Annotated in this window: 40 protein-coding genes and 2 pseudogenes (2 of these 42 cut by a window edge); 21 read left to right on the forward strand and 21 right to left on the reverse strand. The window is 36.3% G+C overall.

Annotated features, from left to right (window positions below; all coding sequences use genetic code 11):
* Window positions 1–2,816: the 5' portion of a translocation/assembly module TamB domain-containing protein gene (locus tag IPI65_07930; protein ID MBK7441445.1), read on the reverse strand. The gene continues 1,783 nt to the left of window position 1, outside the view; 2,816 of the gene's 4,599 nt are visible here — the first part of the coding sequence; the start codon lies at window positions 2,814–2,816; the stop codon falls past the left edge of the window.
* 146 nt (window positions 2,817–2,962) lie between these two features.
* On the opposite strand from IPI65_07930, the gene tsaD reads away from it, so the two are divergent.
* The 4 genes from tsaD (at window position 2,963) to IPI65_07950 (ending at window position 9,097) form a co-directional block, all read left to right on the forward strand.
* Window positions 2,963–3,976 (forward strand): tRNA (adenosine(37)-N6)-threonylcarbamoyltransferase complex transferase subunit TsaD, encoded by a 1,014-nt coding sequence (gene tsaD, locus IPI65_07935; GenBank protein MBK7441446.1) that lies wholly within the window; start codon window positions 2,963–2,965, stop codon window positions 3,974–3,976.
* Window positions 3,977–4,001: 25 nt separating this feature from the next.
* Entirely contained in the window at window positions 4,002–4,427 is a 426-nt protein-coding gene (locus IPI65_07940) for a thioesterase family protein (protein MBK7441447.1), read from the forward strand.
* 246 nt (window positions 4,428–4,673) lie between these two features.
* Window positions 4,674–8,435: a T9SS type A sorting domain-containing protein gene (locus IPI65_07945; GenBank protein MBK7441448.1), complete on the forward strand. Its 3,762-nt coding sequence runs from the start codon at window positions 4,674–4,676 to the stop codon at window positions 8,433–8,435.
* Between the two features lie 179 nt (window positions 8,436–8,614).
* Window positions 8,615–9,097 carry a hypothetical protein gene (locus tag IPI65_07950; GenBank protein ID MBK7441449.1) on the forward strand — a complete coding sequence of 161 codons (483 nt, stop codon included), beginning with the start codon at window positions 8,615–8,617 and terminating at the stop codon, window positions 9,095–9,097.
* Between the two features lie 67 nt (window positions 9,098–9,164).
* Here IPI65_07950 and IPI65_07955 read toward each other — a convergent pair whose 3' ends face one another.
* The gene (locus tag IPI65_07955) at window positions 9,165–10,712 is read right to left on the reverse strand and encodes a CotH kinase family protein (GenBank protein MBK7441450.1); all 1,548 of its coding nucleotides are present in this window, start codon (window positions 10,710–10,712) and stop codon (window positions 9,165–9,167) included.
* Window positions 10,713–10,862: 150 nt separating this feature from the next.
* Here IPI65_07955 and IPI65_07960 point away from each other — a divergent pair, with 150 nt between their 5' ends.
* Window positions 10,863–12,965 (forward strand): lamin tail domain-containing protein, encoded by a 2,103-nt coding sequence (locus IPI65_07960; GenBank protein MBK7441451.1) that lies wholly within the window; start codon window positions 10,863–10,865, stop codon window positions 12,963–12,965.
* 70 nt (window positions 12,966–13,035) lie between these two features.
* Here the strand turns inward: IPI65_07960 and IPI65_07965 are convergent, their stop codons facing one another.
* The 6 genes and pseudogenes from IPI65_07965 to IPI65_07990 all read right to left on the reverse strand — a co-directional run bounded on the left by IPI65_07965 (window position 13,036) and on the right by IPI65_07990 (window position 18,846).
* Window positions 13,036–13,785 (reverse strand): pirin family protein, encoded by a 750-nt coding sequence (locus IPI65_07965; GenBank protein MBK7441452.1) that lies wholly within the window; start codon window positions 13,783–13,785, stop codon window positions 13,036–13,038.
* Window positions 13,786–13,827: 42 nt separating this feature from the next.
* A complete protein-coding gene (locus tag IPI65_07970; protein ID MBK7441453.1) occupies window positions 13,828–14,196 on the reverse strand; it encodes a hypothetical protein in 369 nt (122 codons plus the stop codon).
* 22 nt (window positions 14,197–14,218) lie between these two features.
* Window positions 14,219–15,447 (reverse strand): annotated as a pseudogene (locus IPI65_07975) (NAD(P)/FAD-dependent oxidoreductase).
* 409 nt (window positions 15,448–15,856) lie between these two features.
* Entirely contained in the window at window positions 15,857–17,248 is a 1,392-nt protein-coding gene (locus IPI65_07980; GenBank protein ID MBK7441454.1) for an NAD(P)(+) transhydrogenase (Re/Si-specific) subunit beta, read from the reverse strand.
* A 112-nt stretch (window positions 17,249–17,360) separates the two neighbouring features.
* Window positions 17,361–17,678 carry an NAD(P) transhydrogenase subunit alpha gene (locus IPI65_07985; GenBank protein ID MBK7441455.1) on the reverse strand — a complete coding sequence of 106 codons (318 nt, stop codon included), beginning with the start codon at window positions 17,676–17,678 and terminating at the stop codon, window positions 17,361–17,363.
* A 40-nt stretch (window positions 17,679–17,718) separates the two neighbouring features.
* On the reverse strand, window positions 17,719–18,846 hold the full coding sequence (locus tag IPI65_07990) for an NAD(P) transhydrogenase subunit alpha (GenBank protein ID MBK7441456.1): 1,128 nt from the start codon (window positions 18,844–18,846) through the stop codon (window positions 17,719–17,721).
* A 439-nt stretch (window positions 18,847–19,285) separates the two neighbouring features.
* On the opposite strand from IPI65_07990, the gene IPI65_07995 reads away from it, so the two are divergent.
* From IPI65_07995 to IPI65_08010, 4 genes are read left to right on the forward strand one after another with little or no spacing between them, the layout of a single operon-like run.
* On the forward strand, window positions 19,286–20,284 hold the full coding sequence (locus tag IPI65_07995; GenBank protein ID MBK7441457.1) for a hypothetical protein: 999 nt from the start codon (window positions 19,286–19,288) through the stop codon (window positions 20,282–20,284).
* Entirely contained in the window at window positions 20,241–22,547 is a 2,307-nt protein-coding gene (locus tag IPI65_08000) for a hypothetical protein (protein ID MBK7441458.1), read from the forward strand. Before IPI65_07995 ends, IPI65_08000 begins: the two co-directional genes overlap by 44 nt.
* A 24-nt stretch (window positions 22,548–22,571) precedes the next feature.
* Window positions 22,572–24,728, forward strand: a complete 2,157-nt coding sequence (locus IPI65_08005) for a glycoside hydrolase family 97 protein (protein ID MBK7441459.1) — start codon at window positions 22,572–22,574, stop codon at window positions 24,726–24,728.
* Window positions 24,729–24,768: 40 nt separating this feature from the next.
* The gene (locus tag IPI65_08010; GenBank protein ID MBK7441460.1) at window positions 24,769–24,987 is read left to right on the forward strand and encodes an alkylphosphonate utilization protein; all 219 of its coding nucleotides are present in this window, start codon (window positions 24,769–24,771) and stop codon (window positions 24,985–24,987) included.
* A 44-nt stretch (window positions 24,988–25,031) separates the two neighbouring features.
* On the opposite strand, the gene IPI65_08015 is transcribed toward IPI65_08010, so the two are convergent.
* From IPI65_08015 to IPI65_08030, 4 genes are all read right to left on the reverse strand, one after another.
* Window positions 25,032–26,249: a hypothetical protein gene (locus IPI65_08015; protein MBK7441461.1), complete on the reverse strand. Its 1,218-nt coding sequence runs from the start codon at window positions 26,247–26,249 to the stop codon at window positions 25,032–25,034.
* A 138-nt stretch (window positions 26,250–26,387) separates the two neighbouring features.
* Window positions 26,388–27,755: a T9SS type A sorting domain-containing protein gene (locus IPI65_08020; protein MBK7441462.1), complete on the reverse strand. Its 1,368-nt coding sequence runs from the start codon at window positions 27,753–27,755 to the stop codon at window positions 26,388–26,390.
* A gap of 207 nt (window positions 27,756–27,962) precedes the next feature.
* On the reverse strand, window positions 27,963–29,297 hold the full coding sequence (locus IPI65_08025) for a T9SS type A sorting domain-containing protein (GenBank protein ID MBK7441463.1): 1,335 nt from the start codon (window positions 29,295–29,297) through the stop codon (window positions 27,963–27,965).
* Between the two features lie 309 nt (window positions 29,298–29,606).
* Window positions 29,607–30,965: a T9SS type A sorting domain-containing protein gene (locus tag IPI65_08030; GenBank protein MBK7441464.1), complete on the reverse strand. Its 1,359-nt coding sequence runs from the start codon at window positions 30,963–30,965 to the stop codon at window positions 29,607–29,609.
* Between the two features lie 314 nt (window positions 30,966–31,279).
* On the opposite strand from IPI65_08030, the gene clpB reads away from it, so the two are divergent.
* Window positions 31,280–33,880 carry an ATP-dependent chaperone ClpB gene (gene clpB, locus IPI65_08035; protein ID MBK7441465.1) on the forward strand — a complete coding sequence of 867 codons (2,601 nt, stop codon included), beginning with the start codon at window positions 31,280–31,282 and terminating at the stop codon, window positions 33,878–33,880.
* 52 nt (window positions 33,881–33,932) lie between these two features.
* Here the strand turns inward: clpB and IPI65_08040 are convergent, their stop codons facing one another.
* The 5 genes from IPI65_08040 to IPI65_08060 all read right to left on the reverse strand — a co-directional run bounded on the left by IPI65_08040 (window position 33,933) and on the right by IPI65_08060 (window position 40,256).
* Window positions 33,933–34,907: a T9SS type A sorting domain-containing protein gene (locus IPI65_08040; GenBank protein ID MBK7441466.1), complete on the reverse strand. Its 975-nt coding sequence runs from the start codon at window positions 34,905–34,907 to the stop codon at window positions 33,933–33,935.
* A gap of 226 nt (window positions 34,908–35,133) precedes the next feature.
* Window positions 35,134–36,495, reverse strand: coding sequence for a tetratricopeptide repeat protein (locus IPI65_08045; GenBank protein MBK7441467.1), 1,362 nt, complete (start codon window positions 36,493–36,495; stop codon window positions 35,134–35,136).
* Window positions 36,496–36,542: 47 nt separating this feature from the next.
* Window positions 36,543–38,102: a hypothetical protein gene (locus IPI65_08050; protein MBK7441468.1), complete on the reverse strand. Its 1,560-nt coding sequence runs from the start codon at window positions 38,100–38,102 to the stop codon at window positions 36,543–36,545.
* A 169-nt stretch (window positions 38,103–38,271) separates the two neighbouring features.
* Window positions 38,272–39,462, reverse strand: coding sequence for a histidine kinase (locus tag IPI65_08055; protein MBK7441469.1), 1,191 nt, complete (start codon window positions 39,460–39,462; stop codon window positions 38,272–38,274).
* A gap of 11 nt (window positions 39,463–39,473) precedes the next feature.
* A complete protein-coding gene (locus tag IPI65_08060) occupies window positions 39,474–40,256 on the reverse strand; it encodes a response regulator transcription factor (GenBank protein ID MBK7441470.1) in 783 nt (260 codons plus the stop codon).
* Between the two features lie 161 nt (window positions 40,257–40,417).
* Between IPI65_08060 and IPI65_08065 the strand changes: the two genes are divergently transcribed.
* Both IPI65_08065 and IPI65_08070 read left to right on the forward strand, forming a co-directional pair.
* Entirely contained in the window at window positions 40,418–40,591 is a 174-nt protein-coding gene (locus tag IPI65_08065) for a hypothetical protein (GenBank protein MBK7441471.1), read from the forward strand.
* Between the two features lie 63 nt (window positions 40,592–40,654).
* Complete coding sequence (locus IPI65_08070; protein MBK7441472.1) at window positions 40,655–41,932, forward strand: hypothetical protein; 1,278 nt, start codon at window positions 40,655–40,657, stop codon at window positions 41,930–41,932.
* Window positions 41,933–41,944: 12 nt separating this feature from the next.
* Here the strand turns inward: IPI65_08070 and IPI65_08075 are convergent.
* Window positions 41,945–43,401: pseudogene (locus tag IPI65_08075) on the reverse strand (sodium:solute symporter family protein).
* A 153-nt stretch (window positions 43,402–43,554) separates the two neighbouring features.
* Between IPI65_08075 and IPI65_08080 the strand changes: the two are divergent.
* Genes IPI65_08080 through IPI65_08090 form a run of 3 tightly spaced genes read left to right on the forward strand, consistent with a single transcriptional unit; the run spans window position 43,555 to window position 46,484 of the window.
* Window positions 43,555–45,444, forward strand: a complete 1,890-nt coding sequence (locus IPI65_08080; GenBank protein MBK7441473.1) for a M1 family metallopeptidase — start codon at window positions 43,555–43,557, stop codon at window positions 45,442–45,444.
* A gap of 18 nt (window positions 45,445–45,462) precedes the next feature.
* Window positions 45,463–46,350: a sulfotransferase gene (locus IPI65_08085; GenBank protein MBK7441474.1), complete on the forward strand. Its 888-nt coding sequence runs from the start codon at window positions 45,463–45,465 to the stop codon at window positions 46,348–46,350.
* Window positions 46,326–46,484 carry a hypothetical protein gene (locus IPI65_08090; GenBank protein ID MBK7441475.1) on the forward strand — a complete coding sequence of 53 codons (159 nt, stop codon included), beginning with the start codon at window positions 46,326–46,328 and terminating at the stop codon, window positions 46,482–46,484. Before IPI65_08085 ends, IPI65_08090 begins: the two co-directional genes overlap by 25 nt.
* 58 nt (window positions 46,485–46,542) lie before the next feature.
* Here IPI65_08090 and IPI65_08095 read toward each other — a convergent pair whose 3' ends face one another.
* A complete protein-coding gene (locus IPI65_08095) occupies window positions 46,543–48,429 on the reverse strand; it encodes a T9SS type A sorting domain-containing protein (protein ID MBK7441476.1) in 1,887 nt (628 codons plus the stop codon).
* A gap of 186 nt (window positions 48,430–48,615) precedes the next feature.
* Between IPI65_08095 and IPI65_08100 the strand changes: the two genes are divergently transcribed.
* The 4 genes from IPI65_08100 to IPI65_08115 all read left to right on the forward strand — a co-directional run bounded on the left by IPI65_08100 (window position 48,616) and on the right by IPI65_08115 (window position 52,856).
* Window positions 48,616–49,809, forward strand: a complete 1,194-nt coding sequence (locus IPI65_08100; protein MBK7441477.1) for a glycosyltransferase family 4 protein — start codon at window positions 48,616–48,618, stop codon at window positions 49,807–49,809.
* 48 nt (window positions 49,810–49,857) lie between these two features.
* A complete protein-coding gene (locus tag IPI65_08105; protein ID MBK7441478.1) occupies window positions 49,858–50,718 on the forward strand; it encodes an alpha/beta hydrolase in 861 nt (286 codons plus the stop codon).
* 49 nt (window positions 50,719–50,767) lie between these two features.
* Window positions 50,768–51,514 carry a hypothetical protein gene (locus tag IPI65_08110; protein MBK7441479.1) on the forward strand — a complete coding sequence of 249 codons (747 nt, stop codon included), beginning with the start codon at window positions 50,768–50,770 and terminating at the stop codon, window positions 51,512–51,514.
* 106 nt (window positions 51,515–51,620) lie between these two features.
* Complete coding sequence (locus tag IPI65_08115) at window positions 51,621–52,856, forward strand: peptidase C1 (protein ID MBK7441480.1); 1,236 nt, start codon at window positions 51,621–51,623, stop codon at window positions 52,854–52,856.
* A 54-nt stretch (window positions 52,857–52,910) separates the two neighbouring features.
* Here the strand turns inward: IPI65_08115 and IPI65_08120 are convergent, their stop codons facing one another.
* Together IPI65_08120 and IPI65_08125 are read right to left on the reverse strand one after the other, a co-directional pair.
* Window positions 52,911–53,594, reverse strand: coding sequence for a response regulator transcription factor (locus IPI65_08120; protein MBK7441481.1), 684 nt, complete (start codon window positions 53,592–53,594; stop codon window positions 52,911–52,913).
* A complete protein-coding gene (locus IPI65_08125) occupies window positions 53,591–55,045 on the reverse strand; it encodes a HAMP domain-containing histidine kinase (GenBank protein ID MBK7441482.1) in 1,455 nt (484 codons plus the stop codon). The genes IPI65_08120 and IPI65_08125 overlap by 4 nt, the downstream gene beginning before the upstream one ends.
* Before the next feature lie 127 nt (window positions 55,046–55,172).
* Here IPI65_08125 and IPI65_08130 point away from each other — a divergent pair, with 127 nt between their 5' ends.
* A complete protein-coding gene (locus tag IPI65_08130; protein MBK7441483.1) occupies window positions 55,173–55,916 on the forward strand; it encodes a GLPGLI family protein in 744 nt (247 codons plus the stop codon).
* 9 nt (window positions 55,917–55,925) lie between these two features.
* Window positions 55,926–57,671 carry the 5' portion of an outer membrane beta-barrel protein gene (locus IPI65_08135; GenBank protein MBK7441484.1) on the forward strand. It continues 996 nt past the right edge of the window, so only the first 1,746 of its 2,742 coding nucleotides appear in the window; the start codon lies at window positions 55,926–55,928; its stop codon lies beyond the right edge, outside the window.

Consider the following 57,671-nt stretch of genomic DNA (forward strand, 5'->3'; position numbering starts at 1 on the left):
CCTTTTACTTCTGCACCACCTAAGAAACTTGGTTTACCTAAGATGTCACCAATACTGTAAGTTGCATCAAGTGTGCCACTGATATTTTCACCCGGCAACACATAATGCTCCATGAGTTCTCCGATTGGAATATTTCGAATATTTAATTTTAAGATAGTTGTATAAGTGGGATCGGGAGCACTGCTTAAACTAATCACTTTGTTGCCACTGCTTAAGGTGAAGTTTTGCGCAATTATATTATTATTTACATATTGCAAACTGTTATTGGGTAAGATATCCCATTTCTCTGACTCGAAAAATATTTCTGATGGTAACACATTAAATGCCATCATGGAATCCATAAAAGCAACTTCTCCATTTAGATTTATCCTGTTTGAATCGGTATCTTTCCCTACTTTTAAATTGTAAGATAATTTATTCTGAGCAAAATTCCCCTCTGTGCGAACAACAGGAATTTCTATATTATTGTTAATGGTTGTTTTGTTCAACCTGGTAAAAAATTCCAGTGTATTATTTTGTGTCCTTGCTTCCACCAATAATGTATCGAGCAAAATACCATTATAACTAAACTGATCAACTTTTATTCTTGTATTAAATTCATTAATGCCGGTATTAAAATTACCTGATACCTTTAAATTTCTGACTACCTGAATATCCGGATAAAAAATTGCCAATAAACGGTCAGCATTTTTTACATTAACACTATATTCCGCAATTTGCGGATCTGATACTATTGAATCGTTTCCATTGGTGTAATGGTTTACCATGTTTTTTATGGCACCTGGCAATCCGGTAAGTGTATAGTTTCCGGCAATGGTAAAATCTAATAAGTTTGAACTTCCTGTAATAATTTTTTTACCCGCATCTTCTTTTGCATTTATACTCAAGGTATCTAAACGGTAAATATATTTTTCGCGAATAAGTAATAAGTCACCAAAACGGATATCCCCAATCATATTATCCAAAGTTGTTCCCTGCGCATTCATTGTTGCGCTTGCACTGAATACAATTGGTTCAGGATAAAAATTTAATTGTTTTAAATTGGCCCTTTTAATATCTGTTTTAAAATCGTAGGCAGGAATAGTATCCTGCATGTCGATTATACCGTTAAACGACATCACAATGTTAGGGTCATCTACGGTGAAGTTCCCTTCAAAATAATCACTTTTTAATTCTCCGTCAATAGCTATATTGGAATAGGTGTAATCGTTAAACTCAACTGAATTAATTTCAGTTGATAAATCAAAATTTGCATTATTATCACTGTCAAGGGTGCCGTCAATAGCGGCCTTCATACTTATCTTGCCCAAAATATCCGATTGTCCGGAAAGTGCACCAATGTTTAACTCAGTAGTAGTGAGATTACCACTAAAGCCTGATGTTTTTGTTTCCTTGTTGTATTGAAAGTTTACATCTGTATACATATTTCCCTGGTCGGTAACAAGGTTGCCATAACTAACCAAGTCATAAGTAAAACCTGTAACACGTCCGGTATAATTAATCGTACCGAGTTTTAAAACGCTTTCCGGTAATTTACCTTTTCCGATTATAGACTCCAACTCGTATGTATTTACATAAAGCGGCTCTAATTTTAAATCGAGGAACGTTTCGTCAATATTTGGTAAACCTTTTATGTCTAAAGTTCCTTTTATTCCGGCTGTGTTATTTACCACAGCGTCAAAATCGCGGGCTTTTAAATTATCCAATGAACCATATATTCTGCCGCTTAATTTTAATGTAACATCATACTGCTCCAACTCCGGGGCAAAATAAGCGATGTCTTTACTGGAGATGATACTTTTATTAAAATTACCGTTCATTCTAATGTCAGAATTAAAACGATCGAAATCATTTATGGTCGTAAATGTCATACCAATTGCATCATTAATCCTGCTATTTGGTGTTTTAATCAATAAATCGTTTAGTGTAATTTCGTATGCTGAGAATAAAATATTAGCGTGTAGGGTATCAATTTTAAATCCTGATTTTTCCTGAAGCGATAAATGATTTATCGTGTTCATGATGGTATCGCCAATGTAAACGATATCACTCATGTCAAGATTTATGGCCGTAACAGCCATATCGCTAAAATTAATTCCGGTAGTGGTTGACTCAGAATTTAAATCTTTAAAATAAAATGCACAATTATCTAAAAGTAATTGTGTTGTTTCCAATGTCCAGTCACCCATTGCAATATGCAATGTATCCCAGCTTTCCTCGTGTGTTGACGGAATAGTATCGATTAGTCCTGTGAGACGAAATGTGGTTTTATCGAATTCAATTTTTTCAAATGCTAAAATATGGTCTTCTAATCCGAGATTATTAATTAAAATTTCCGAATCATCAATATAAGCTTCCATATCACTGGCTGCAACTTCATCATGCCATTTAAATCTTGTTTTGCTGATGTTCACTTTGTTTAAACGCAGGTCGATACTTTTTTTGCTGCCGCTGGAAACCGTACTGTCGGAAGTAGTATCTCCACTTCCAGCAAATGCATCAATAATAAACTGATAGTTGTAAGTTGAATCCGGTAAGGTGCGACTGATATTGATATTTGTTTCACTAAGCGCAATATTTTTAAGGCGAACACTTGGAGTAAAAGGATTCAGCGTTCCGATGTTTACCTGTAACTCACCTGCGTAAATTAAGGTATCCTGATTTTTATCTTCAATATAAAGTCCTCTTATGATGATATGATCCAATACATCGATACTGATTTCCTTCAGTTCAACTTTGGTCTGTAATTTTTCACTTAGCCAGGATGTCGCCTTTGAGGCTACATAATTTTGAACCGCGGGAATGCGTAACAGCAAAAAAACCACAATAAAAAGACCCAGTAAACCCCAAAAAATAATGAGTGCCAGCCTTCTTATGAAGAAATATACTTTCCAATATGATAATAGTTGCTGCACCTAATCCTTTCCTGCTTATTTTTACGGGGTTAAATTACGAATATTGTATGCCTGTAACAATTCTTGGAATTGAGTCAAGTTGTGATGAAACCGGTGCTGCTGTATTGATTGATGGACAAATAGTAGCAAATTGCATTGCAAATCAGTCGATACATGAGCTTTACGGTGGTGTGGTACCTGAACTCGCCTCCCGTGCACATCAGGCAAATATTGTTCCCGTTGTTGAAATCGCATTAAAAAAAGCAGGTATCACCCTCCAACAAATTGACGCTGTGGCATTTACGCAAGGGCCGGGACTGCTTGGATCACTTATGGTAGGGGCCGGTTATGCAAAAGGAGTGTCGCTTGCTTTGGACATACCGTTGATTGCCGTACACCACATGCAAGCCCATATTTTAGCGCATTTTGTAGAAGACCCGAAGCCGGATTTCCCGTTTTTATGTCTAACAGTAAGTGGCGGCCATACCCAGCTGGTATTGGTTAAAAGCCATCTAGACATGGAAATTATAGGTCAAACCACCGATGATGCAGCGGGGGAGGCTTTCGACAAATGTGCCAAAATGCTTGGTTTGCCTTATCCCGGTGGACCATTAATTGATAAATTAGCGCAGCAGGGTAATCCCTTGGCTTTTACATTCGCTGAGCCTAAAATTCCGGGCCTGGATTTTTCATTCAGTGGTTTTAAAACATCTGTGCTATATTTTTTGCAGGAGCAGATTAAATCCAATCCGAATTTTATTCAGGAAAACATGAACAACCTATGTGCGGCAATTCAACACAGTATTGTAGAAATTTTGGTCAGGAAAATGAGGAAGGCTGCCCGACAATATGGTGTAAAACAAATTGCAATTGCGGGTGGCGTGTCTGCAAACTCATGTTTGCGCAATAAAATCATCGAACTTGGTAAGTCCGAAGGTTATAATGTATTTATACCTGCCTTCGAATATTGTACCGATAATGCAGCCATGATTGCCATAACCGGATATTATAAATTCCTCAACAAACAATTTGCCGATCAAACCATAGTGCCTGCTGCTCGCATAACTGGATTGACAAACTAATTAATTAAATAATTTATCGATTTTTATGTCGCGCATTCAAATCAATTTCCCTCCGCAACACCATTTTGAAACTGAAATTAAAGTTAGAATTACCGACCTCAATTATGGCGGACACCTCGGTAACGACAGTGTTTTGTCGCTGTTACATGAAGCCAGGGTACGATTTTTGAAAAGTTATGGTTATACTGAAAAAGATGTTGAAGGTGTCGGAATTATTATGGGAGATGTTGCTATTCAGTTTAAATCAGAAGCATTTTATGGAGAACGATTAAAAATTCAAATCACGGCCGGCGATTTTAGTCGCGTTTCGTTTGATATTTATTATCGTGTAATTTCCGGTGAACGAGAAGTTGCTTTAGCAAAAACCGGAATCGTTTTTTATAATTATGAAAAGAAAAAAGTAGCAGCAGTTCCGGAAAACTTTCGTAAAAAAATGGAAAGTAAGGATTAAATGGAAATCGGCGAATTCGTTTTTTTAATTGATAGTTAACACTTTACGCAGTAATATCAGGCACTGTAAAGTAAATTAGTCAGCAAACACAATTTATTAAAAATAAAAAGTAATGAATTATTCAAAATAAAAATCTTACTTTGCATCCGTAAGATAATTTTCTCCGTCTTACCACACAATACCCTCTTTATACCACACCTCCCAAGTTGCCACACTTTTTTGTAACAATATAAACAACAAAGTGGTATGATTAATCTGTATGCGCTCAAGCGGATAATGGTATTCGCAATCTCCTTAAGTTTTATCACAAACAGTTTCGCACAAATGGATGAAGATTGTGCAGCACACCCTGATGATGAAATGATGCACGATGAACATTGTGCTGTATTTGCAACTGTTCCAATTGCTGATGCCACACATATTTCTGTTACAAATGGTTCATGGTTTAATCCATCAACCTGGAATACAGGTACAGTGCCCGGTCCCGGAGCAATGGTGTTTGTAGATTCCGCAACAACAGTTACTTATGATGGTGTTAGTGAAACCGAAATATTCTGGTTGCGCGTTAAAGGCACACTCAATTTTGCAAATAATATTAATACAAAAATTAAAGTAACAACTATTGTTACAGATCCAATCGGGCATGTAAATATAGGAACTGCTTTGGCCCCAATAAATGCCGCAGTTACTGCAAAAATTATTTTTCCGGATAACGGTCCAATCAACATTTCAAACGACCCATTTGAATTTACAAAAGGTGTAATCAGTCACGGGTTTCTTGTTGTGTCAGGAGAATATAAAAAAACCTATTGTGCCATCTCAAAAAATATTAATGCGGGTGCTTCCAATTTAAAATTAGCTGAAGTGCCAACAGGCTGGAAAGTTGGTGACCAATTGGTTTTAGGTGGAACATATGGCACTTATATTGGCGATTACGATTTAAATTCCAAATTCCATGATGAAGTATTAACCATAACTAGCATTGCAGGGAAGACGGTTTATTTCACAAACAATGCAACTGGTGGAACAACTTTACAATATGAACACAAAATGCCAAGTGGGTACGGATTAAAAATGTACGTTGCCAATTTAACGCGCAATGTAATTTTTGAATCCGAAAATTATACTACCATTCCTATTGATCAACGGGGACATCTTATGCTGATGCACAATATTGCACAAAGTATTTCGTATGCACAATTTAATGGAATGGGTCGCACAAATAAAGATATACTCGCTACGGATCCGGTAGTTAGTGATATGGGTGTTCAAATAAGCGGAGGTAATAACGTGCGCGGCAGATATGCTATCCATATGCATAAAGCCGGAACAAACAATATTGGGGCTACGCCTACATTAATAAAAGGGAATTCAATTGTAGATCCTACAAGTTGGGGAATTGTAAATCATCAGAGTAATGCAAATATTGATGATAATGTGGTGTTTGATTTTTTTGGTGCTGCATTTGTTACTGAAGATGGTAATGAATTGGGTACATTTAATAATAATATTGCCATTAAAGGACGAAAAGCAACTACCCATACAAATTTAGATGAACGTACCGCTAATGTTGACTTTGGTTATGAAGGTAATGGTTATTGGTTGCAAAGCTCAAATGTAGCCTGTGAAAATAATATTGCTATCAGCTGCTCAGGTGATGCATACAAAGTATTTAGCGATGATGCCAGTATGCCCTTGACACACCGGTTTAAAATTCCGAAAGCAAATATTTTAAATCCCATTATTGCCGGAGCCGATGATTCCATTTATACTGCTGTTGTTCCACTACGGAAATTTGTAGGCAATATTGCTTACAACTGCAACAGCGCAATGATGTTTTGGACGCATATGCTGAATAACGACAATGTAGGAGATTTTTCTTCGATTGAAAATGATCCATATACGCATACCATTTTTAGTGTGGTGCAGGATTGTAAATTTTGGAATATGTTAGCTGCAGGTATTTCGGTAAAATATTCAGGTCAGGTGCAATTTAAAAATGTTATTTTATTGGGAGATATTGATAATCAGTTTGCCGGAAGTGCCTGGGTTGCAGGAAATCCGCAAGGTGGTTATGCATTTATTACGAGTACGGTAACCGGACAAATGATTTATGAAAGTTTAACGGTGAAAGGATGGAAACGTGGTGTAGTTGCAGGAAGAGCAGATGACTTACAAAGTGGAGATGATTTTGAATATGATTATCGCACAGCTAAAATAATTGGTGGTGTGTATAATAATAACACTTATAATATTGCACCTGAGGAAGGAACCGATGAATATGGTGCATCAGAATATTATAAATTCCCTAAATATTTTGAAATTTCCGGAGCGCCTGTGTTTACTGCAATTACGGCAAACGTAAACCCGGTAGCCGATTTTTCGTATGTTGCTGCGGGCGGAAATAGTATACAGTTTAATGGCGTTTTGTCTTCCGATAGTGACCCGGGCGTTACTACTCCGGGTCAGGGAAATGGTGTTGCGGGTTATGTATGGAATTTTGGAGATGGAACCAGTGGTTATGGAATGGATCCGGTGCATACCTATTCAACAGCAGGTACAAAAAGTGTAACCTTAACCGTTTATGATAGTCAGGGTAAAACCGGCGTAAGTACGAAAAATGTATATGTAACAACTTCAGCTTATAATAATGTTGTCAGCAATTCAGGTTTTGAAACCGGAGGATTTTACAATTCATCTTTTTCAAACAGCTCTAGAGTTTATGTTGATGCCGGATGGTTACAAAAAAGTAACTGGGAAATTGTAAACGGTAAAGCAACAATTTATTTAAGCGATAAATGGAACAGACCACTCAGACAGATTACTAAAAATGATAAAGCATTACGCGGAGTTATTGAATTTTCGTTTCAAGCAAAAAACATCGGTTCAGGTGCGTTTGGTAATGATTTATTTTGCGAAATAATTGGTATTAATGGCGAATTTAAAGACCCGAATGTGGTTGAATTAAATAATTTCGAAAAGTGGAATAATAATGATGTTGGATTTACATCTACTGTACTACTAAGTGAAAATTTCGGACTTGCAAATTTCAACTGGCAAACATTTACGCGAAATGTAAATTTTGGCTCCGGTTATGATTATATTGTAGTTACATTTTATTCGCAAGGTGTAAAAGTTGGTCCTGCAGAAGAGCAAGGTGTGGACAATGTTTGTTTACCATGTAATTGCGCAATTCCACAACATTTATTTGAAGATGAATTAACTGCAACACATGCTATGTTGATTTGGGATAATATGGGCAGCGAACAATATCAACTGCAATATAAAACAACAGCAGGTGCAACGTGGACAACAGTAACTGTTGAAAATACTTACTATGAATTATCTGCACTTGCAGCCAATACTTCTTATACATGGAAAGTAAAAGCATTGTGCGATGGTGTATGGACTGCCTACTCCGGCGATAAAATATTTATTACACCTGCAGCAGGAACATCGTGCACATCACCAAGTGTTTTAAGCTCGTCACTAATAACCAATTCAAAAGCAACACTTAACTGGAATGAAATTCCATCGTCGTTGCAATATCAGATATCTTATAAAAAAACAACAGACATCAGCTGGACTAATTTATATACCACATCACCCACTTATATGTTGAGCGGTTTATCACCACTTACCATCTATGAATGGAAAGTAAAATCACAATGTGCAGCAGGATGGAAAGATTTTACATCTACTTCAATTTTTATAACACTTGCATTAAAAGAGGAGGAATTAATTACTGATAGTTTATCAGACATTACAATTTATCCAAATCCGGTTCAAGGTCAACTGAATTTAAATTTACCTGAATCAATTTCAGGAAATCTATCAATTCGTATTATTGATTTAGTGGGACACGTTGTAATGGAAGAAAATATTTCGAGTAACGGAGGTGTAAATGTGATGCAATTAAATACAACTGCATTACCAACAGGTATTTATTTACTAACTATTAATGAAGCAAATATGTTACGTGCTTCACAAAAATTCATAAAACAATAACCAAAATCAGGAATGAATAGTAGCCCTGACCCTAGCGTCAGGGTTTTTTTGTGCCATATCAGGTACAATTTGTGGTGTTTTGCCACAAAACATTATACAATTCCCACTTATTTACCAATAACGACCTGAATTTTCGATTGGCTCCTTATTTGCATTACATATATCAAATGCATACGAATATGAAAAAGATTGCCCTTATAATTATAATGTTTAGCATAAGCTCAGCATTATTTGCTCAAACCGGAAACAATGCACTTGGTGTTAGATTCGGTGGTGGCGATGGCGTAGAAGCCGAAATTTCTTATCAGCAATATATTGGTGGACCAAACCGTCTTGAATTCGATCTTGGTTTATATAATGAAGGTTGGAACGACGGATTTAAATTCAGTTTACTTTACCAATGGGTTGGTAATATTGATGGCGGATTTAACTGGTATGCCGGAGCCGGCGGAAGCATTGGTGGCCGTAATGTTGACACCGGTAACCCACATTGGGATGATGATTATAATGATGGATTATTTTTAGATGTAGACGGACAAATAGGTATTGAATATAATTTCCCGTTTCCTATTCAAATTAGCCTTGATGCAAGGCCCGAATTCGGATTAATTAATGATGATTTCGATTTTGGATACGGCTTTGGGATTCGATATATGTTTTAAGTGTTGTTTATATTGTAAAAGAAAAAGCCATCCGAGCAGGATGGCTTTTTCTTTTTATACCACTTAATTAATTTTTTATTACTGAAGATATAATTGTATTTGTTGAATTTGAAACTTTAAGTAAATACATGCCGGATGGAAATAATTGTAAATCGAAATTTGTTGTGCTGCCATTTATTGTTTCTTCTAACACTAAACGGCCATTTAAATTAAATAGCTGAATTTGATAGATGTCACTTTTATCTAAATTTAAATTTACTAAATTACTGGTTGGATTTGGGTAAATGGAAACCACAAATCCGGTTACCGGGGTTATACTTTGCCCAATTTGTGTGCAATCAATTACGTCTTCCAGGTAGCTGTTTCTATCTGCAACAAATGATTTTAAGCCATAAATGGTTCCACCTCCCGGTCCGCCCCCTGCTGTAATGTTTTCATCCAAATTATTGATGTATTGGTCATCGGTGTACATTTTATTATCATCAGCTAAAACAGCAGTGCGTATCAAATCATCTAAAACATTTACGGCAGCATCAATATACGCACTCGTAAAATATTTATTTTTCATATCACAATAATAATAATCGTAGGTTGCACGGGTTGCAGCAATAGTTACAATTCGTTCTAATAGCGGACGACTTAAAGCGTAATAGTCGACTGCAAGTGTAGTCATGTCGGTAACACCACCACCGCCCATTCCGCCACCGGCAGGGTAGGAGCCGAATGCTTCATTACAATCCCATTTAATCCATTCCCATAATCCATTTACCGGGTTGTGATAAATATAATAATTACGGGCTGAATTGGTGTAAGAATCGAGGTTCGAAAATAAATTATCTAATACCAGACTTTTCATTAATACCGGTTCATTAAAATAATATTGTAATGAATCAGCAAAATCGGCATCGCTGCTGTTATTTATAAAATCAGTTAATTTAATCAGGTCAGTCCAGTCGTTTTCAGTACTATTATTTTCCAGCGAGTAACGATTTTCATACGCTGTTGTATCGGTGCCATAATATAATAAATCAGCATAGTAACTTCCTGCACCAAATGCAGCACCTGCTTTAAATAAATTTTCTGAACTATTATCAAAATGGGTATTTAAAAAATCATCGTCAATTTGTTCTACCACATCATAAAATCCCCAATAGGTGCCATTCATATAAACATCAGCATAAATACAACGTGGTGCGGGCATCAGTTCGTTATGGCAAATATCATATATTATTTTTTCCCGCATAAAAGTGGGGTCCTTAAAACAATTATTAAAATTTAATTTTTCTAATTTATCATAATCAAGCGAGTCGACGTATCGATTAAAATCGAGTTTGAACGATTTTTTATCACCCGGATGTCCATATGAGGAATTTCCTTTTAAACGAATACCAATATCTTGAAAAGTTGAAACACCGGTATTATCTGTTATGGTAACATCGGCTTTCATATAGGTTTCTGAACTGTAATTTAAAACCAGACTATCCCAAAATCCTGTTTGTGCAAATTGTAATTCAACTTTTAAAATCTGGTTGGTTGCAAACAAATCGTCGCCCGGTGCCTGGGCAAATAAGCTGCCGGTGAGCAGCAATAAAATAACTGTCGTGAGTCGCTTCATATCGGTATTTTGTGGTCTGACCGCCTAAAGTTGATAAGGTTTAACGTATTAACAAAAATAATTTATGATAACTGTGGTATAATAATTGGTAACTGCTACTTGCATTTTCAGTTCACTCGAATATCTTTGTTCACGTTAAAATACACATCTATGTTTAAACACATTACTACTATTTTATTGCTGACAGGCATGCTGCAGGTTAGCGCTCAGGTTAATATTGTAATAACGGGCACGCCCATTACAGAATCCTTTACAGGCTTTACAGGAGCGGGTTTTACCCCAACTCCGGGTGCGGGACAACTCGATGCTGATAACTGGCAAATAACAGGTTTTAATGAAGGCGACCTCCTGTTTGGCGGCACCAAAACAACCGGCGATTTTGCCCGTGGCAGCACAGGAGGCAATATTAGTACCGGCGGTATTTATTCCCTACTCACCGCTGCAGGGGCAAATCAATCCCTGTATTTTCAACCAACTGCTGATGATATTACGCCCGGATCAATAGCATTGGTGTATAAAAATATTACAGGAACTCTATTAACTGAACTCGATTTTTCGTACGTAATTTATTTATACAATAACGAAAGCCGTTCTACTACTTTAAAATTATCTTATTCAACCGATAACATCACTTATACCGATGTTCCGTCAATGGATTTCACCTCACTTGGGGCACTTGATGCATCGTTATATACTTATAACCGCAGTGTTGCTCTCAGCGGTTTATCTATTCCAAATAACACCTTCATTTATTTTAAATGGACAACAGATGATGCACCCGGTGGTGCAGGTAATCGCGATGAAATTGGTTTAGATAATATTACACTTACTGCAGGTTCTGATCCGATTCCAACACCAACAGTTTATTTTAATAATGATATTATTTATGCTTATGAAAATAATGGTTCGTTTTCATTTGATGTAAATATTGCTACTCCGCACGATTGTAATGCATTTATCACTTTAAATCCTGAAGTTACTTTAGCAAAGGAAGGTGTTGATTATACATTCAGCTCCCCTACAATGATTTCGTTTACAGCCGGCGGACCAACAACCCAAACTGTTGTAGTACCGCTTACCAACGATAATATTCCTGAATATATGGAAACCATGTATTTTGAGTTAGATAGTGTTTCTCCGGGATGTTTAATTGTTGCACCTACATTTCAGTTAGTATTTATTCAGGATTCAGATGTTGCGGTTATTGGTGATTGCGAAAATTTAATTATTTCTCAATATGGTGAAGGCACAGGAATTTTAAATAATAAGGCATTGGAAATTTATAACCCTACTGATGCCGCTGTTAATCTCGAAGATTATTACGTGCATATTTATTCAAATGGCGGACTTGCACCTGTTTATTATTTTCAAGGTAATGGAATGCTTGCGCCGGGTGATGCCTATGTAATTACTACTGAGGATGCAAATCCACCATTACTTGCTCAGGCTGATACCACAGGACAAGGAGCATATTTTAACGGAAACGATGCTGTAGTTTTAAATAACGGTCCTTACATGATTGATAAAATTGGTGAAATTGGTATTGACCCCGGTATCACAGGCTGGTTAATTCCCGGTGGAAGCACAACCGATAATTCATTAGTACGTAAATCATCTGTTACTCAAGGTCAGTTAGATTGGAGTTTAGGTGTAAATGAATGGAATGTAATCGGCCCCAATAATTTCGCCGGATTAAATACACATGTTTATGATGGTTGTGGTTGTCCTGCGCCAACAGGATTTGCAGTTATGAATATTACAAGTTCAACATTTAAGGCTGTTTGGGATGCTATGCCGGGTGCTACAAAATATCAGGTTTGGTATCGCCAATCAGGAATTGGTGCACCATGGAGCAAAAAAAATACCACCACCAATTCGAAAAAAATTATTGGTTTGTTACCATCTACTTTGTATGAGGTAAAAGTTAAAACGTTTTGTGGTGTATTAGGTTCTGAATTTACTACAACCTTATTTGTAACTACAGGCCCACTGCGCGCTGGTGAAATTGAAAGCAGCTTTAATTTATTTCCAAATCCAAACAATGGGTTGTTTACAATTGAATTGCCAACCGATTTAACTGAAAATGCAGATTTGTTTATTTATGATATTACAGGTGCGTTGGTGTTAAAACAAACTGTTGAAGCACAAACAAATTCACTTACTATTGATTTAACTAAATTGCCAAAAGGAAGTTATATTGTACGATTAATTAGCGTTAATTCTGCATCAACTGAAATTCTGGTTATTGAGTAAAAATACATTTACCATTAAAATAAAACCCGACTGCAATTGTAATCGGGTTTTATTTTTTTATCAGATGTTATTAGCTTCTTGAAGCTGCATATGTTAAATAACCGGGCTCTTTTAAAGCACTGATTAAAAACAATGTTGAAGCTTCATTTATTTCAAAAGAATAATTACCTGCCTCATCAATAACAAAAAAATCATCTTTGTTTAACTGTCCTTTTTCAGTATGTAAATTGCCTGAAATCACATAAAATGAATGTACGCGTTCTGCATCCAGTTCAATGGTATGCGTGCCTGCTTCAAATTCAATTTGTTGAATGGTTAAGCCGGGTGTCATCATTTCCAAAGGCGCAAGTTCACCTTTTAAAATTTTCACCTTTTTACCTGGTTCATTTATTACAGGAAATGTATCTGCCGGATAATCATTATACGTTGCCGGTTGTAAAAGCGATTTATTAATATCAGGATCAAACCAAATTTGAAACATATGTGTGCCCTTATGCATTTTTTCAGCATGGCTTATGCCATTTCCTGCGCGTATAATTTGCACATCACCGGCTTGTAATGGCAGCCAGGTTTTATTTTTGGTGTCGTAATGTTCAACGGTTCCTTCCAGTATAAAACTCACAATTTCAAATGCCTGATGCGGGTGTAAACCTATGGTAGAGGTAACTTCACCCCAGGCATGTGCCCAATAAAAGATATTGGAATAAGGCTGCAGCTTTGTAGCGTCCGGCGACATCTGAATGGGCTTGTTTTCAAGTATTTCGCCACCATTAAAATTGCCGGTTATTTGTTTTTGTACCGGATATATATGTATAGACATAGAATTATTTTTATCTATAAACTATAGTCCTGTTTAAAAAGTTCACTTTATTGTATCGCCTGCAGATTCAATTGCTGATTGTTCAATACCCTGTAAAATTTCATTTAAATCGATTTCCAGTTCAGGCGCATTTTCTTCCTGAATGCCTGCAATAGCAACCTGCAAGCGCAATGATAATTCAGTAGCTCTGCTCATTTGTTTATCATTTAAGTCGCTCGACATTAATTCATTCATAATAGCATCTACTTCACTGTAAAGCGAATCTAATTCGGGAGCACCGTAAGGGGTTTTAGCATCAGCCAGTTTTTCATACTCAGTAACTTTGTCTTCAAACTGATTTAATAATTTATCGGAATGACTGTTGCATGATGTTAAAAGTGTGATGGTGAATATAAATAGTAAGTTTTTCATAATCTTTATTTTATGGTTAAGGTTATAACGTTTCTGCAATTTGCTGAATTCCGGCAGCAGCAATATATCCGGTTGTCCATGCTGCCTGAAAATTAAATCCACCTGTAACAGCATCAATATTCAATACTTCGCCTGCAAAAAATAAATTCGGGTGTTTTTTACTTTGCATAGTTTTAAAATCTACTTCCTGTAACTTAATGCCACCACAAGTTACAAATTCATCTTTAAATGTGCTTTTGCCTTTTACTTTAAAATTACTTTCTGTGAGTACTGCAGCAAATTTTTGTAAAATAACTTTGTTACATCCGACCAGTTTAAGGTATCAGCAATGCCACAATAATTACACAACGATTTATGCAAACGCGTGGAAATATTTCCTAATGGTGTATTTATAATATTTTTTTTGGGAGATGACATTTTTAAGGATAATAACATATTTAAGCAACTTTCATAATCATGTTCCGGTAGAAAGTTAACGATTAAATTAAAGTTATATTGTTTTTTAGCAAGTGCCACAGCTCCCCAGGCAGATAATTTAAGAATTGCCGGACCGCTTAAACCCCAATGGGTAATTAATAAAGGACCCTGTGTTGAAATTTTTTCGCCTTCAATTTTGCATGTTACTTCAGGCACACTCACGCCCATAAGTCCTTCAATACGTTTATCACTGATATGAAATGTAAATAAACTGGGTACAGGTTCAACAATGGTGTGACCGAGTGTAGCTAACATTTTCCATACCTGCGGACTACTTCCTGTTGCAACCAACACAAAATCAAAAGTATCTGATTTACCATTACTGAATTCTAGTTGCCATTTATTTTCATGATGGTGTAATTGGGTAACACCGGTTTGGGTATGCAAACGAATTTGTAATTGTTCTGCTTCATGTAAAAAACAATCAATTATGGTTTGAGAAGTATTGGTTACCGGAAACATTCTGCCATCCGGTTCTGCATGAATATTTACGCGACGTTGTTTAAACCAGTTAATGGTATCAGAAGGATTAAAAACATAAAATGGTCCCAATAATTCTTTTGCTCCACGCGGGTAATTATTTACCAATAATTCCGGTTCGAAACAGGCATGCGTAACATTACATCTGCCACCACCCGAAACTTTTACCTTACTAAGAAACTGAGCCGATTTATCAAAAATGTGCACCTCCAACCCCGGAACCAGTTCCGCAGCATTAATCCCGGCAAAAAAACCGGCTGCACCTCCTCCAATAATGGCTAGTTTTAAATTCATTGGTTTTCGTAAAGGTAAGAGGAATTAGCTAATTAGCTGATTAGCAAATTAGCAAATGATGCCCAAGAGTGGTATTTTGATTGTAAAAGTACATTTGGAGTTGCAAAATAATATATTGGAAGATTGAATTATTTAATTAACTAATTAATTAAATTAATAAAAGTTGATTCCGCAGGAATCAACTAAACAAAAGGTTGAATAATAAGTCAAGCTTAAAAGCTTGGGAAGAACCCCATTAGCTAATTTGCTAATCGGCTAATCAGCTAAAAGTTGAATAAGAATCTAAATTACCAGCCCACACAAAACCCCATTAGCTAATTTGCTAATCGGCTAATCAGCTAATCGGCTAAAAGTTGAATAAGAATCTAAATTAACAGCCCACACAAAACCCCATTAGCTAATTTGCTAATTAAACAGCTTTAACCTCAGCAATTAGTTTTTCCAGCATGGTTTTCGCATCACCAAACAGCATGCGTGTTTTGCTATCGTAAAATAATTCGTTTTCGATTCCGGCATAACCTTTTGCCATGGAACGTTTCATTACGATAATATTTTTTGCAGTGTTTGCTTTAATAATCGGCATACCATAAATTGGTGAACCAGGGTCTGTTTCTGCTGCGGGATTTACTACGTCGTTTGCACCAATTACAATTACCACATCAGTATTTGGTAACTGCGGATTGATATCATCCATTTCTTTTAATTTATCGTAAGATACATCAGCTTCAGCAAGTAATACGTTCATGTGACCGGGCATACGACCTGCAACAGGATGTATTGCGAAATTTACTTCTACACCTTTTTCTTCCAATACTTTTTCAAATTCGTGACAAGTATGTTGAGCCTGAGCAACTGCTAAACCGTAACCCGGAATAATAGTAACTTTTTGCGCATAAGCACATAAAATTGCGGCATCAGTTGCGTTTATTTCGCGTATAGATAATCCTTCTGTTGATTTACCTGTAGAAGTGCTGGTACTAAATGCGCCAATAATAACATTCCATAAACTTCTGTTCATGGCTTTACACATTAACACGGTAAGAATAGTTCCTGCGCTACCAACCAAAATACCACCTGTAAGCATTACCTGATTATCGTAAAGGAAACCACCAAAAGCAGCGGCAACACCGGTAAATGAATTGAGTAATGAAATAACTACCGGCATATCTGCACCACCAATCGGCATTACAAATAATACACCATATAATAATGAAGCACCAAAAATTATCCAGATTACATTGCTGCTCATAAATGTAACATCATAAGAAGCAAAAACTACTAATGCGAGTATTGCGAATATAAAGGTGTTATTAAATATCTGTTGAAATTTACTACCAACATCTTTTATTTTACCTTCCAGTTTACCATAAGCAATCATACTTCCGGCAAATGAAATTGTTCCGATCATGAGGCCTAAAAAAATGATGAAACGTTCACCAAATGCTTCAGGATGATGTGTGTCCATTTCAACTATTCCAATTAAAGCCGCACATGCACCACCCATACCATTAAACAACGACACCATTTGGGGCATTTGCGTCATTTTTACTTTCATGGCAGCAAAATAACCTACAATAGTTCCTATGGCAATTCCACCAAAAATCCATGCAAGATTGCCGATTTTTTCACCGGCTTCATTTTGATGGAAAAATATGGTACCTAAAATGGCAATTGCCATACCGATACCGGCATAAAAATTCCCTTTTTTCGCTGTATCCGGTTTTCCCAACATTTTTAAGCCTACAATAAAGCTTAAACTGCCAAGCAGGTAACAAAGTTTTAATATATCTAAATTACTCATAGTAAATATCTTTATTCGTAATATAATTAATCAATTAATAAATAAACTTAATAAACACATTAAAGGCTGTTCCATTGGTACATCGGTACATCAACAAATTAGCACATTAATTCTACTTTTTCTTCTTAAACATCTGCAACATACGGTTTGTAACCACAAAACCACCAACTACGTTGAGTGTTCCGAGAATTACTGCAAGGAAACCTAATACTAATGCAAGCGTGCTGTCTGCATGTCCCATAACAATTATAGAACCGATAATTACAACACCATGAATGGCATTTGCACCACTCATTAATGGTGTATGTAAAATTGCGGGCACATTACTAATTACTTCCACACCTAAAAATGCAGCAAGAATTAATATGTAAACAATATCCCAGCTATCAAGGGTTTTTAAGAATGCACCTGTTGCTTCTAAAAGTATCATACAATTATTATTTATAGTTAATTGAGTTGTGCTTAAAATATTATGCGGCAACGACTGCTTTTACACGTTCGTTTTTAATTTCACCTTCATGCGCAATGCATGTACCGGTAACTAAATCGTCGGCAAAGTTTAAATTGATATTTCCGTCTTTGTCGATAATCAGTTTAATATAATTTAAAACGTTTTTACCAAACATTTTACTTGCATCATAAGGCATGGTAGCTTGTAAATTACTGTCGCCAATTATGGTAACACCATTTATTTGAATTGTTTTACCATTTTCTGTTAATTCGCAGTTACCACCGGTGCTTGCAGCGAGGTCGATAATTACCGAACCCGGTTTCATTTGCATAACGGTTTCTTTTAATAACAGAATTGGCGCTTTTCGTCCCGGAATTTGAGCAGTGCATATTACCACATCGGCTTTTCCGGCATGTTCCTGCACTTTCGCCTGCTGACGTTTTTTGAAATCTTCGCTTTGTTCAACAGCGTATCCGCCTGCACCTTTATCTTCAGTAGCGCCTTCAACTTCTATAAATTTAGCGCCTAATGAAAGCACTTCTTCTCTGGCGGCAGTGCGCACATCGCTTGCTTCAACAACAGCACCTAACCGTTTAGCTGTAGCAATTGCCTGTAATCCGGCAACACCTGCTCCTAATATTACCACTTTTGCAGGCGTAATTGTTCCTGCCGCGGTCATAAACATTGGGAAAAATTTTGGTAGGGTAGCAGCAGCAGTTAATACCGCTTTATACCCGGCTACAGTAGCCATAGAACTCAGAATGTCCATTGCCTGAGCACGTGTAGTTCTTGGAATTACATCGAGGCTGAATGCAGAAACACCTGCTGCCTGACATGCTTTTACGAAAGCAGTATTTACTAGCGGATTGAAGCCGCCGATAAGCACTTTACCCTTGCAGGCATTGAGTTCGCTGCCTTCCAGCGCATGGATTTTTATTAGAATATGGCTTTGACTGATTACCTGTTCGCGGGATGCTATTTCAGCACCTTTTGCAATGTAATCGGCATCCGGATAGCTGGCTTCAACGCCTGCACCCGATTCAACCATAATTTTTTCGGCCTTTAAGGCTTTTAAGGTGGCAATATGTTCAGGTGTAATAGCTACACGCTTGTCCGCTTTACCTTCTCCTAGTATCCCTATTATCATGCACTTGTTTTTTGGAGCTGCAAATATAGCGATTTAGTGCCTAAGCTTTACCATGTTTTATGCGGAATATTATCGTTGTAAACGGCTGAAAGTCACGTTGTTCTAAGCGTTTGATAACTCATTTTTGTTGATAATTAGCACTAAAGCTGCTGCATTCGGCAAGCGTGGAAGCCGGCGGGATAAGTAACGGGCCGGCAGAGGGTTGAATAAAAACGCTAAATTTTCAGCACACGAAACATGTACCTATCTCCCCCAAAAAAATATTTTGTTGTTTATCCAATTTCAATATAAAAACCTGCGTTTGTATTTAACTTTACCGTTCAAATCAACACATTTTAATTCTCAATATTGTATGGTTCCCCTCCCGCGTTTTTTACTGCTTTTTGTAGTTTGTTTTGCATTTTTTTCCTGTGAAAAGGAGCGTACGGTTAACAGGGGAATGTATTATTGGAAAAATAATCAAAATGAATTAAATGTTAATGAGGCGGCTTTTATTGCTGATGCTCAGATTCAAACTTGTTATGTAAAATTTTTTGAAGTTGCAGAAGATTCTGTTTGGGATGCAGCACCTGTTGCAAAATCAAAACTGAAATTTAACTATAGTGCAATAGGGCTGAGTGCGGAGAAGCGACTTCAGGTTGACACTTGCCTGCAAAATGTGGAAATTATTCCAACTGTTTATATACAAAATAATGTTGTATTACATTTAAATAAAACAGCACTGGATACACTTGCCGGTAATATTATTTATTTGATAAATAAATATTGGACAGATAACCGATATACACTCAATTATAGCTATTTTAAATGTTTTCAAATTGATTGTGACTGGACGCCAAAAAGCAGGGATAATTATTTTTATTTATTGACAGAAATAAAAAAACGCGCTAGCAGTACTTTGTTAAGTTGCACCTTACGTTTATATCCTTATGCCTATCAGGATATAATGGGTGTGCCACCGGTAGATCGTGTTATGTTAATGTGTTACAATTTATTGGAACCGTTGAAGGAAGAGGATAAAAATTCTATTCTTGATTTGGTGGAGTTAAAAGCTTATTTGGATTTGGTGGACAAATACCCTTTGCCAATGGACATTGCACTTCCAATTTTTTCGTATCAGTTTTTATATCAGAATAACCAATTGGAAGGTTTGCTGACAACTCCACTTAGTGAACTGCAACCTTATGTTCACCAAATTAAACCTCATTGGTATGAAGTTAATAAAGATGTGATAGTTGGTGATAAATTTTTGCGTGGGGGTGATAAAATTAAAATTGAAGATATTGACCAAAAGTTGCTGGATGACGCAATCCAATTAATTGCCGATGCGGTAAATTTAAAGGACTCGATTACGGTGTCGCTTTTTCATTTAGATAAAAATACCATAAGTGCTTATGATCAGGAAAATATTAATCGTTTTTACGATTCTTTTAAATAGTATTTGCGGTTCATTATATGCATGCGGGCCATATTTTCCCAATGGTGAAGATATAAGGTTCAATATGTTGAAACCGGAAATTTTTAAATGTTATGGATTTAATGCATTTAATTTATCCGGTCATTATTATTACGAAGGTAAAAATAGTTATGACCAATATTTATACGAAGGTGAAAGTTTGAACCCTAATATAATTTGGTGGCAAAACCGTTGTAATAATATCCCTACCTACGAGGAAATTAATTATGCATTGTATGAAAATATAAAGATATTCAAATCTAATATTACAGATAATAGTTTTATTACCTATTTATATGAACATGATACGGCAGCACTTAACTATTTAAAATTTCTTGCCGAATATGAAGCTTTTCCCGGTGTGTTTTATGACCCATGGGAACGAACCGGTAGTTCAATGAGAGAACCATTGAGTGGTTGGATTGATGAATGTTTAAGGAAAAGTGGTTTGGCAACCGATGCTGATATAAAAAAAAGATATGCTTTTTTGGGATTACGCAGCGCATTTAATTATTCAGATTCAAATAAGGTTGCTCAAATTTTTGATGATTACTTTCGAGCTAATAAAAGCCGGGATTTAATTGATTACTGGGCAATGCACTATTATGCAAAAAGCACAAATAATGATATTGAATCAAATTTTTATGCTGCATTATCATTTAAAAATGCGCCAGAAAAACGATTACCGGTAATTGGCACTTTTGATAGAACATGTCCGCAATCGTCAGTTTTGCAACTCGCAAAAACACCGGAAGAAAGAAATGCAGTGTATCTGATGTACGCTTTGCGCAATCCGGGCTATAGTTTGCAGGAGATAAAAAAAATGTATAATAATGACCCAGATGATGATGCATTAACATTTATTCTATTAAGGGAAATTAATAAGCTTGAATTTTGGATTTATACGCCATATTTTTTTAATTATAAACCCCGCTTTGATATTTCAAACGATTACTGGGCAGACTCCATTGCTGATTATGGGTGGAGAAGTTTGCAAAATGATAAGGCTTATGCAAAACAAATGTTGGATTTTGTTAGAGTAACTGATTTTAATAAGGTACACGATAAATATGCATGGCAGTTTTCGAAAGCATATTTACAATTTATGACAGGTGATTACACCGGTGCTGAGCTGTCTATTGCGAATGCAACCAAAAGTTTATCGGATACCACACAATTATTTGAGCAGTTTGAAAAATTAAAATTATATGTACTTGTCGGTTTGCAAACTACCGGGAAGCCGGTAATTACAGGTAAAATGCAGCCTTTAATTGAAAGACAGCTTGAAAATCAAGATTACAAATATTTGTTCGGGCTGGCGCGGTTACTTGAATTTGATGGCAATACAACAGAGGCTGTTTTAATAATGTCGCACATAAATTTGCAAGACAAGTGGGAAAATCCAAACGCCTTTTGGAAAGCGACTAAACGATTAAAAAATGAGGAAGGTTATTATCTTACTTATTTATATTATTTGGATGCACAATACTCGAAACAACAAATTAAAAATATCATTTATGCCATTGAAAATCGCAAGGATACCTCAGCATTTGGAAATTGGCTATATGCGAATGTTGAAAAAAACAAATATGATTTTTATGATTTAGTAGGCATGAAATACATGCGTATTAATGAACTGGAAAAGGCGCATTATTACTTTAAATCTATACCGGATAACTATTGGACTACTGCCCAAAATTATGAAAATGTTGACTTTTATGTAAATCCCTTTGATATTGGTTTGATTAAAAATGATACCATGCACTATACAAAAGCAGAATTACTTGAAACTTTAATGTTATATACTAAAAAGGCAAATAATGTAAATAATAAGGACCGGGATTATTATAATTTTTTGGTGGCTAATTGTTACTACAACATGACCAGTTATGGCAATAGCTGGATGATGCGGCGTTTGTTTGGTGGTAGCAGGTATTTAAAAGATAGCAAACTTGAAGATATGGATGAATATTACAATTGTAATATTGCCAAAATGTATTATTTAAAAGCTAAATCTACCAGTAAGAGTAAACAATTTTCTGCATTGGCATTACTTTTTGCCGGAAAATGTGAAAAAAACCGTTTGACATACTTAAAAGGTGAGGTATATCTGTCAGATATGGAGGATAAAGAAATTTTCGATAAAAACGCTTATTATCATCAATTGGAGCGTAAGTATCCCGGTTACTATCAGGAATTAATGAGCAATTGCGAATCTCGCCGACTGTTTTTTAATGCAAGGTAATCTCATTTTCCGTAATTTTACTTTATGAAATCGTATATTATTACGCTGGCTTTTTGCCTGTTGGCAGGCGTTTCTGCCTTTGGAACTACTATTCAGTCGCCATCAAAAAATCTGACACTAATGGTGGGAATTGATGATAAAGGTGTTATTCATTATGACCTTTTGCATAACGCAGGTGCAGTAATTCAAAACTCAAAATTGGGGTTTACGCTTAAGGATGCCGTACCCTTGGATCGAGATTTTGTTTTGTTGTATGAAACGGTAAATCATGTTGATACATCGTGGCAACCTGTTTGGGGAGAAGTGGCTACGATAAGAAATAATTATACTGAATTAATTTATCATGTTCGTCAAACCACCACAAAAGTGCAAATGTATATTGTGTTTCGTTTGTTTGATGATGGTTTAGGGTTTAGATATGAATTTCCGCATCAGCCGGAATTAAAATATTTTATTATTGCTGATGAATTAACTGAATTTAAATTAAGTGGCAACCACACCGCATTTTGGATTCCCGGCGATTATGATACCAATGAATATCCTTACACAAAAAGCAAATTAAGTGATATTGATGCGGTAACTGTTTCAAATAGATATACAGAAATTGCTACACGCACACCTACCGGAAAAAATTATGTGCAAACACCTTTAATGATGAAAACGGATGGTGGATTATACATCAATATTCATGAAGCTGCTTTAGTAAATTATTCGGCTATGCAAATTAAAGTAGATGCAGCTACAAATACGCTCAGCGCTGCGTTGGTGCCGGATGCTGTTGGCAATAAAGTGTATATGACTTCACCCTGCAAAACACCATGGCGAACTATTGTTGTGAGTGATAAAGCTGTAGATATTCTTGCATCGAAATTAATTTTAAATTTAAACGAACCTGCTGCATTTGATGATGTATCATGGATAAAACCAATGAAATTTATTGGCATTTGGTGGGATATGCATGTAGGTGTAAAATCGTGGAATTATTCGGATGTAAATAATATTAGTCTGGAAGGTACTGATTGGAAAAACCTGCCCCCAAATGGTATACATGGCGCAACTACCGAACGCACAAAATATTGTATTGATTTTGCAGCTGCCAATGGTATTGATGCAGTATTAATTGAAGGCTGGAATATTGGCTGGGAGGATTGGTTTGGAAAATGGAAAGAAAATGTATTTGATTTTGTAACACCTTATCCCGATTTTAATGTTTTTGAATTACAACAATATGCTGCATCAAAAAATGTTCGATTGATCATGCATCATGAAACGTCTGCATCAGTTACAAATTATGAACGCAGATTGCAGGAAGCCATGGCATTTATGAAACAATATGGTTATACAGCAGTTAAAACCGGATATGTCGGCAGAATTATTCCGCGTGGTGAATATCACGATGGTCAGTGGATGGTAAACCATTATGTTTATGTTGCGCAACAAATGGCAAAAAATCATTTGATGGTTGATGCACATGAACCTGTGCGGCCTACCGGTTTACATCGCACCTATCCGAACTGGCTGGCTTGTGAAGCAGCGCGTGGTAATGAGTTTAATGCATGGAGTCAGGGCAACCCGCCTGAGCATGAAACAATTTTGCCGTTTACGCGATTAATGGGCGGACCAATGGATTATACACCGGGCATTTTTGAAATTAAAATGGACTATTATAAACCCGGCGCTAAAGAGCAGGTGCATACAACTTTGGCCAAGCAACTTGCCCTTTATGTTACTATGTATTCACCATTACAAATGGCCGCCGATTTGCCGGAAAATTATTTGAAATATCCTGATGCATTTCAATTTATAAAAGATGTTGCTGTGGACTGGCAAGATTCAAAATATCTGGAAGCCGAACCGGGCGATTACATCACAGTTGCGCGTAAAGCAAAAAACAGCAGCACATGGTTTGTTGGGGCAATAACCGATGAAAATAAACGAATGGCTTCGGTAAATTTAAGTTTTCTGGATAATAATAAATTATATATCGCCACCATTTATGCTGATGGTGCAGATGCAGATTGGCAAATGAATCCCAAAGCTTATCAGATTAAAAAATTTGTGGTGAAAAGTAATCAACTGCTGCAAATTCCGCTTGCTCCGGGTGGTGGTTGTGCAATTAGTATTAAGCCTGCGTCAGAAGAAGATGTAAACGGTATCCCTGCTTACAAGGGTAAGTGGTAAACTAAAAAATTAGTATAGCTTTGCAGCGAAAATTGATTTTATGGAAGAATTAGTAGTTAAAGACAGCAACGGCGCGGTATTACAAGATGGTGATACTGTAATGGTAGTAAAAACCTTAAAAGTAAAGGGTTCATCTATAACCATTAAACAGGGAACAATCGTAAAAAAAATTCGCCTTACGGATGATGAAGAATTAATTGAAGGTAAGGTTGAGGGTTCTGTTGTGGTATTAAGAACTGAATTTTTAAAGAAAAAATAAACCGATTATTTTGCAATAATCGGTTTATAGATTTTTATATTTTATTACTCTGATTTCAGCGATCCAAACCAGATATTCGCAAAAATAAAACAGGGTTCCGCACAATCGGTGTGGGATGCAGATGGTGATGGTTCATACAATGATGTTGTAGTGGAGCCATTTAAAATAAATGCATCCTGAGCATTAATGGCATTTTGATAATTCACCAATTCATCACCTCCGCAATAATACATGGTAATGGGAACAGTTGGTGTCCATCCGGTTAAATCATTATCAACTAATGCAATTCGGAACGGATTTTCCGGATTATTAATAAAATCGTCCAACACTTCAGGTTTAATTATTTGTTTAGGGATGGAAGGCATTACTGCGTCTACTTCCCAGCCTTCGTGATTGCCATCAAAAAGTGGTGGCAGCAACGTGTCGTATGGGGCAATTAAGTAATCGGAAGGGCTATCATACATTTGATAAACTTCATTATAAGCAAACATCAAATAAGGTAAATAAAACGGAGCACCATAAGGTTCATCTGCCAATACATAATCTGTTTGCGCACCATCCATATCATAAGGTCCACTCATTGGTGCGCTGGCGGTTATGGTAAATTCCTCGGCATAATTTAATTGAATTTCTTTGGTTAAAGCCATGGCAGCATGTCCGCCCTGCGAATAGCCGAAAATAAATAACTGGTCATTTAAAGCTACATCGCGTGATGCACTTATGGTTTTTGCAGCTTTTAATAAATCAATACTTGCGGAAGCTTCCGTTGCTGCGTGACAATATAAATGTCGCCCCGGAGAATCACCTAAACCGATATAGTCGGGCAAGCTCATAACATATCCAGCACAACCAAATAAAATACCGAGTATTAATTCATCACTTTCGTAACTTGGAACATCAAATCTGTTTAATACTGTTCCATGCTCATAACTGCATAAAGGATATCTGCCATCACCATCAACCGGAATTATCACAGCGCCTGATGCCTGTGTTTCTTCACCATTGGCATCAATTGTTTTATAAACAACGCGATAAATTTCAATCGCATAGTCATTTGGATATGTAAGCAAATCAGGGTCGTAAGATGCAAGTGCTGAATCAGTTTGCGTGGTGGTCCATGCGTGCAATAAGGTTGTGCTAATAATCACACCTCTGAATTCAGCCTCTGGTGTTTCAGGTACCGGTTCGTTTTGGCAGGATGTAATTAAACATAGCAGTAAAACACTATTTATCAGGATATAATTTTTAAGTAGCATGCCCATTTGAAAAGATTTAATTAAAGATAAAAAGATTATTTGAAAATTACACACCTGTCAAAAAAAACCGGCCGCTGAATTTTCTATAACATTAAAAAAGTGGCTGTGTTTGTCACAACCACTTTTTTATTAGAATTTGATTATTTATATTTTGACAAATTGTTCTTGCAAAAATGTTATTGCACCTGTTTCGCTACTTTCAATTTTTGTTTGCAAAGTATATATACCCGGAGCCAGACCTGAAATATCAATTGAAATATTATTATTACAACTGCCACCTGCATTTTCAATATATTTTAATTGTCCTAACGCATCATAAATTTCAATTTGATTTAATTTCCCTGTCGCGTTATGACGATAAATAAATAAATTTTCATTTGCGGGATTTGGGTATAATGTTAAACCATTAGGGTTAATCGAAACCTGCATCTCCTCAGGTTTTAGCGGCTCCTCCGGCTCAGCACCACAGGCAGTCCACGCCAGGCCATCTTTCACATAATTTTTTGAAAAAACAGATGTGTACATTGAACTCATTAAGTAATGTGCATCATCAATATACGCAGGATTTGATAAATGATATCCATCCAAGGGTCCAAAATCATCACAAGTATATAAGCGACCATCCGTTGTTCTCGGAATATTTCCGTCAGCCCAGTAATAAGGTCCCCAGGTAACAAAAGGTGTACGAATACCTGCACCAAAATATTTTAATGCCGGATCTCCATTAATTTGACGTTCAATTAACCATTTTACTGAAAAATTATTCCAATAAGAAGAAGGTTCGGCGATGGCACTATATTGTTCGTTCAAAGTATCTGCAAATCCACCATAATGTCTTCCGCTAACAAACACAATTTTCATATTTGGAAAATAATCCATCATATATTGTAGAAAAAGGACAAGTCTATCTGTTACTGCTTCCGGACTTTCAGGGAATGTCGGTTCCGGAGCGAGTGAATCATATTTATCATTAAAATACATCCAACCTACCTGCACCTGCAACGGAGAATAATGTTTTTCTTCAATTTCTTCCACAATAGTCTCCCAATATGTTGCCCGTGTTGCACCGATAGCAGCATCTAAACCTTTACCGCCAACACATAAATTTAATGCAGCAAAGCAGGGGTTTGTTTTAAATTCGGTATCAAGGGTATCGCGGACAAATCCTAAAAACTGGGTCATTAACTGCCCCGGAATTGAAGGTCCGAATCCACCCATCACTATTCTGCCATCTTCATAATTGATATTGCCCAGCGTATCGAGGGGTTTTATGTTTTTAGCATACGTTTTACCCTTTTTATAATGGGTAGAAGCCGGGTTTTCGGCATTTGAGCCAAATGGGAATAAACCACCCTGAAAACCTTCGTAAAAGCCGGCGCCTAAATCGTTAAGCGGAATTAAGCCGGTGGAATCGTTTTCGCAATTACTGGTTTGGGCATTTATTTTACCGGTAGAGCAGATGAGCAGTAAAATAAATATACAACGCGTTGAAAAAGAAATGATTGTGTTCATGTTTTCAATTTTAAAATGTGTAAAAAATAATTATCTGCCTATGCTGGATGACATATTAAATGAAATATTATTCCATTTTGCAGATAACCTGATTAATTAAAAAAAACAAAAAAAATGTAAATAAGGGATTCTTTTCTATCGCTTACTAAAGTAAATATACAAAATTTGGAATAAAAAAAAGCCGATTTTTTAAAATCGGCTTTTCAATTATTGTTTAATAAATTGCTCCTGAAACCATCGTACCTCGCCGGTAACAGGGTCATCCATTTTTGTTCGTAACAGATAAACACCGGATTTTAAATCGGCTACGTCGATAGGAATTGAATTGACGGATATACCGTCTGAAGTTTCTTGTTGTACGAGTTGGCCAAGATTATTATAAATTTCTACAGCATATAATTTGCCACTAACACTAGGTCTGTAGATATAAATATTTTCAGTGGCAGGATTTGGATAAAGTGTTATTCCTGAATTGCTCATTATAAAATTTTCAGGTTGTGTACGGAAAATACTATCATTATAAAGCACACAATCGGACCAATTAACGCCGTTTTTTACATACGTTTTTGAAAACACTGAACTATATAATACTTCCAAAAGATAATTGGCATCCAAGGCATTTGTTGAATCGGTTAAGTGGTAGCCATCCGTTGTGCTATAAGCATCACAAGTGTAATAGCGTCCATCAGTAGTTCTTGGAATATTACCATCAGTCCAATAGTATGGCCCCCATGTTAAAAACGGCGATTCGATTCCGGCGCCAAAATATTTTAATTGCGGATCACCATTTATTTGTCGCTCGATGAGCCATTTTACAGAAAAATTATTCCAATAAGATGAAGGTTCTGAGATAGCAATATATTGTTCATTTAAAGGATCTGCGAAACCACCATAATGCCTGCCGCTCACAAACATAATTTTCATATTTGGAAAGCGGTCCATCAATAAATGTAAAAATTCAATAAGGTCATCAGTTACCTGTTGTGGTGTGGCAGGAAATGATGGGGCAGGAGCGAGACTATCATATTTATCGTTGAAATACATCCAGCCAATTTGAACCTGCGCAGGATCGTATCCTTTTTCATAAACTTTATCTACAAGTCCGTTCCAGTATTTATTACTTTCAGGGCCAATTGCATAATCTAAACCTTTGCCACCTGCACATAAATTAATGGCATCAAAACAAGGATTGGTATTAAACGTATTTTCTAAAGAATCGCGCACTAACCCAACAAAATTATCCATCAAATGCCCCGGAATCGAAGGTCCGAAACCTGCCATTAATACAGCACCGCTATCTAAATTAATATTCCCTAAACTATCTAATGGTTTTATATTTTTTGCAAAGTTTTTACCCTTTTTATAATGTGTGGAAGCAGGGTTTTCAGCATTTGCTCCAAAAGGGAATAATCCGCCCTGGTAGCCCAAATAAAATCCGGTACCTAAATCATTTAATGGAATTAATCCGGTTGAATCGTTTTCACAATTAACAGTTTGTGAAAATAGCGTTAACGAAAATGCACTGAATAATAAACAGAGCATTAATTTTTTTGAATTGATAAAATTTTGATTCAATTTATGCATGCCTGACGGGTTTGAGTTTGTAAAAATAAGCACAAAAAAAATGATTCAGTTTATTTTAAACAAACTGAATCATTTTATTAAATCAAATATAACAATAATAACTAGAACTCATCTCAAAAATACCTTTGGCGTCTTTTCTGCGTCTTCGCTCTTTATCCTTCGTTGCTTGAATTGCCCGTACTTCTCCCAGTATGGGCCGCTTCAAGCGCCTCGGCTAAAGAGCGAATACTTGAAAATACTAACGCAAACTTATTTTTGAGATGAGTTCTATTGTTTAATAAATTGTTCCTGGTACCAGCGTTTTTCGTTTTTTGCTGCATCATCCATTTGAACCCGTAAAGTGTATAGTCCATTTTGGAGTTCTGCTATGTCAATTGTAACTGTGCTGAATTCAACACCACCGGTAGTTTCACGATGCACTAATTGTCCTAAATCATTATATATTTCTACAACATACAATTTTCCATGGGCATTATGCCTGTATATATTAATATTTTCGGTAGCCGGATTTGGATATAAGGTAATGCCTATCGGATTAATATCAAGAATATCAGGTTGCGTGCGGTGAATAGAATCTAAATACGGCACACAAGATGACCATGCAGCACCATCTTTTACATAATATTTTGAAAATGGAGAATCATAAATATGACGCATTAAATAATCCGCATCACGTTCATAAGTTGAATCAGTTAAGTGGTAACCATCAGTTGGACTAAAATCACCGCATTGGTATAATCTGCCATCTGTTGCGCGCGGAATTCCACCATCAGCCCATAAGTATGGTCCCCAGGTTATAAACGGTGCTTTAACATTTGCGCCAAAATATTTTAAATCGGCAGAAGCATTATTTATTTGACGTTCAATTAACCATTTAACTGCGAAATTATTCCAATAAGATGATGGCTCACTGATAGCAGGAAATTGTTCCAGTGTTGTATCTGCATATCCACCATAATGCCTGCCGCTCACAAACATAATTTTGATGTTTGGAAAACGTTCCATCAATTCATTTAAATAATATGTTAGGTCATCAGCAATGCGCTCAGGTGTTTCCGGAAACGACATTGTTCCGGTGCTGTCATACTTATCGTTAAAGTACATCCAGCCAACCTGTAATTGCTCAGCTGTATATCCTTTTTCTTCAATTTTTTTAAGCATATTGTTCCAATACTTGGTAGAGTCAGCACCAATGGCATAATCTAAACCCTTGCCACCGGCACCCATATTAATGGCGTCGAAACAAATGTTTGTGTTGTAAACATCATCAGCAGTATCGCGCACTATCGGAACAAAATGATCCAGTAAATGTCCTGGAATAGATGGACCAAATCCGCCCATTAAAATTACACCGCCATCATAATTGATGTTGCCAAGACTGTCTAATGGCTTTAAATTTTTTGCGAAGGTGCGACCTTTTTTATAGTGCTGTGATAAAGGGTCTTCTGCATTAGCACCTCCGGGAAACAGTCCACCCTGTTTTCCTTCATAATAACCGGTTCCTAAATCATTTAATGGAATTAATCCGGTTGAGTCGTTTTCACAAATAGCTACTTGAGCTTTAACCGGTAAAATAAGGGTACAGCATATAGCCATCCCGAACAAAATCTTAGATGTTTGTTTCATTGTGTGTGCTTGTTTGTTTTACAATAGGTTCCACAAAAGTAGGTATTACTTTATAAAAACTTTACTGATAATTGTCACGTTATTAACATGCACCTTGTTTTAAACCGCGACGTAATGGCGTTATATATCGGGGGAGTCCGCCAAACTGACCTTTGACGATACGTTTTTCGGTCATTTTGGCGCAAAAAACGCTGATTTTCAATCAAGTATGTTTTTTGACAACTATTATTAAATGTTAAAATTTTAAAACCAACAAATTATTCCTGAGTAAGGAAATTGTTATTGAATATCACTTAAAACACTAAAAACGTATTATGAATTTGCAAAATTTCACAATTAAGTCGCAGGAAGTAGTTCAGCAGGCCCAACAAATGGCCATGCAAATGGACCATCAGCAAATTACCAACGAACATATCATGAAAGCGTTGTTAGGTGCTGATGAAGAAGTAGTAGGTTATTTGTTAAAGAAATTAAATGTGAATGTGCAGTACATTCAGCAAAAACTGGATGAGCAAATTGCAGCATTCCCAAAAGTGCCCGGTAAAGGAGGAGAATTTATTTCACGTGATGCCAATTTAACTATAGCTAAAAGTCAAACTTATTTAAAGGAATTTGGTGATGAGTTTGTTTCCGTTGAACATATTTTATTAGGTATTCTCGCTTCAAATGATGCAGTAAGTAAATTATTGAAATCGCAGGGTGTTACTGAAAAAGATTTAAAAGCTGCAATTAAAGATTTACGCAAAGGTTCCACCATGAGCAGTCAGAGTGGTGAAAATCAATTAAATGCATTAAACAAATATGCCATTAATTTAAATGAGCGTGCAAAAAGCGGGAAATTAGATCCTGTAATTGGTCGCGATGAAGAAATTCGTCGGGTATTACATATCCTTTCCCGCAGAACAAAAAATAATCCGATTTTAGTTGGTGAACCCGGTGTTGGTAAAACAGCAATTGCAGAAGGTATTGCACATCGTATTGTAAATAGTGATGTTCCTGAAAACTTAAAATCTAAAACTATTTTTTCATTGGACATGGGTTCACTTATTGCTGGTGCAAAATATAAAGGTGAATTTGAAGAAAGATTAAAAGCAGTAATTAAAGAAGTAATTCAAAGTGAAGGTCAGATTATTTTATTTATAGATGAAATTCATACTTTAGTTGGCGCCGGTGGTGGGGGAGAAGGTGCAATGGATGCCGCTAATATTTTAAAACCTGCATTGGCAAGAGGTGAATTGCGTGCCATTGGTGCAACTACTTTAAATGAATATCAAAAATATTTTGAAAAAGATAAAGCGCTGGAACGCCGTTTCCAAAAGGTAATGGTTGATGAGCCGGGTTTTGAAGATGCGGTTTCTATTTTAAGGGGATTAAAAGAACGATACGAAAATCACCATAAAGTAAGAATTAAAGATGAAGCCATAATTGCCAGTGTCGAATTAAGTTCCCGTTATATTACCGATAGAAAATTACCGGATAAAGCCATCGATTTAATTGATGAGGCTGCGGCGAAAATGCGTTTGGAAATGGATTCAGTTCCGGAAGCATTAGATGAAATTGAACGTAAAATTCGTCAGCTCGAAATTGAACGCGAAGCTATTAAACGCGAAAATGATGAACGGAAATTAGAAGAGTTGGGTAAAGATATTGCTGAGCTCAGTGAAGAACGTAATACCATTAAGGCAAAATGGCAGCAGGAAAAAGATATTGTAGATAAAATTCAGCAAAAGAAAATTGATATCGAGCAATTTAAATTGCAAGCTGAACAAGCTGAACGTGAAGGTGATTACGGACGTGTTGCAGAATTGCGTTATGGCAAAATAAAGGAAACAGAAAAATTATTATCTGAATACGAAATTGAACTACATAAACTCGATGCCGGCAAACGATTAATGAAAGAAGAAGTTGATGCTGAAGATATTGCAGAAATCGTGGCAAAATGGACCGGAATTCCTGTTACAAAAATGCTGGAAAGCGACCGCATGAAATTATTGCGTCTCGAAACTGAATTACATAACAGAGTGGTAGGCCAGGATGAAGCAATTGTTGCTGTTGCAGATGCAATTAGAAGAAGTCGAGCAGGTTTACAGGACCCGAAAAAACCAATAGGTTCATTTATTTTTCTCGGAACAACCGGTGTGGGAAAAACAGAATTAGCAAAAGCCATTTCATCTTATTTATTTAACGATGAACAGGCTATGACCAGAATTGATATGAGTGAATATCAGGAACGTCATTCTGTTTCCAGATTAATTGGTGCGCCTCCGGGATATGTGGGTTATGATGAAGGTGGACAATTAACCGAAGCCGTTCGCAGAAAACCTTATTCAGTTATTTTGCTGGATGAAATCGAAAAAGCACATCCGGATGTATTTAATATTTTATTGCAGGTTTTGGATGATGGCCGCTTAACCGATAACAAAGGCCGAACAGTAGATTTTAAAAATACCATTATCATCATGACCAGCAATATCGGTTCGCATATTATTCAGGAGCGATTTGAAGGTGTTACCGAAGATAGTTTACTGGCAGTTACCGAAACAACAAAAATTGAGGTGATGGAATTGTTGCGCAAAACAATTAGGCCTGAATTTTTAAATCGTATCGACGAAATTATTATGTTCAAACCGTTGATGCGTGATGAAATAAAAGGTATTGTGCGCATTCAGTTAAAAGCATTGGCTGCCATGCTGGAAGAACGATCAATTCAGTTGGAATTTACTGAAGAACTTATCAGCTGGCTTGCTGAAGAAGGTTTTGACCCTCAATTTGGTGCCAGACCACTTAAACGTGCCATTCAAAAAGAACTGGTGAATGAATTGTCGAAGAAAATATTGGCGGGTGAGGTTGTAAGTGATGCGAAAATAATAGTTGATGTAAATGATGGTAATGTCATCTTTAAAAATATTACCTAAATAAAACAACCGGGAATTTATGTTCCCGGTTGCTGTGTTTTTATAGTGAATATTATTCAGTTACAATTAATTGATTGCCGGTAATTAAACTACCATCAACCACCATTGAATAAATGTATGTTCCGGCCATAAGTCCGGCCACATTAATTTGGATAGTATTGGAATTGTTTTCTAATGCATATACTTGCATAACTTCACCGAGCATATTTGTAATTTGTAATGATGCTACTTTAGCATTTACAGGTAACGTATAAGATACCAAAGCTGTTTTATTTGCAGGATTTGGCGCAATTTTTAATTCCGGCTTTGTTGTCATGGTCACTTTTTCAGCAGTAACATTCGTTGCAATAATTGATTGTAATGCATCAATTTGTGCTTGCATTTCTGCAATTTGATTTTGTAACGCTAAAAGTGTTTCATCTGTTGCACCAATTCGTGAAGAAGAACCACAGGTATTTAAATCGATTAAAATAACTTCTCCGTTATTATCAACAGATAAAACCTTATTACAAGCAAAATCTCCCGGAGTAGCAGTAGTTGCGGTTAATGCAGTTAATTTAGTAAAACGCAATCCGCTTCTTCCGTTTGCTCCTGAATTTATTTCCAATTTATCACCGGGTGTTGTGGTTCCGATACCAATACGACCGCTATTTTTAATAATGAATTGCGGTTTCACATTGTTAGTTGAAAATGCCATGTCAGGCGAAGGTGTGTTAATAGATGGTGTTAAATAAAAGCTGGCAGAACCACCGCCGATTGTAGCACTTGTAAATGCATTTGAAGAAAATAGGATGCTCATTGCACAATCCTGATTGGTTGCGGGAAAATCAGCACGCTGGATGTACAAACCTTGAGGTATAGGCTGTCCAATTCCTCCTAAAATATGCACACCAATTGTACCAATAGTTGATGTAGTGCCAATGCCCACATTTGGTGTTGATATACCCATTACTCCTGAAGGAGAATTAATTTGCGCGTTAAGGCTTAAGCCTAAAACTGCTGCTAATACGAATAAAAACTTTTTCATGTTGTTAAATTTTATTTTTAATGCTTACTCTTTCGGGATTTTCAGCATACTCCCTTTGTTTATGCATCCAAAAGTAGTAGCGATAAACTACGTAAAATGATACAATGTACCAGCGGTAGTATTGTGTGTGCAAGTGGTAATAAGTGATGTTTTTCTTTTGCAGAAGTTAAACATGCAGTTAAGAATTTTCTGCTACTGCAATGTTATTTTGGCATATTGAGGATGTCTAGAGATTGTCTGAAATAAGCTTTGCGGATGCCAATCGGGTAATTAGATACTGTGTTTTTTCTTCAAACTTTATTTTTGATGATTGTAAAGTGTAACTATCCAGTAACAACCCCCTTGTTTTAAGGGCACTCTCGTAAAAGTGGATGGCAGTTGATAAATCCACAACATTTTTGGTTAATAAATATTTATGATAAAATGCATCTCCTTTCCCACAACAAGCTTCCATAATCACATTCTCAGGAAAAAGCCAGTCATCTTGCAACGCGGCTTCTGATGTAAAATTCCTGTTTGGAATTACAAGTGTTAATGCCTGATGAAATGCCGCAATGGATTTTTCATAATTTTGTTGCTGCAACAATAAATTACCTAGTTCAATATTTACCTTGGCAGCTTCCCTGGTCCGGTTTTCAGGGCTTTCTAAAAATTTTTGCACAGCTTTATTAAAATTAGTTTCGGCAAATTTGTTTTGATTGTTTAAAGCATAATATTTTGCTAACTGCAGATAATAATCACCATAATCATCCGGTTCTGTAATTTTATGCAGGAAAGAGGCGCTTAATAATTGCAGGTAGAAATCTGCAGAATCACTTTGTTTATTGTCGATATGCCAGGTAATTAATTTACAAAGTGTTCCATGGTATTCTTCTGAATACAAACCTGATTTATTTAATGCAAATGCTTTTGTGTAAGTATCAAAAGCTGCATTGTATTGTGCAATATCATAATAGGCAACACCCAAATCATTTAACGATTTTAGCATATTTAATGTATCAGCTGCTGTTGCACAAATAGTATAACATTTTTTCAAGTAACCAATTGCATTTTGGGGTTCACCAAGTCGTGTATAAGCACTGCCACAAGGTTTTAAAAATTTAATTGCCTTGTCGGCAGTCCACGAATCCGAAGCATCTATTAAATTAATCCCTTCAATATAATATGGAATACAGGTTTGCCACTTTTGTAATTTCGGCCCAAATTCATACGCAATTTGTCGGTGAATCCAGGCTAAATTATTCAGGCTTGCTGAGTCTGAAGGCAGTCGCCAAATTTCATCGTTAACTACTTTGTAATATACAATAGCACTATCCAATGAAATATTATCTCTGGTTATTTTTATGATCCGATCATAACAGTATAACCAGCTTGCTAAAGAATCCGATTTTTTATAAATATCCGCCAGTATTAATTGATTGGAAATATAGGCTTCAAAATCGTTGCGAATCAGATTGGAATCAATGTTGTTTTTTAATTTAATAATTTCCGCTGCATCCGGGGTGTAGGCAGGCCTATTGTTATGTGGTAAACAAGATGATAAAAATACCACACCGGCAATTATACCAATAAGCGTGCTTAACTTCATGCAGCTAAACTAAACAATACCATTATAAGCATCAAATAAGTATCAATTCATTTTTTATTATTACTTCTTTTAACAAGGATATAAATTAATAATAATCCTGCTACAATCCAACCCAACCATGAAATCCATGGATTTTGACAATTCCCGTCTGTTTCAACCGGTAAACTATCGCCGCCATTTTCAATTTCTGTTGATAGCGATTCATCTAAGCATTTGGTAACCGCCAGATTAGTTATTATTTCTTCATTATTGTCAAAAAAGATACCTGCGCGATTATGAATGTCTGAAAATGAAAGTTTTGTTTTGGCTTTAAATTTCACATAACCAATAGCAGTTTTTACATCAGGATTGGTAGTGCCATCTAACATAATATTTGTAAAACTGAACGAAACATTATGTTTTACCTGTCCTTTATGTTGAGGGTTAGTTTGTTTAATATTATTTTTTGAATAATTAAACTTTTGGGTAGTGCTTGTGAAATTACAATTTTTGAATAACTGTTTTTCATTTTGGTATAAATTTGTTCCATTACCAATTACAGCTTCTGTAACCTTAATTGAATTTGGGTCAATTGCATTATCTGTTTCCAGATTAATAAATACAGATGATGCTGCCGCAATGCCCACATTTTGAAATGTAATGGTATACTCATATTCTTCCGGTCCGGAGGCGCCACAGGTGCTGGATGTTGGTTTATCTACGGCTATGTTATTAGGATCAAACGCTGCACCAACATACAGGTCATAATTATCGAGGTTTGTGCCCCCGCTTAAAGGTACATCTGCAGTGTTTGTTACAATTGCAGTAAAGGTCACTTTTTCAAAATTGCTACTGGTAAAATTATCTGTTAAATCTAAAAGGCAATACACGTTTTTTTCTGCGCCTGTAAAGTTATTATTGATATCCCAGGTTGCTACTTTGCTTAAATTGCTATATGCATAACTATTACCGGAATTTACCATAGCAAAAGAAAAATATTTATTTGCCTGACCCGGACTGAGGAAAGTAATTTTATTTGCTGCAACATTATGGAATAAATGTAAATGTAAATTGGGCTCTGTTATGGCAATTCTTCCATTATCCAATATATCATTATTGATGGTTAGTATTAATAATACCTGATTACATTTAGCAGCTTTATTAGTAGTATGTGCGGTAGTAATTTTAATAAATTGTGAACCATTCACATTACTTTGCGATGCAGGATAGCTGTTCACACTTAATCCTGATGGTAAATTACCACTTCCGGAACCACCAACCATTACGCCTGCATCATCATCATCGCCATATGTATTAACTGAATTTAAAAATGCAACCGATTGTGTTGTAGTAACCGACCAGTTTGGGCTTGCTGCATTGGAAGGTGTAGTTTCTAGCTTATTGCCACCATCAGTAAATATCCAGCGCACAAAATAATTTTCAGATGGAAAGCTGCCTGCCCGCCAACCATTGGTAGTGCAATTTCCTGAACCGCCGTTTATTGATACGGTATATCCGGGTGAAGTGGATGTTACAATTCCTGTTAAACAGGTGTTAGGGCAATTTGTAGTTGCCATTAAAAGCAACATGGGAATTACCAGTATTATGGGTTTAAGCAAGTTTTTCATAATGTGATCAATTTGGGTATTTGTGATATTGAAACAAAAGTAAATGTATAAACAACTATGTTAGGTGAATTCTTTTATATGGTATTTTTTAAAACATGAAGGGCGTATTCTAATATTTAAATGGTTTTTTTATTCGGCATTATTACCCGGATGTTTATTTTATTTAAAACTAATCATTCAATTTTTTAATAAGCGGTAAAATAATCGTAACGCAGGTTCCTCCTGTTTTTAGGTCATCTTCAATGGTTACAATACCTTCGCTGTTATGCTGACTGCTAAACAATTTAATTCGGTCAACAGTTAGTTGAATGCCAATGCTGTTATGGGTTTGGGGTTTTGACATGTTTTTAGAATTTGTTATGCCGATGCCATTGTCTAAAATCGTTATTTGTAATTGCTTTTCATTATTAATGCTGTTCGCACTTACTGTTATTTTTCCAATTTTATCAGCAGGCATTATACCATGCCAGATGGCATTTTCCACAAAAGGTTGTAAAATCATACTTGGCATATATACCTCATCGGTTTCCAGTTCAGCATTAATATTAAAATCATATGTAAGTTTTTCGCCAAAACGCAATTGTTCAATTTCCAGATATAGTTTTAATTTTTCAAATTCTTCTTCTAAGGTGATATCTGTTTTAGTGGATAGGTCGAGGTTCATTCTGATTAAGCGACTGAACTTTGTAAGGTATTTGTTTGCGGATTGTTTATCATTATCCAGCATATAATGTTGAATAGAATTTAATGCATTAAATACAAAATGCGGATTCATCATCGCCTGCTTGGCTTGATTTTCCATATCATTCATTTTTTGTTGAATAATGAAGGCTTGTTTTTGCCGCATCAAGTATTTTTTATTGTTTGTATACACCAAATAAAATATACTGCCACCCGTCAGCAACGTAATGGTAATAATAAACCACCACCTGGCATATAAAGGTTTGGCAATAGAAAAATTAATATGCTCCGCCGGCGACCAGTCTGAAGTTGAGGTTTTTGCCTTTACTGAAAACGAATAATTGCCAGCATTTAATGCCGGAAGATTAATGGTTGTTTCCTTAGTGGAATCCCATGCACCATCAGATTTTAATCGGTATAAATAAGTTACATCTCCCGAAAAGCTTAGGTCAACACCCTCGTAGGTAATACGAATATTATTTTCATCCGATTGCAATTGAAAAACTGAATCATATTTGTGTTCAACATTATTAATTGTAAATGATGTAATTATCAGCGTTGGCGGAGTTGTGTTTTCTGCAAAACAATCATAAGGTATTTGGAAAAGGAAGAATGCACAAATAAAATAAACCTTCCATTTACATAAATCGTCGATAAGTGAATTCTTGTTCTGCATCATTATTGGCGTAATCAACGTAAGCTGAATAGTTTTATGCTATCGAGAAAAAATTCCACCCTGCGACGGCTCACAATAATATTTGCACCATCTTTCATGATAGCAAAATAACCGTCTACTGTGGAATATTCTTTTAAAAAATGCAGATTTATGATAAATGACTTATGTGTTCTGATATATATATCATCGGGTAATAATTGTTCATATTCCCCCATTCCCCGGCTTACAACAATTTTTTCACCATCCTGCATATGAAATATGGTATAGTTTCCGTCAGCTTCCAGATAAACAATATCACTAATAGAAATAATTTTAAATCCCTGTAAGTGATGTAATGTAATTCGTGAAATTTGTTGCTGATTACGCAAATTATCCGCCAGAATATTTACCGAATTAATATAGTCTGTGTTTAATTGCACATTCTGAACCCTCAGGTTATGTAAAGCAGATACTTTTTTTACCGCAAGTTTTAATTCATCAATATCAACAGGTTTTAACAAAAAATCAGCCGCACTCGCTTTTAATGCCCGCAAGGCATATTCCTGATTGCCGGTTACAAAAACTACCGTAACGCCTTCCTGTTCAATAGAATTAAGCAAGTCGAAACCATTTTCATTTGGCATATTTACATCCAGAAATAATAAATCAATGCTTTGGCTGCGCAAAAACTGGCGAGCTTCTTCTGCCGAACGGGCAATACCCGAAATTGTTACTGAAGGGCAATACTCAGTAAGTAATCCCGCTAATACCTTTTGCGCAGGTAATTCATCATCAACAATTAAACATTTCAGCCGCATAGTCCAAATTTAGTATTTTTCATGTGAAGTTAGGCTTTGGCCGCTTTCGGTGGTGGACTAATGGATAAGCGGCATATTTCCCTGTATGAAAGGTATTATCAACAATAAACTTTTTGAATTTCCAATTTCCTTCTTACTTTTGTGGCATAAATACTAACACGATGGAAAATAACGCAAAACAAAAATACGAGATCAAATTAAACAAAAAATGGTTCTTAGCCGGTCTTGTTGCTAGTGCTGTTTGTGTTCTGATGGTAATTTTTATGAGCCAGTTTTTCTGGATTGCATTACCTTTCGTATTTACTTTCTTAGCTAAGTCTATAGACGCATTATAATTTATTGCAAGCTTTTTACAAGGGTAGTAACGTTTTGTTGCTACCCTTTTTTATTTTTAGAACATGAAACAATTTTACCTGATACTATTTTGCTTTAGCCTGACTGTAACTGCATTCTCGCAACAAAATCCTGACTGGCTCATTTACGACGGAACCCCCACTGCAGGCCGTTTTGATGATATCTTTTTTATAAACGATACAACCGGATGGGCAGTGAGCTCTGACGGCGAAATTTATAAAACCATGAATGCAGGTGTTACCTGGCAACTCAAATTCAGCGAATCCACCTATTTTCGTTCCGTTGAGTTTTTTGATACCGAGGTGGGTTTTGCAGGAACTTTATTTGGTAATTTGTACAAAACAGAAGACGGCGGCGATACCTGGAACGATATCGGTGACCTGCTGCCACATGTATTTACCGGAATTTGCGGCCTCAGTGTTGCCGATGATTCTACTATTTACGCCTGTGGCATCTGGAGCAGTCCGGCCTATATTTTTAAAAGCACCAATCGCGGCGAAACATGGACCTACACCGATATGAGCGAACAGGCTTATTCGCTGGTTGATATTAAATTCACCGACAAAAATCAAGGATTTGCTACCGGTCAGGCTGCCGATTTAACACAAGGTGGTATCATTTTATATACTACCGATGGCGGCGCTAACTGGGCAACTAAAATCACTACCGGTCACCCAAACGATTATGTCTGGAAAATACAATTGCTTGATGGTGTGCATGCTTTTGGCGCTATCGCGGATGTTACCGGAACCGGTACAACACGTTTTCTCAAATCAATAGACAATGGTGATAGCTGGGAAGTTAAGCTGATAGATGAAACTTTTACCTATATTGAAATGATCGGCTTCGCAAACCCCGATACGGGTTGGACAGGCTCTTATGATATTCTGGAAACAACAGATGGTGGTGAATCATGGCATCCGGCGGGTTGGGGATATAATATCAATCGCTTTTTTCAGGTAAATACTAACTTAAATTTTGCCTCCGGAACATCAATCTATGTGTACACCGATACTTCTTATGTTCCGGTGGATACTACTACTGCAATTAATAATTTAAATCAACATCATGCCATTCTGAGTATAAATCCAAATCCGGCAACAACAACGCTGCAAATTGAATTGGAAATTTCAAATTTAACAACAGTAGATTTTTCCATTTTCGACATGAAAGGCATAAAACAAATTGAAATAAATCACGGTATTGTGCAACCTGGAAAATATAACATCTCTCAACCAATTAATTTAACACTAGGTGAATATATTTTGTGTTTACATAGTAATGAAGGATTACGATGGAAACGATTTACGGTAATAAAATAATTATTAGCAGATTTAATCTTTAAAAAATTTCATAAATCGGTTAGCTAAACCGGAAGCATAATTTGCAGGAACACCTTTGTCTTCTAAAAATCTTCCCGCATACATCGCAATAAATGAAATTATTGTTGCAGGAATAAATGCTTCAATACTAATTGGGAAAATATATTCAAAAATAATATACGTTACTAAACCGCTAAACATACTAAGCATAGCACTTTGCGCATTTACATTTTTCCAGTATAACGCAGCAGTCATAGGCGCTAGCAGCGATACCATACCGAACGTTGCACTTTCACCAACTAAATCATAAATGTTGTGTTTCGACAAGGTCATTACATAACTTACTAATGCAATCCCCACCACACTTAAGCGTAAAATTGTTAAAAAATGTTTATCGGTGTAATCTGATTTTTTTAAGTTTTTATGAATAGGTTTAATAAAATTTTCTGCAAGAATACTCGCCGGTGCAAGTAATGAACCTGAACACGTACTTAATACTGCAGATAATAATGAACCAAAAAACAATATTTGGATCCACAATGGTGTATGCGTTAAAACAATTCTTGGTATTACAGATTGGGTATCTGAAAAATCTTCAGTCGGATACATCACCTTTGCAGCAAGTGCTAAAAATAAAGGCAACATGGCAATTAATAAATACATAATTGCACCTAAGTATGTAGAATTAACTGCGGCCTTTTCACTGCGCGCCGAATTAGCTCGTTGAAATACATCCTGTGACGGAATATATCCTAAGCCAATAACCATCCATGCACCAATCCAGTTGGTAATATCAATAGGTTTCGCATCCGGCAAAAATTTGAAGGTATTTTCCGGTGCATTGGCAATAACCTGTCCAACTCCGCCGGCTTGATTGGCCACAAATATTACCACTATTACCAGTCCAACAACAATTAAAATACTTTGTATAAAATCGGTAATAGAAACAGCCCACATACCACCTACCATTGTATAACCGGTTACAATTATTGCGCAAATAAGAATAGCAGTTGGCAATGCCATGGTAATGGAAGCCTGTAGCAATACAATCTGCAAAATAATGCCTAGTGCAACGTATTGAGCAGCAATGTATCCAAAAAGGTAAGCATAAAGAAGCTGGAAATGAGCTCCACGTTTTGACCATATTTTATTTTAAATAAATCGCCAATAGTGAGCAAATTCATGCGGTATAGCGGACGAACAAAGAAGAATCCGAACAAAAACAAACAAAGCGAAGCCCCAAAAGGATCTTCAATTACGTTGAGTAACCCACCTTCCAAAAATGCACTGGAAGCGCCAAAAACGGTTTCACTGCCAAACCATAAGGCAAATAATGCTGCTGCGTTAAAAAAAGGTGGTAATCGGCGCCCTGCCTGCACAAAATCGCTGGAACCTTTTACAAATTTGCTGGTGAAAACCCCGATGGCAATGGTTACCACCATGTAAATAATCACAAAGGTTAGAAGCATTTCAGTTAGTGGCGGTCAATAGGTGGTTAAAAATTTGAGGTCAAAAATAGAAATATTTGTCAATTTTCAAAGTTTTTTTTATGCAGCCCTGTTAGTTAACCGGGTTAGTTTACCACCGTTAGTTTGCCTAAATTTGCCACGTAAATCTAAGTTATGTTAAAACAACTTACGGGTGTAGTTTGTGTATATGTGCTTCTTGCAGCCTGCACACCCGGCAATAAATCTGAACCGAAACAGGACGAAAAATCTGAAAACGATATGAAAATTATAGACCCGCATTCATTTGCCAAAACAAACGACGCAGTTGTTAAACACCTGAGCTTGAAGGCAAATGTTGATTTTGAAACAAAAACAATTACCGGTGAAGCTAAATGGACCATCGAAAATAAAAACAATACCGACGTTATTATTTTCGATACACGTGACCTCACCATTTCGAAAGTGGTTTTAAATGATGTTAAAGCAACGGAATATAAACTGGCTGATACGATAGCCGGACAAGCATTTATGGGTCAGGCATTAACGGTGCAAATTGACCGTGATGTTGAATCGGTTACTATTTATTATACTACTTCTCCTCAAGCTGCGGCATTGCAATGGTTGGGTGCTGAACAAACTAAAGACAAAAAATATCCTTTTCTTTTCACGCAATCGCAGGCAATTTTATGTCGCACCTGGATTCCTACTCAGGATGGTCCGGGAACCAGATTTACTTTTGATGCAACTGTGCAGGTTCCAACCGGAATGATGGCATTAATGAGTGCAGAAAATCCGCAAAAAGTTGCAGTAGATGGCGTTTATCATTTTAAAATGGAACAACCAATTCCATCTTACTTAATGAGCCTCGCAGTTGGCGACCTTGCTTTTAAAGGTGTTGGAAAAGAAACCGGTGTGTATGCGGAGCCATCATTTGTAGATGCCTGTGCTGAAGAATTAAGTGATATGCAAACCATGCTTGAAAAAGCTGAACAATTATATGGTAAATATCAGTGGGGCAGATATGATGTTATTGTATTACCACCAAGTTTCCCTTTTGGCGGAATGGAAAATCCGAGAATTACCTTCGCTACACCAACCATTATTGCGGGCGATAAAAGTTTAGTTGCACTGGTAGCACATGAGCTGGCACATAGCTGGAGCGGTAATTTAGTAACTAATGCAACGTGGAACGACTTCTGGTTAAATGAAGGATTTACAGTATATTTTGAAAACAGAATTATGGAAGCTGTTTACGGAAAAGATTATGCCGATATGCTTCAAGTACTCGAATATGAAGGTTTGGTGGAAACAGTAAAAGAATTTGGTGCTACTTCACCTGATACGCATTTAAAATTACAATTAGAAGGTCGCGACCCTGATGAGGGTGTGAGTGATATCGCATATAATAAAGGTGCATTTTTCCTGCGCATGCTTGAAAGTAAAGTTGGCCGCGAAAAATGGGATGTATTTATTAATGGGTATTTTACAACCAATGCATTTAAGGTAATGACTACCGAGGCATTTATAGAATATTTAAATGCCAATTTAATTGAACCAAATAAAGCTGCTTATGCAGGAGTTGATATCAACGAATGGATTTATGGTCCTGGCATTCCTGCAAATTTGAATAAACCGGTATCGGTTCGATTTAATACTGTTGATGCCGAATTAAAGAAATTTTTAGGTGGCGCTCCGGCAAGTTCAATACCTGCTACAAACTGGTCTACACATGAGTGGTTATGTTTTATTTATCAGTTGCCTGAAGATATCAGTGTGAGCAAAATGAGCGAATTAGATAAACAATTTAAATTCACCGGAACCGGAAATTGCGAAATTGCTGATGCCTGGTATGAAATAGCCATAAAACGTAATTACAGCACTGCATATCCTGCAATTGATGTATTTCTGAATAGTGTGGGTAGAAGAAAATTCCTCATGCCATTATATAAAGCGATGATGAATACCGGACAGGAAGCAATGGCAAAAAACATTTATGCTAAAGCGCGCCCCGGATACCATTATGTTGCGCAAAATTCACTGGATGAACTCGTTGGTACCAAATAATTTATCTTTGCAGAATTGATGAGCGCTACGGGACAGGAAAAAGTTATTTTTATTGTTGGGAATTCCAGAAGTGGAACTACAATGATGCGACGTGTATTGGGAAATCATCCTGATATTTATATGTTGGAAGAATTACATTTTTTCGAACAACTATGGAGCACGTCAGATAAAACCAATGCCATTTCGAAAGAAAATGCCATTCAATTAGCTTCCAAATTATTATTTATACAACGCGATGGTTATTTGTCGGAAATGAATACGGCAAAACACCGCGCCGATGCAGAAACAATCGTTCAGCAAATCAACGGGCCATTATATCCGCATTTAATATTAAATGGTTTTTTGTTTTTTGAAACGCAAAAAAATCATAAAACAATTCCTTGCGAAAAAACACCTCAGGATGTATTTTATATTGCGGAAATTCTGGAATTATTTCCCGGTGCTAAAGTGGTGAATATGGTGCGTGACCCGCGTGGTGTTATGTTAAGCCAAAAACGTAAATGGCAGCGGCGCAAAATGGGAGCTGGTTTTATGACTAAAAAGGAACAGCGCCGATTGAAAATAAATTATCATCCAATCACCATTTCTAAATTGTGGAATTCCAGTATTCGTGCGGCTTCAAAATTCATCGATCATCCCAAAGTACATAATATGATTTTTGAAGGGATGGTAAATGAATCGGAAAAAGAAATTCGTGCACTTTGTAAGTTTCTGGAAATTGATTTTAAACCGGAAATGTTGTTAATTCCGCAAGTAGGTTCCAGCAATGAAGCTGATAAACCGGACGCATTCGGTATAAAAACTGAACGTGCAGGTAATTGGGAAAAAGGTGGTTTAAATAAAGGTGAAATTTATTTCTGCCAAAAATATGTGGCAATTTTATGCAACAGTATGGTTATGAAGTAAAAAAAGTAACGCCAAATCCGTTGGTTGTCGCTTATTATTATATTTCTTTCCCGATTAAAATTATGCTGGCATTATTATTTAATCTGCACCGCATGAAAAATATCGGTGAAGCTATTAAGCGACGTTTAAAATAATTTCTGCAAATAAAAAAGCCGACCCATTTGAGCCGGCTTTCACTAAATTTTATTTTAATTAATTAATATATACCTGTTTGTCCATCGACTTGCCGTTGTTTGTGATACGGGCAATGTAAACGCCAACCGGTAAATTACTTAATGTGATTTTATTTTGTTTATCTGTTAAAACATTGTTGTAAACAACTCTTCCATTTGCATCAAGCAATTGGAATTGATTATCTGCGTTCAATAATTCATCCAGATAAATAAATATGGAATTATCATAAGTATATAATTGAATGCCATTATTAGCAAATTCATCTATTCCAACAAAGTCTTCATTTACAATTACAACCGATAAAGCATCAGCTGTTTCATCTAAAGTGCAACTTCCGTCTATAGCTGTAATTTCCAATACTACAGTTTCATCTGCTTCAATATCAGCATCTTCTAAAATATTTAATTCGATGGTCTGACTTGCAGCGCCACCTTCTGTGAAGGTTAATACTGTAGTTGAGAAAGTGAAATCGGTGCCTTCCGTTGCAGTTGATGCGCCGGTATTTACACCAACGGTAACATCACAATTGCTGGCTTCGGTCATGGTAACTGTTCCTGTGAAAACAGCATCAGCTTCATCAATAGTACCTGCAACATTTTCGAAGGAAACTTCACCAACAACCGGTGCAACATCATTATCGGTAATGGTTAAACCTGCTTGTGTTGTTAAACCAATTGCGCAAGTTCCTGATACACCTGTTATTTCAAATAAAACACCTTCAGGGCTTTCTACTTCAGCGTCATCAATAATATTATAACCGAACGATTGTGTTAAAGCACCACCATCAACAAACGTAACGCTGCCTGTTGTATAAGTGAAATCTGTGCCTTCGGTTGCAGATGTTCCCGGTGCATTTAATGCATAATCAACAACACAATCTGATGTTTCAGAAATATGGATATTTATTCCACCAGCACCTGCAGATTCCTCAAGGAAGGTAATTGTACCATCCATAGTTACTAATGACGGCAGTGGCACTTCATCATCATTAACAATTACCGTAAACTGATTGGTTAATCCAATTTCGCAACCTATCGGGTTGGTTAAATCGAATACAATGGTTTCAGCACCTTCAAATTCAGCATCATCCGTTAAAATAACTTCAAAAGTTAAACTAGTTCCACCGGCAAAGGTTGCAGTAGTAGGATCAGTGAAGGTGAAATCGGCACCATTAGTAGCTGTAGTTAAAATATCGTTTACATCGATGTCAACAGAACACTCACCAAGTATATCAATTACCACATTTACAACTGTTGAACCATCGGTTTCACTAACTATAACGGCCTCGGGAACAAATTCAGCAACAGGATATGGTGTGGCAGTAGCACCTGCCGGAATCGGAACGTTGGCTTCATCATCATAAGCCCAGTCTTTAAGCGTAAATACAACAGGATCAACGGTGCAGTTAACACGCATCCATCCATAGTGTAAAGTACCACCAATATCGAATTTCACACCGATAAACTTATCGGTTCCATCACCAAATGCGCCATAAGTAGCGCCTGAATATAAGGATGCAATAAAGGCAAGATTATACGTGCTGTAAATAAAATTTAAATCGGGACCAATCAAGTCACCCGAGCCAATTGCGCTTGCATATGGTAAAATAGGCCCAATATATCCGGCCATTTGATTACTTGGATTACCATAACTCAGAGCGCTCAGGTTACCAAATCCCTGTATATAAGTCCAGTCAGGCCCTTGTGAGGATAAAATAAACCCAAAGTCAATAACGCCATCACCATCTAAATCAATAATTCCAAAATCACCCAAATTGAGTGTGAAATCCGGAATATCAACATATACGATATCGGCTTTAACATCAGTGGCACCGCTGATTACAGCCGTTGCCATTGCAGAGTAGGCGAGGAGACGCTTACGATTGTTTTGTACGGTTCTTTTCATAATTTTTTTTGTGAAACTATTTAAATAATCTAATTTTTCCTGATTTGTTAAGTTAATTATTTACAAATATGACAATCCTGTTGCAAAATTCAAATTTTTAGCTGCTTTGAGTTACAAACATCCCATAATAAGGCATTTCTCAGGTTCTCCGTAACTTTGCCGGTAACATTTAAATAATTTTGATCCATGCCACAACGTAAAAAAGTATTACACATTACCATACATCTCCCTTTTCCCACTAACCACGGTGCCAGTTTGTTTAATTCTTATAAATTAATCAGCTACCTCAATAAAAATCACGATGTTTTTTTCGCTTGTTTTTTAAAAGGTGATGACGTTAAATATAAAGATGCATTTTTAGCCGATACGGGAATTAAAAATTATTATTTTGAAGTGCTTAATGTGGTGCGCAATCCGGTGAACCTAGTAAAAAGTTATTTAAAAAACATGACCATCAACATGTTTCGAAATTACTCGCATACCATGAAACAAAAAATTGATGCAATTGCCAACGATTATGATGTAATTATTGCTGAACATTATGAAGTGATGCAATATGTGCCGAAATCATTTAAAGGTAAAGTGATTTTCCGTTCACATAATGCTGAGTTTTTAATATGGAGTCGTTATGCTGAAGTGGAAAAAAATCCAATTAAAAAATTAGTAATACAGGCTGAAGCAAACAGAATTAAAAATTGGGAGTTTCGTTATGTTAAACAAGCCGATATCGTTTTAGGCGGTACCAACGATAATGAAATTCACGAGCCGGATCCAGCAAAAAGAAAATTAAAATTCCGCGACTATTTGCATATTGGTGAAGACGACCAGATTAAATTACCGATTCCTGATTTTGATACCTTGGAAAATAGTCTGGTTTATGTTGGAACACTTACCTGGGAAGCAAATATTGAAGGCCTCATCTGGTTTGTAAAAGGTTGTTGGGAGAAATTAAAACAACAATTCCCGGAACTGAAATTATACATCATCGGCAAAAACCCTGACCCACGGCTGGTGGAACTTGGCAAGGTTTATGCAAATATTCAGATTATGGGTTTTGTTGAAGACCTGGAAACCTATTTTACTAAATGTAAGGTAAATATTATTCCATTGCGTTTTGGCAGTGGCATGAAAGTGAAAACAATAAATGGTTTGTGCAGAGGAATTCCAATGGTTTGTACTACTATTGGTGCAGAGGGATTAAAAGTGGAACACAATAAAGATATTTTAATAACGGATGATGTAGAAGTATTTGGAACCTATGTTGCAAAACTACTCACAGATAAAGAAAAATGGAACAGTATTGCCAAAAACAGTAAAATTACGGCAGCGCAATATTACACCTGGGATAGTTTATATAAAATCCTGGATGAAGCCATTTAAATTAATTCAATTTTATTTTATTAACCAAGGTTTGCATTTTATAAAGTTATGATGAAAAGATTGTTTATTCCGATAATTATTATTGCATTTTTTGCTGCTTGCGATAAAGAAGACACCACACCAACCGTATTAGTTGAACAGGATATTTATGAAATTAAATATGGTGATGATATCTTGCAACATATGGATGTTTATTTGCCGGCCGACAGAACAACAAATACCAAACTGTTAGTTTTTATACATGGGGGTGGTTGGAATACCGGTGATAAAAGTGATTTCACTGTAATTTTATCTTCCCTAAAAGGAAATGGTTTTGCTTATGCGAATTTAAATTATCGGTTGGCAAATGCGGCTATTGGTATTACTTTAGAAGATCAGATTGCAGATATTCGTGCAGCCTTAGATTTATTGATTTCAAAAAGCACTGACTTTGTTATTTCACCTGATCAAATCATCATCGCAGGGCATAGCGCTGGAGGACATCTTGCTTTATATACCGCTTATCATAATAATGGTGATGGCGCCATTAAAGCGGCAATCAGTTTAGCCGGACCAACAGATGTTACCGACGATTATTTTGTTTATACACCTGATTTAGCTTTGTTGGTAGAAAATATGACCGGAACTACTTATGCTGCAGATTCCACAGCTTGGGCAAATGCCAGTCCGGTAAATTATGTAACACCTGTGTCTCCACCAACTTTATTACAATATTGCGGTTTAGATTTTACCGTTCCGGCTTCACAGGGTGAAATATTGTCTGCAAAATTGGCTGCAATGAGTGTTGAGTATCAATATCAGTTTTATCCTTTTTACAGTCACGATATGGGCACCATATTTTTCGGCGGCTACCTGCCGGATGATGTAAAAACGCATTTGCTGGATTTTATCAATACGCACGCAAATTAAACAGCCATAATTATAGTTTTCCGGTGTGTTTGCGGCTAAATTCCTATTTTTGCCTAAAACCACCACAATGGTAATCGACCACCGTTATAAATTTATTTTTGTTGAACTTCCGCTAACTGCAACCAGTGCCATTTCGAAAGAAATTCGCGAGCAATATGGCTGTGAACCGTTTCTTAATAAACATGCCACATTCGATGATTATTTGCGTAAGGCTAATGCGGAAGAAAAAAAATATACTTCAATTGGCAGCGTTCGCAATCCTTTGGACCAAACGGTGAGTATGTATTTTAAATACAAAAATGATTTAGATCAGCGTTTTTCCTCCGGCAGAAAACGCCCCGGAAAATGGTTGCGAAAATCACTGGCTAAAAATCGTGATGCCGTTCGTTATCAGTTTATTATTCAAAATAACGCTTCGTTTGAAACGTATTTCATGAAATTTTTTAAATGGCCATATAGCAACTGGAGTATCATTCACCATAAAAAAATGGACCATTTAATTCGCTTTGAGCATCTGGTTGAAGATTACCGCAAAGTGTTTACGGCAGTTGGTTTACCAATCACTCGCGATTTACCGCAAGCCAATAAAACACCTGAAAAAAAGGCCGATTTCTGGAGTTATTATGAGTCGGATGCAGCAAAACGCAGAGCAAAATTTGTATTCGGGCCATTTATGCGTTACTGGGGATATAATTTCCCTGAAAACTGGGACAATATCAAAGAACCATGGCATGCACAATTATTGTATGCTACTGCGAATGTTTTCAGGAAATTCTACTGGCGTTTTCTGCGCTAAACAGGTAAACCGATAAATTTTATTATTTCGTTAACAGGTTTTATTATTTCCTTTTTTGGAAAGGGGAGTGGTATTACTAAATTTGACGCGACTAAACCAAACAATTATGCAACGTATTGTTCTATTCAGTGGCATGCTGCTTTCTGCTGTCATGTTACATGCTCAACAACCACAAAAAGCCGAATACCGCGACCCGAAAAACGGTTACTATCAGGACGTCATCATGAATGATGTTCAAAAGGCAGAACCTAAAACCACTAAAGATAATCGCATCTTTAAAATTGATGCTTCCGGAATTAATGCACCGAAAGATCCTGCAGCTTATACGCAAATTTGGCATTCTAATCCTGTTAGTCAGGGCAATACAAATACCTGCTGGTGTTTTTCCACTACTTCATTTTATGAAAGTGAAGTTAAACGCACCAGCGGATTAGAAGTAAAATTAAGTGAGATGTATGTAGTATATTACCAATACGTTGAACGTGCCAAATATTTTATTGCGCATAGAGGTGATATGTCGTTTGGTGAAGGCAGTGAAACGAATGGAACTACCTGGATGATTAAACAATACGGTATTGTGCCTTACGATGCTTATAAAGGCAAAACAAATACAGCTTCATTTTACAACCATGCCACTATGTTTGATGAAATAAACAGCTATTTGCAGGGCGTAAAAGCAGGTAATAACTGGAATGAAACAGAAGTAGTAAATACCGTAAAATCTATTTTGAATTTTTACATGGGTGAACCACCAACAACGGTGAAATGGCAAAATGCAAATTATTCACCGATAGAATTTTCAAAAACAATTCTGAAATTGGATATGAATAATTATGTTGATTTTATGAGTTTAATGCAAAAGCCATTCTATACAAAAGCAGAATATGATGTACCGGATAACTGGTGGAATGATGCAACTTATTATAATGTTCCTGTAAATGAATTTATGGATGCACTAAAAATGGCATTAAAAAATGGATATAGTGTGAGTATTGGTGGCGATGTAAGTGAACCCGGATGGGATAGCTGGAATAATATGGCTGTAATACCGACATGGGATATCAGTAGTGAAAATATTAACGATGCTGCAAGGCAATTACGTTTAAACAACGGTTCTACAACTGATGATCACGCTATGCATTTGGTTGGTTATAAAGAAGTAGATGGTAAAACCTGGTTTTTATTTAAAGATAGTGGTTCAGGTTCCCGCAATTGCGGCGCTGCAAGTCCGAGTTTTGGATATATGTATGTTAGTGAAGACTATGTAAAATTAAAAATGATGACTTTTACTGTAAATAAAGATGCGGTAAAATCATATGTAGATAAGTTCGCAGCAAATTAACGTGTAACACGTTATCAACGGCAGCTATTTGAGGTTCAGATGGTTGCCGTTTTTTTATTCTACAACAAATTGATAACCTTTACCTTTTAATGTAATTATTTCCACGCCGTTTTGGTTGCCAAAATATTCGCGTAATTTGCGAATATAAACATCGAGGTTGCGGGAATGAAAAAATGAGTCGTCGCCCCAAACCTCCAGTAGGAGCTGTTTTCGGTCGGTGATTTTATTCATGTTGCGTGCAAATACCTGTAATACTTCTGCTTCGCGGTTAGATAGTTTATACAGTGTTTCGCCATGCTGCAATTCATATTTATTGGCATGAAAAATAAATTTACCAATCGTTATGGTGTCGCCTAAATTTCCGGCAATTTTATTTAAATGTAATTGATTATTAATGCGGACAATTAATTCCTCAATACTAAATGGTTTACGGATATAATCAGTGGCGCCGGAATTAAATCCTTGTAAAACATCCTGTGTTTGTGTTTTTGCAGTGAGAAAAATGATGGGTAATCGTGGATATTTTGTAGTAATTAATTTACCCAATTCAAAACCATCTACATTCGGCAACATGACATCTAAAACACAAATATCCGGCGTAAATTTTGCAAAACTCTCCATCACTTTTGCGCCATCTTTTATTAATAAAACATCAAACCCTTTTTGTTCTAATGTATCACACACAATGGTGCCCAAATTAGGTTCATCTTCCACATATAATATTTTGGGTTTACTCATGCTTTTGGAAATGTTAAGGTAAATGTACAGCCTTTATCCGGATTATTTTTCACTGCAATAGTGCCACCCATTTGCTGCATTACTTCTGCGGCGTAGTATAATCCTAATCCGTAACCCTTTATATTATGTTTATTGCCGGATGGCACTCTGAAAAATTTCTCAAATATTTTATGTTTATAATCATCGGGAATTCCCGGGCCATTATCTGAAATTGTAATAAATACATATGTGCCATCAGCAAATATATTTACCTGTATTTCAGGAACAGCATCACTGTATTTTAAACTGTTTTCAATCAGATTAAAAACAACACCTTTAATATGTAATGTATCACCAATTATTGTTTCAGGATGTTCAGGTGCAGTAAGTTTGATATGTCCGCCTTTTTGTATTGCCTGAATTTGCATGGCGGTAATTGCTTCCTCAACAATTGTTACCGGGTTTATTTCTTCCTGTGTAAATACCTGGCGACCATTATCCAATAAAATACTGTTCATGACCTTATTTACCAATAAATCCAGTCTGGAAACCTCCTGTGATGCCATGCCCAAATAATTTGTCATTTTATCCTGTTGCGTTACAGGGTCCATTTGTTGTAAGGCTTCTATGGCAACCTTTACAGTGGCAACCGGTGTTTTTAATTCATGTGATATGTTAGAAATTAAATCATCTTTTAATACAGCCAATCGCATTTGATTGCGGATATTGCGATAAGAAAAAATAAATGCAAATGTGATAACAGCAATTAATATTAATCCGAATATGATTTCCGGAATTATCGATTTAAAAATAAACTGATTGTAATCCTTAATTTCAACGCCGTATGGTGTATCGAACATACGACTTTCATAATAAAACATTGGTGGGGGAAATAGTTTTTCTGCTCTTCCACTTACCCAAACAGGTTTTACGGATATGTCTTCATCATTTAAATTTTGCGCAAAAAATGCCTGCAACATAGAAGTATCACCGGCCACCATAAACTCGCGCATTATGCCGTGGTCACCTGCTTTACCACTAAATTCGGTTATAAATAATTTTACACCTTCAACCAATTGATTTACTGTGTCGTTTCGTATTTCAATTCTGAAATTATCAGCGTTGAGCGGTTCTGCCGGACCTTTAAATTCTACAATTTCAGCAACAGTATCCTGTATAGTGGAATTGGCAAAAATTTGAACAGTATCACCTAGGTGCGCACTATTTTGTATAGTGGTAGAACTTATTTTAAATTTTACACTATCGTTTAAAATGGGATTAATTAAATTTTTTGCTAAAATAGAATCTGTAACCCGCGACCTTGCATCAATAAACTGTTCAAAAATATCTTTTTGCAAATCTTCTTTAGCAGCAGTAAATTCCGTTTGCAGCCATCTGCCAATAAATAACATCAGCAGTAGTCCACTCGCAGCCATTAATAAAACGATACCGGATAATTTGCTCCTCTTCATAATCAGAATACAAAATTATGATTAAAAATCAGTTAAAATTGCCGGTTAACCTTAATTAACCTAAATTAGCCTTAGGTTAACCTACATGTATAACCCACAGAATTACTTTTGTATCAAATTCTACACAATGAAGAAAATCTATTTATTCGGAATTATCTTATTTGTTACCGCAAGTTTGTTGGCACAGCAATCAGGCACCGTTCAGTATCAGGAAACGCGTAAACTGGCCATTCATTTTGATGGTGATATGCCGCCACCTCCGGGTTTGCCGACTGAACATACTATGAAAACCTTATTGTTTTTTACTGCTGAAAAATCCTTATATCAAAACGACACAGCGAACACCGATAATATGAATATCGACCGCGAATCGGAAGATGGGGGTCGTGTTTTTATTCAGATGGCACCGCCTGATAATAAAGTGTATTGCGATTTAACCGATAAAAAAGTAATTCAACAACGCGATTTTTTGCAAAGGGTATTTTTAATTGAAACAGCACTTGCATCTGATGGCTGGAAACTTACCGGTAAACAAAAAATGATTTTGAATTACCCATGTTCAGAAGCTATAAAAGTGATTGATAGCACAAAAACTGTCACCGTTTGGTATACACCGGCTATACCGGTTTCTACCGGACCATTTAACTATGTCGGGTTACCTGGTTTGGTGCTAGAAGTAAATGTAAATAATGGCGAACAGGTAATTACAGCATTATCGGTAACAAAAACGGTTGATGAAAAAATGATTGTTAAACCCAAAGACGGAAAAAAAGTTACCGAAGAAGAATTTAATAAAATTGTTGAAGAAAAAATGAAAGAAATGGGTGGTGGTCCTGGTGGTGGGGTAATGATTAAAATTGAAAACGATTAATTCCCATTTATGCAAAAATTAATTGTATCACTGTTGTGTTGCTTGTTTTTTATTCAATTAAATGCACAGCAAAATTTGAAAGGTATTGTATTAAATGATGCAGGCACACCTGTTGAATTCGGTACCGTGGCATTATTAAAACCTGTAGATTCAACGCTGGCTTATTTTGGTATTACCAATAGCAGCGGCAGTTTTGAAATAAAAGGTGTGGCAGGAGGAAAATATGTGTTGCAGATTTCATTTATTGGTTATGAAACTTATGATACTGCGCTCGCTGTTCCTTATCCGAATAATGGTGACCTCGGTATTTATATTTTAAAAACGGCTACGGTTGGTTTAGATGCTGTAAATATTTCTGCTGAGCGTATTCCGTTACAAATTAAAGGTGATACGATAGAATATAATGCAGCTTCCTATAAAACACAGCCGGATGCTTCAGCAGAAGACTTATTGAAAAAATTACCGGGCATTGATGTTGACCAATCGGGTAATATTCAGGCTCAGGGTGAAGATGTGCAGAAAGTTTTAGTGGATGGGAAGGAATTTTTCAGCAATGACCCAACCGTTGCAACAAAAAATTTACCTGCTGATGCTATTGAAAAAGTGCAGGTATATGATAAATCAAGTGATGAATCGGAATTTACCGGAATTGAAGACGGACCACAAAGTAAAACAATAAACCTGATATTAAAAGAGGGTAAAAAAAGTATGTGGCTGGGTGATGTTAAAGCAGGTGCCGGAACGGAAAATAAATATCAGGCAAATGCAAAAGTGTATCGTTTTACGGCTGCTGACCAGATTGCATTTTTAGGGATGTTGAATAATATTAATCAGTTCGGTTTTAGTTTTAGAGATTATATTGATTTTAGCGGAGGCATCAGCAGTATGATGCAGGGTGGGGGATTCAGAATTGAAACCAGTGATGATATTCCGGTAAACTTCGGACAATCAATTGACGGATTAATTACCAACGGAGCTGCCGGTGCAAATTATACGCATGAAAAAACACCGGGCAACCGCTTTAATATGAGTTACCTTGGTAATGGTTATGAGAAGTTTTTGGAAAATACAGTGCATACCGAAAATTATACACCCGATTTTAATTACGTAACCGATGAAAACGGTGAAACGACAACAGAAAATTATTACCACCGATTAAATTTCAATTTTAAAAACAAACCTGATTCCATGCAAAGTATTTTTGGGACAGGCGGATTGTCATTGAATTATGGCAAATCATCCGGTAATAGTTATACCAGCACTTATTTGTCGGATGTAATTAGTAATTCACTCAGCTCAATAACAAGCAGTAATAGTAATACCCTGAGCGGGACTGCGCAGGTAAGTTATATTCACAAATTCAGCGCTGATTGGAAATATGTAAAATTCAGCGCGAATACCACCATTTCTAAATCGTTAAATGAATCGGAATGGGATAATATTACGCAATATTTTGATCCCGGATTTTTGATTATTGATAATGCATATCAAAATGAAACGAATAATGATTTGGGTTTGTCGTTTGATTTTATTTCGTTGCGCAAAATAGGCAAATCGCTCTACCTAGAGCCTGCTTTAGGGGTGGGGATGTACAACGAATTGTTACAGCGCAGTCGCGGCAATTTATTGGAAGGTGGTTTACCTATCGATTCACTGAGTCCGGAATTTACCCGCAATAATTATTATATACAACCAAAATTATCACTAAAAAAGACCACCAAAAAAACACAGTTTAAATTTGGTTTAGGTGCTGAA

Source organism: Bacteroidota bacterium, assembly GCA_016706255.1.
Classification (GTDB): domain Bacteria; phylum Bacteroidota; class Bacteroidia; order Chitinophagales; family BACL12; genus UBA7236.

Bases quoted from the DNA above. Each gene is read 5' to 3' on its own strand.
- IPI65_08055 (MBK7441469.1), bottom strand. From the start codon at position 39,462: ATGATGCAGAACAAGAATTCACTTATCGACGATTTATGTAAATGGAAG.
- IPI65_08115 (MBK7441480.1), top strand. From the start codon at position 51,621: ATGCAACGTATTGTTCTATTCAGTGGCATGCTGCTTTCTGCTGTCATG.
- IPI65_07985 (MBK7441455.1), bottom strand. From the start codon at position 17,678: ATGATACTTTTAGAAGCAACAGGTGCATTCTTAAAAACCCTTGATAGC.
- IPI65_08000 (MBK7441458.1), top strand. From the start codon at position 20,241: ATGATCAGGAAAATATTAATCGTTTTTACGATTCTTTTAAATAGTATT.
- IPI65_07965 (MBK7441452.1), bottom strand. From the start codon at position 13,785: ATGTCTATACATATATATCCGGTACAAAAACAAATAACCGGCAATTTT.
- IPI65_08010 (MBK7441460.1), top strand. From the start codon at position 24,769: ATGGAAGAATTAGTAGTTAAAGACAGCAACGGCGCGGTATTACAAGAT.
- IPI65_07950 (MBK7441449.1), top strand. From the start codon at position 8,615: ATGAAAAAGATTGCCCTTATAATTATAATGTTTAGCATAAGCTCAGCA.
- IPI65_08025 (MBK7441463.1), bottom strand. From the start codon at position 29,297: ATGCTCTGTTTATTATTCAGTGCATTTTCGTTAACGCTATTTTCACAA.
- IPI65_07995 (MBK7441457.1), top strand. From the start codon at position 19,286: ATGTATTATTGGAAAAATAATCAAAATGAATTAAATGTTAATGAGGCG.
- IPI65_08095 (MBK7441476.1), bottom strand. From the start codon at position 48,429: ATGAAAAGAACCGTACAAAACAATCGTAAGCGTCTCCTCGCCTACTCT.
- IPI65_08060 (MBK7441470.1), bottom strand. From the start codon at position 40,256: ATGCGGCTGAAATGTTTAATTGTTGATGATGAATTACCTGCGCAAAAG.
- IPI65_08090 (MBK7441475.1), top strand. From the start codon at position 46,326: ATGCAACAGTATGGTTATGAAGTAAAAAAAGTAACGCCAAATCCGTTG.
- IPI65_07940 (MBK7441447.1), top strand. From the start codon at position 4,002: ATGTCGCGCATTCAAATCAATTTCCCTCCGCAACACCATTTTGAAACT.
- IPI65_08080 (MBK7441473.1), top strand. From the start codon at position 43,555: ATGTTAAAACAACTTACGGGTGTAGTTTGTGTATATGTGCTTCTTGCA.
- IPI65_08050 (MBK7441468.1), bottom strand. From the start codon at position 38,102: ATGAAAAACTTGCTTAAACCCATAATACTGGTAATTCCCATGTTGCTT.
- IPI65_07955 (MBK7441450.1), bottom strand. From the start codon at position 10,712: ATGAAGCGACTCACGACAGTTATTTTATTGCTGCTCACCGGCAGCTTA.
- IPI65_08105 (MBK7441478.1), top strand. From the start codon at position 49,858: ATGATGAAAAGATTGTTTATTCCGATAATTATTATTGCATTTTTTGCT.
- IPI65_08070 (MBK7441472.1), top strand. From the start codon at position 40,655: ATGAAACAATTTTACCTGATACTATTTTGCTTTAGCCTGACTGTAACT.
- IPI65_08100 (MBK7441477.1), top strand. From the start codon at position 48,616: ATGCCACAACGTAAAAAAGTATTACACATTACCATACATCTCCCTTTT.
- IPI65_08130 (MBK7441483.1), top strand. From the start codon at position 55,173: ATGAAGAAAATCTATTTATTCGGAATTATCTTATTTGTTACCGCAAGT.
- IPI65_08005 (MBK7441459.1), top strand. From the start codon at position 22,572: ATGAAATCGTATATTATTACGCTGGCTTTTTGCCTGTTGGCAGGCGTT.
- IPI65_08065 (MBK7441471.1), top strand. From the start codon at position 40,418: ATGGAAAATAACGCAAAACAAAAATACGAGATCAAATTAAACAAAAAA.
- IPI65_08045 (MBK7441467.1), bottom strand. From the start codon at position 36,495: ATGAAGTTAAGCACGCTTATTGGTATAATTGCCGGTGTGGTATTTTTA.
- IPI65_08040 (MBK7441466.1), bottom strand. From the start codon at position 34,907: ATGAAAAAGTTTTTATTCGTATTAGCAGCAGTTTTAGGCTTAAGCCTT.
- IPI65_08015 (MBK7441461.1), bottom strand. From the start codon at position 26,249: ATGGGCATGCTACTTAAAAATTATATCCTGATAAATAGTGTTTTACTG.
- clpB (MBK7441465.1), top strand. From the start codon at position 31,280: ATGAATTTGCAAAATTTCACAATTAAGTCGCAGGAAGTAGTTCAGCAG.
- IPI65_08085 (MBK7441474.1), top strand. From the start codon at position 45,463: ATGAGCGCTACGGGACAGGAAAAAGTTATTTTTATTGTTGGGAATTCC.
- IPI65_07980 (MBK7441454.1), bottom strand. From the start codon at position 17,248: ATGAGTAATTTAGATATATTAAAACTTTGTTACCTGCTTGGCAGTTTA.
- IPI65_07970 (MBK7441453.1), bottom strand. From the start codon at position 14,196: ATGAAAAACTTACTATTTATATTCACCATCACACTTTTAACATCATGC.
- tsaD (MBK7441446.1), top strand. From the start codon at position 2,963: ATGCCTGTAACAATTCTTGGAATTGAGTCAAGTTGTGATGAAACCGGT.
- IPI65_08020 (MBK7441462.1), bottom strand. From the start codon at position 27,755: ATGAACACAATCATTTCTTTTTCAACGCGTTGTATATTTATTTTACTG.
- IPI65_08125 (MBK7441482.1), bottom strand. From the start codon at position 55,045: ATGAAGAGGAGCAAATTATCCGGTATCGTTTTATTAATGGCTGCGAGT.
- IPI65_07945 (MBK7441448.1), top strand. From the start codon at position 4,674: ATGATTAATCTGTATGCGCTCAAGCGGATAATGGTATTCGCAATCTCC.
- IPI65_07990 (MBK7441456.1), bottom strand. From the start codon at position 18,846: ATGATAATAGGGATACTAGGAGAAGGTAAAGCGGACAAGCGTGTAGCT.
- IPI65_08030 (MBK7441464.1), bottom strand. From the start codon at position 30,965: ATGAAACAAACATCTAAGATTTTGTTCGGGATGGCTATATGCTGTACC.
- IPI65_07960 (MBK7441451.1), top strand. From the start codon at position 10,863: ATGTTTAAACACATTACTACTATTTTATTGCTGACAGGCATGCTGCAG.
- IPI65_08120 (MBK7441481.1), bottom strand. From the start codon at position 53,594: ATGAGTAAACCCAAAATATTATATGTGGAAGATGAACCTAATTTGGGC.